We start from the raw sequence: 56184 nt of genomic DNA, 5'->3' as shown, positions 1-56184 counted from the left end.
GTGAAGACCACCAGACGTGGGCGCCCGTCATCCGGCACGCAGCACCTCCGGCCGGGCCCGCAGCCCGTCGTAGACCGACTGGTAGCGTGCGACACTCGCCGCCCAGGTGCGCTCCTGTTCCACGAAACGCCGTCCGTTCTCCCTCACCCGTGGCCAGTGTTCGGGGTGCTCGAGCGTCTCCAGCACCCGGGTGGCCAGGGCCTCGGGGTTGTCGGCCGGGAACAGCCAGCCGGTCTCGCCATCCCGGATCAGCTCCCGGTGCCCGCCCACGTCCGATGCCACCAGCAGGCGCCCCTGGGCCATTGCCTCCAGTGGTTTCAGCGGCGTGACCAGGTCGGTCAGGCGCATCGAATGGCGTGGATACACGAGCAGGTCGACCAGGTCGTAGTAGCGCTGCACCTGGTGATGCGGGACGCGCCCGGTGAAGATGACGCGGTCCTGGATGCCGAGGCGTTCGGCCTGGGCCTTCAGGCGCTCGGCTTGCGGGCCGCCCCCGACCAGCAGGATGCGCACGTCGGGCGCCCGGGCCTGGATAAGCGGAAAGGCCTCGAGCAGGGTATCCAGTCCCTCGTAGGCATAAAAAGACCCGAGAAAGCCGAGCACACGGGCGTCACCCAGACCCAGTTCGGCCTTCAGGGCGGGATCGGGCTGGCCGCCCAGGTGGAAGTCATCCGCGTCCACCGCATTGGGGATCACGGTGACCCGCTCGGCCGGGATGCCGCGCGCGATGATGTCGCGGCGCAGTCCCTCGCAGATGGTGGTGACATGTCCCACGCGCTTAAGGGCATAGGTCTCCAGCTCTCGCGTCAGGCGGTAGCGCAGGCCATATTCGCGGGCGGTGCCATGGTCGACCGCGGCGTCCTCCCAGAATGCCCGCACCTCGTAGACCACCGGGATGCCCAGCCGGCGACCGGCACGCAGGGCCGGCAGGGCATTCAGCGCGGGCGAGTGCGCATGGATGATGTCGGGCGCGACCTGGCAGGCGACGCGGGTCAGCCGCTGGGTCAGTGCCTGCATCAACCCCCATTGCTCGATCCCCGGGATCGCGCTCGGGTTGTAGGCCGTGCGGTAGAAATGCAGGCCGTCGATCGTCTCCTCGTCCGCGTTCGCGCCGGTATGCTTGGGGCTGGTCAGGTGGCAGGTCTGCCAGCCCCTGCGGCGCTGCTCGCGCAGGATGGCCGCAGTGCGGAAGGTGTACCCGCTGTGCAGCGGGATGGAATGGTCGAGGACGTGGAGGATCTTCATGCCGCAGCCCTCGCTTCGTCGTCGGGCGCCGGGCGGGTCACCACGAGCCAGAATCCCAGGCAGCGCAGCGTGGCCTTGTCGAGCCCGCGAAATGGTTCGGCCAGATAAGGGGCCACTGCAGCCACATCCTCGTCCAGTGCCTCGGCCGTGGACTCGAGATGCCGAACCACGAGTCCTGCACGCTTGATTGCCTGCCGGTAGCGGTCCAGACGCCAGCGGTTCGGGACACCCTTGCCGGCATACATCCAGTGCCACAGGCCCACCGGCCAGGTGAGAAAGTCGAGCGGGTTTTCGCGGTGCAGGCCATGGCTCTTGAGGTCCACCTGATGGACCGCCAGCGCCCCTGGTTTCAGGGCGGTCGCCATGTCGCGAAAGGTCGCTTCCAGGTCATTGACGTGTTCCAGCACCGCGCGCGAATAGATCAGGTCGACCTCGGCGTTCAGGCCCGACAGCCCATCCCGGGTCACGCGGTATTCCAGCCGCTCGCTGCGAAACCCCGAGGCCGGATCGCCGGGGCGCTCGAAGCACGCGGCCGCCCGTTCGTGGGCCTCGGGGCCCAGGCCGTCCAGCAGGCACTGCAGGACCTCCAGCTGAAAGGGGCTGCGCTGCGACAGCGCAAAGCGGTCAACGCAGGTCACCCGGGCCGCGCCATGGGCCAGCATTAGCAGCGCCACGCCGGGCACGTCGCCGGGCCCGTACTCCAGCAGGTGCTTGTCGCGAAGGGCGTCCTCGATCGCCTCGGGCGGGACCCCCAGCTGATCGAAGTAGTCGAAGAAACAGGTGGTGAAGTACTGCGCCACGGATTCCGCCGTCTCCGCGCCACGGCCACGGCCGGTCTCGTGGGTCAGGCGTACGTAGAGCCTCGGAGCTCCCTGGGCCAGTAGGTTGCTGAGGATGGCACGAGTGGCACGCGAGGCATCGGCAACCGGGTGGCGTCCATACATGGCTAGGCTCCAGGCAGGACGCAGCCGCTGCGCGGGCTGGTCGGTTGCACCTTGTCCAGAAAGGTCTGGAACATCATCAGCGACCACAATGCCGCGCTGTGATCGCGCGCGCCCCGGCCGTGCTCGTCGACCAGACGCCTGAGGGTGTGCTCGTCGAACAGCCCGGAATCACGCATCTGCTCGCCCAGCACCCGCTCGTGCATCGCCTCGCGCAGTGGCCCCCGGAACCAGTTGGCCAGGGGTACGGCGAAGCCCCGCTTGCGCCGATAGAGAATCGAGTGGGGCAGGTAGGGTTCCATCGCCTTTTTCAGGACCGCCTTGCCTTCGCCGTCGCGCAGCTTCAGTTCCGGTGCGAGCGTGGAGGCCCACTCCACCAGCGGGTGATCCAGCAGCGGCACGCGGACCTCCAGCGAGTGCGCCATGCTGGCGCGGTCGACCTTGGTCAGGATGTCGCCCGGGAGGTAGGTCTTGAGGTCCAGGTACTGCACCAGCGAGAGCGGGTCATCGGTCGGGGCCTGCCCGGCATGGGCGCGCAGCACCTCGACCGCCCCGTAGCCCTGCAGCTCGCGGCGGAATGCGCGCGAGAACAGAGAGTTGCGCTGCTCGTCGCGCAGCACCGACACGCCCTGGAAGTATCCCTCGACCGCATCCCGCGCCAGCGCCTGGAAGGTCGCCCGGGCGCGCAGCGGGCGCGGCGCCCAGTCCGCCTTGGGATAGACCTGGGCCAGGCTGCCGAACAGGACCCGCCGCAGGCCCAGGGGCAGCGGGTTGCGCAGGCGTTCCTCGGCGAGGTGGTGCCGATACCGGCGATAGCCCGCCAGGTTTTCGTCGCCCCCGTCACCGGACAGCGCGACCACGACCTGTCGGCGGGCCTGCTCACAGACGCGATAGGTCGGCAGGGCCGAGCTGTCGGCAAAGGGTTCATCGTAGAGATCGCCCAGGCGTTCCAGCAGGGCGAAGTCATCGGGGTCGACCTCGCGGTTGTGATGCTCTGTCGCGTAACGCTCGGCGACCTCCCGGGCATAGCGCGACTCGTCATAGGCGGGGTCGGCAAAGCCGATGGAACAGGTGCGCACGGGCTCGGTGGAGAGCCCGGCCATCATTGCCACCACGGCGCTGGAATCTACGCCCCCCGACAGGAAGGCGCCCAGCGGCACCTCGGCCACCATGCGGATGCGCACGGCCTCGCGCAGGCGTTCGGTCAACTCCTCCGCCGCCTCCGACATGCCGATGGGGGCGGTTGTCGCAAAGGGGACATCCCAGTACGCACGCGGGCTGGCGGCGGAGCGCTGGTTGCGCCGTACGGTCAGCGTATGCCCCGGTGGAAGCTTGTGGACGCCGCCCAGAATGCTGCGCGGCTCGGGCACATAGCCATACGCGAAGTATTCCTCTACCGCGCAGGGGTCGAGCTCGCGTGTCTGCCCGGGATGGGCCAGCAGGACCTTGAGTTCGGAGCCAAAGATCAGCTGGCCATCCGTCAGCGTGCTGTAGTAAAGCGGCTTGATGCCCAGGCGATCGCGGGCCAGAAACAGGGTCTGGGTGTGGCGGTCCCAGAGGGCGAAAGCGAACATCCCGCGAAAGCGCTGGACGCAGTCCTCGCCCCATTCCTCCCAGGCGTGCACGATGACTTCCGTATCGCAGTGGGTACGAAAGCGATGGCCCGCCCGCTGGAGTTCATGGGTCAACTCCGGGAAGTTGTAGATCTCGCCGTTGTAGGTGACGACGACGCTTCCATCCTCGTTGAACAGTGGCTGCTGGCCACCGGCAAGGTCGATGATCGACAGGCGGCGATGCGCCAGCCCGACCCCGGGCTCCAGGTGGATACCGCCTTCGTCCGGGCCCCGGTGGAACTGGGTGGCATTCATGCCCTCCAGACAGGCGCGGTCAATCGGGCGCCGCCCGTGCAGATCGAAAATACCGGCGATACCGCACATGTCAGCGCCCCATCGTTTCGTGTTGTCGCCGGCGGCCCCTTGCCCGAACCGAGGGGGTTCGGGCGTTGGCCCTGTCCAGCAGGCTGTCGTAGACCCCGAGGTAGCCGGCCACCATGGCGTCCATGCTGAATTCGGCCTCGGCGCGAATGCGGGCCGCCTGTCCCATGCGCTTGCGGGTATCCGGACTGGCGAGTGCATTGCGGATGGCCTCGGCGAGGGCAGCGGGCGCCCCTGCGGGGACCAGGGCCCCCGTGTTTCCGGGGGTCACCAGGTCAGGATTGCCGCCAACGTCGGTCGCGATCACCGGAAGCCCGGAGGCCATGGCCTCGAGGATTGTGTTGCAGATCCCCTCGGCCAGAGAGGGGAGGACAAAGAGGTCCATCGCCCGCAGGCACTGCGGGATGTCCTCGCGGGCCCCCGGCAGCCATGCCTGTTGCGCGACTCCGGCGGCCTCCATACGCAGGCGGGCCTGTTCCCTCAGCGGGCCGTCACCCACGATCACCAGGCGCAGACGGTCGAAGGGCACCGGGGCGTGTTCGCGCAAGGCAATGAACGCCTCCACCAGGTCCAGCGGGGCCTTCACCGCCTGCATCCGCATCACGCTCCCGATCACGATGTCCTCCGGGCCGGCAAAGCACGGGGGCCAGGGGCCTGTGCGGGTGCCCTCGCAGGGGTGGAAGCGCCCGGTATCCACCCCGTTACAGATGTGCGTCAGCCGCTCGGTTCCGACACCAACCCGTTGCTGCAGGTAGTCCATCTGATGGCGCGACAGGGCGATGTACCGGCCGACCAGGGGGCGCACCAACCGTCGCATGTATCGATGCTTGTCGCGGGAGCCATCGAGGTCGGCGATATCCCAGCCGTGCTCGCCATGTACCCGGGCGCGCACGCCGGCCAGGGCGGCGGTGACCTGCCCCTCCAGTGTTGCCAGATTGCGGGTGTGGACGATCGCGGGGCGCAGTTCGCGCAGCAGCCGCCACAGGCGCCGGTGTACGCCCAGGTCCTTGCCCTCGCGCTTGTGCAGGGCATGCAGGCTGATGTCCTCCCGCTGCAGGCGCTCGCTGAACCGCGTGTAGTCGGTCATGCAGATGATCGCGTGCCGGTAGCGCTCGGCGGGCATGTGGTTGAGCAGGTTGACCAGTCCGTTCTCCATGCCGCCGACATCCAGGCGATGGATGACATGGGCCACGCATGGGCGCGGGTCGGCGGCACTCCCCTTGGATGCCAGGGCGCTCATCGCTGGTTCACGTCCTGCAGCCGTTCCAGCACCTGCGGCATCGCGGCCTCCACATAGGCGCGTATCGCATCCTCGGCCTGCTGCGGTTCGTCGTGGTATTCGGCGTAGATTACGATCAGCGCGGCGTCGTCGCGCCCGCCCAGCAGTCGGCTAATGGCCTCGCGGGCCTTGACCTCGAAGGGCCGGGTGGTGAGATGCCCGTTCGCCCAGTACCACTGCCAGGCCACCATCTGCTGCTGGCGCCCGCGCAGCAGGACCCGCTGCGGATCGGGATAGCCCGCGACCTCCGCCTGGCCGCGCCGGGCCTGGCTCCACTCGGCCCGCTCCCGGCCCGCCAGCGTGTTGTGCCAGCCGAGCATGTTTCCGTGGCGCGCCTGTTCGCGGTAGAAGCCTACGTGCATGCCGACCTCCACCTGTGAATCGTTTACGACCCAGCCCCCGCGCTCCGCACGCATGAACTGGTAGCCGGGCTGCCAGCCGGGCCGCTCCTGAGCGGGCACGGCGGTCCAGCCGGAAGGAACGATCGGTCCGGTGCCCAGGCCCTGTATCGGGCCGAGATCCCGGGTGTCCATCCAGTGGGCATAGACGGGACCCAGTGTGACCACCAGCGCGGCGATCACGGCCATATGAGCAAAGCCCATGGCCCCGGTTTGCTGGGCTCGTGCCGGGACTCGGCGGGCGGGCTCCCCGGCTGCCCCATCCTCGCGCCAGAAGGCGCCGATCCAGAACATCAGAAAGATCACGACACCGAAGAAGACCCACCCGTAGATCAGGTGGTCGACGCCCGCGGCATACTCCATGTCGCTCAGGTGTCCGATCATCACGATCATGTAGGCGCGCAGGCCATTGGCGATGATCGGCACGATGATCGCGACACCGACAAAGGCCAGCCGCCGCCAGAGGCTGCGGTACATCAGATAGGCGTACAGCGTCCCCAGCGCGACCGACGCAATCAGATAGCGCACACCGCTGCAGGCCTCGATCACCGACCAGCGTCCGGTCGGCAGTTCGAAGTGCAGGCCGTCGCGGTAGATCGGTATCCCGGACAGTTGAACCGCCGCGACGGTGAACTCCGCGGTGAAGTCCATCAGCGGAGGCACCAGGAATTCGCCCAGCGGGACGGCGAACAGCAGGTAGGCCAGCGGGAACTGCAGGACGCGCACGACTGTGGTGCCCATGACCAGCCACACCAGGAAGGGGATCATCAGGGTTGCGGCGAACTGGCGCACCGAGATGACATCCACCAGCTCGCCCATGACCCAGGCGAGCCCCAGCAGCACGATCGGGACCAGCGCCAGGGGATAGGGGCGCGGCGATACAGCCGCCAGCTCGTCACGCTTGAGATAGACCAGAAACAGGACGATCGGTACGACCAGGAATCCATGCGCGAAGGTATCCGAACGCGCCCAGGTATCCACCATCGAGACGAATGTGGGCGCGAACACAACCAGCGTGGTCGCAATCAGGGCGGCCAGTGCCAGCACGGGCGCCCACCACCGTTGCACCAGCGGCTGGGACATCACAGTGGCCGGCGTGCTCATGCATCCCCCCGGGAGACGATCGCCTCGCCCTCGTGCGCCAGCCCGCTCTCGAGATAGTCGTGCAGGCACGCGAGGTTGTGGCCCCAGTCGTAGTCCGTGGTGATGCGTCGGCGGGCGCGGGCGGCCATCTCGGGATCGGGCTGTTCCAGGCACTGCAGGACCGCGCGGGCGAACACCTCGGGGTCGGTCTCGGCCTCGATCACCTCGTCATCGCGTACGGCGGTGATCCCCTCGAGCGCCTGCGGGGAAGCCACGACCGGCCGCGCCAGAGCCATGGCCTCGAGCACCTTGTTCTGGACTCCGCGCGCGATCCGCAGGGGCGCCACCGAAACCGCGGCACCGCCGACCCAGGGGCGCATGTCTTCCACTGGTCCCACGACCTCGACGCCCGGCTGGCGCTCCAGTTCGCGGACCTCCGGCGCGGGCCGGCTGCCGACAATATAGAAGCGCACATCCGGGTGAACCTGGCGAATGCGTGGCAGGACGGATTCCGCGAACCAGACCACCGCCTCCACGTTCGGCCAGTAGTCCATGGCCCCGCTGAACACGATCGGCTGGACCCGGTCCGGATAGGGGCCTTTCTTCGGGAGGTGCTGCGGGTCGAAGTACGCCGCATCGACGCCGTTGTTCAGTGCATGCACCCGCTCGGCACTCTCCGGCGCCAGGGCCCGAAATGCCGCGGCCTCGTCCGGTGATACGAACAGGCTGGCCTCGCTGCGCGCCGCGACCTGTCGTTCATAGCGCAACAGCTGGCGTCCTTCGCGGCGGTAGATCGCGCTCATCGGCCAGGGCTTGCTGGCGGCGTACTGGGTCCACTTGTCGGAGTCGACATCGACGAAGTCCACCACCCGCATCAGGCGGGCCCGGGGCGGGAGGTATTGCGCCATGGCCGAGGAGAACACCAGCGCGCGCGAGATCTCCTGCTGCTCCAGTACCCGGTCGACCCAGCGCTGCAGCGCCGCATCGCGATACCAGGGGAGGGTCAGCGGCTCCTGTGTCAGCAGTCCGCGCAGGGCGCGCCATTTTGCGCGTCCCGGCGAGAGCGGGCGCACGCAGACGCCCGCGCAGCAGCGCTCCAGCTCTTTGACGTAGGCCGCGTCGGCCGGGTCGTCGATAAAGGTGCCCAGGTAGACCCGGTAGCGCCGCGTCAGATCGCGCAGGATATGGTACGAGCGAATCTTGTCGCCCTTGTTGGGCGGCCACGGGATTCGATGGGTCAGATAAAGTACGGCATCCATTGCAAGCTCACCCGCTGCTGCGGTCGAAACGGAAGCCCCAGTGCGACCCGTCCCCGGGTGTGCTGGGGTGTTGAATAACGGTCACGAGCACTACCCGAGATTGCGGGACAGCCAGGGCCCCACCCGGTTGGCCACCGCCAGCGGCAGTCGCTGCCACGCCTGGATGAAGTAGCGGTACTTCGGGTTGAGCGGGTTCACGTCGGGCATGGCCCGGGCACGCACCAGGTCGTACTCGTAGTACAGGGGCTGGGGCTCGAAGCCCCAGTTCTTCTTGAAGCTGAATGACCCGGTATCGCGCTTGCTGCGGCCAAAATCGAAGAGGCGCAGACCCGACTCGCAGGCCCGGCGCATCACCTCCCAGTACATGAAGTCATACCCGGCCACCTCGCGGGCGCGCGGCGTGCCGCCGCCGTAGTAGGGCAGGACCTGGTCGCGGAAGTAGAAGTTGAGCACGCTGGCCACAGGGGTCCCCGCGTCGGTGACGGTCAGGATCCGGCAGTCGTCGCCGAACACGGTGCGCAGGATGCGGAAGTAGCGCCGGCTGAACACGGGCGTCCCCATGCGATGCACGTTGGCCGCATAGATCGGGAAGAATCGCTCGATGTCCCGGTCGATCTCGCTGACCAGGCGGGCCTTGATGCCCTTGCGCACCATGCGCCGCTGTTTGCGCGGGATCGCCTCCAGGTTCTCTTCGACCTCTTTCGCCATCTCCTTGCGAAAGGTCACATACAGGTGCTTGGTCGGTCGGTCCGGGTGGTAGGGCGCCATATGGCGGTACTCGAGATAATCCACCTTGTATTGCTGCGCGAGCTCCCGGGCCCGGTTGTCCAGGGCCACGAAGGCCTCTTCGGTGCGCGCGGCGATGCCGCCGTACACACAGAACGGCAGCGAAACCAGGGAATGGCCGAACAGAAAGCTGCGCACGCGCGCCAGGGGCAGGACACCCTCGATCCCGTTCGGGCCTTCGGCAAACAGGAAATGGGTCGAGTGCCCGAAGGCCTGTTCGATGACCGTCTGCCAGCCCGCGCGATGGAAGAACGTCGCCACCGGGCAGGTCTCGACAAAGGCATCCCACCGGGCAACATCGGCAGGCGTGAGGTCCTGGACCCGCAACGCGGTCGCGCGCGTGGTCGTGGGTCGCTGGTCAGTGGACTTGAGCATGGCTGTTCGCTGTCGTCGGGGTTGGCGGCGCCGGGCTGGCGAGGAGGTGGGCAAAGACCTGGTCCATGCGGCCCCAGCGGAAGTCCTGCAGCAGCCGCTGCAGTCGACGTTCCGTACGCCCGAGGTTGAGGTAGTGACGAAAACGCGTCCTGGCGCTCACGCCGGGGACACGCGGTTGTCCGGGATCGATCTCCCAGGGGTGGAAATAGAACACCCCGGACAAACCGTCTTTGTTATTGATCCTCCGTAACGCCTGGCGGGAGACCGCATAGGGCAGCAGCCGAAAGTAGCCGCCACCGGCCGCCGGCAGATTGCGGCCAGCAACGCGCAGGGTGGCCGGGGGCAGTTCCAGCACGCCCTGGGGGCCCCGCGGGCGATAGGGGTGACGCGGCGCGCTCGGCGTGCCGTAGTGATCGTGCTGGACCGGATAGATGCTCGAGCTGTAGGTGTGGCCCGTTTCGGCCAGCAGGTCGAGCGCCCACAGGTTGCCCTCGCCGATCGAGAAGCTGGGGGCGCGATAGCCGCGCACCTCGACACCGGCGATGTCTTCCAGGATGGCCTTGGCGCGGACGATGTCCGCGCGAAATGCCTGAGGCTCCAGTTCGGTCACCCGCTGGTGCCCGTAACCGTGGCTGGCCAGCTCGTGCCCGGCGTCGACGATTCGGCGCACCGCCTGGGGATAGCGCTCGGCGATCCAGCCAAGGGTAAAGAAGGTCGCGCGCACGCGGTGATGATCGAACAGCGCCAGGATCCGCTCGAGGTTGTACTCCACGCGGCACTCCTGGCTCTCCCAGCAATGGCTCGGGAAATGCGGCGCCAGGGCCGAGACCTGAAAATAGTCTTCGACATCGACGGTCAGGGCATTGGCTACGGTGGGCGGTGCGGACGGCATGGCGGTTTCCCCGGCACTAGTGCCGGGCGAGCTCCTTGTGGTCGAAGCCCGAAAACTTGTCCAGCGAGTCCAGGGCGTCGAGGATGCGCTGCGACTGTCGGTAGTTGATCGCCAGGGCGTGCTCGATCCGGTCCAGGCGTTTTTCCATCGCCTCGTAGCTGTCTTCCAGACGGATCAGGGTCAGCTCGTTGGCAACGGCGCGTTCGGTATCGATCACGCCATTCACGGCGTTCCCGGGTTTCGGCTCGGCCGTCTCCTGCTGCGCGCCAAAGTCCTCCTCGATCTCGTCGATCACCCGGCGGGCCTCGTCGGCGTCGAGGTCGTAGCGCTCCTCGAGATAGCCCATCAGCAGCAGGCGGTCGCACAGGGTGTTCACCTTGCGCGGGATGCCGCCGGTGAACTCATGGATCACGGGCCAGATATCGGTGGCGAAGTGAGGCGTTCCCTCCCAGCCCACGCGCGACAGGCGGTGCTCGACGTAGGCCCGGGTGTCGTCCTCGTCCATCGGGCCCAGGTGATAGGTGGCGATCACCCGCTGGCGCAGCTGCTGCATGTTTTCGCTGCGCAGGATGTCGCGAAATTCGGGCTGGCCCAGCAGGAAGCTCTGCAACAGCGGCCCGTCAACGCCCTGAAAATTGGACAGCATGCGCAGCTCTTCCACCGCATCCATGCTCAGGTTCTGCGCCTCGTCCACGACCAGCAGCGCGCGCTGCCCGCGTGAACGCGTGTTCAGCAGGAAGCGCTCCATGTGGCGCAGCTGGCTGGCCTTGTCGTCGCCGGTTCCTTCCAGGCCGAAGGCCAGGCACACCGAGCGCAGCAGGTTCTCGGCATCCAGCTGAGTGCTGACCAGTTGTGCCGCGAGTACCCGCTTGGTGCCGAGTGTCTCGAACAGGCTGCGCACCAGGGTCGTCTTGCCGGCCCCGACCTCGCCGGTGATGACGATGAAACCCTCCTGCTGCTGCACGCCGTATTCGAGGTAGGCCATGGCCCGCCGATGGCCCTTGCTGGCGTAGAAGAATTTCGGGTCCGGGCTGAGGGCGAAGGGCTTGCCCTGCAGCCCATAGAAGTTCTCGTACATGCTCAGAACTCCTTGGTGATCAGCGCGATGATCGAGTTTTCCCGGTATTCGTTGACCCGGCTGTTCGAATCCCGCTGCTGATAGCGATAGGCCAGGCTGCCCCGCAGGTCCGGGGCGAACTGGCGGTTCAGGCTGGCGCGGAAGTAGAAGAAGTCGTCTTCGCGGTCGCTGCCCAGAAACTCCGTGCGCGAGACCCCGGAGCTCAGCTCCGTGGTGGTGCGCGGCCCCAGTGTCAGCTCCCAGAAGGCGATCACGCCGGTGCGGCGATTGTCGTCCTCGAAAATGCCGGCACCGGTGTCGAACTCGGCCTCGCGTCGGGTCTGGTAGCCGGTAACCCCGAACACGCTGCGCCCGGTATCGTAGCGCCAGTTCGCACGGGCACTGCGTGTCAGATAGAACCCCTCGATCAGCGCTTCTTGCGTAACCAGCGCGCTCGTGAACAGTAACTGGAGCTCTTCGAAGGTGTACTGGTCGAAGATCTCCTCGAACGTCATGCCCTCCAGTTCGGCCAGTTGGGACACGTCAAGGAACATGAATTCGCGCCGATCGCGGGTCGAGCTGATGCCCTCGGAATAGCTGACGCCGTAGCTGGCGCGGCGGCTGCGGTGTGTCGCGCTGAGGGCTCGTGTTGTGCCGAAGAAGCGTTCGCCATAACGTGCCTCGACGGAGGTCACCGGTGTCGGGGTCCAGCCGACACCGACCTCCCAGAAGCTGCCATCGTCGTCGTCGCGCAGGGTTTCGTAGTCGTTGAACTCCTCGCCCACGACGCCAAATACGCGCAGGGTGCGGCCAATGTTGTACCCGAGGGTTGCGCTGATCTCGCTGAACTCGCCCTCCAGCCCGTCTTCGTACTTCAGCCGGTCGTAGAAGCCCGCCAGCTGCCAGAACACGCGATCAAAGGTCGGGCCGCTGTCCAGGGTGTATTCCGCGCGGTTGCCGGTGCTGCTGGCCCGGTTGCTGCGGTGGTAGTGCCGCTCGTCGTAGGTGTAGCGAATGTCCTGGCGGGCAAAGGTGCCGAACTCGTTCTGCAGGTTGGGCGACACGCTGTAATACGAGGTCTCCTCGATGTTGCTGCGTGGCGTGCTGCCGCCGATGCCGACCGGGTCCAGCAGCGAGGTGGCCTGTTCCCGGCGCGAGGCGGTCACGTCGACAAAGAACGTGTCCTCGATGACCTCGGTCTGGTTGCGGGCGCGCAGCATGTGGGTCGTGCGGTCTTCGCTCGACTCGGACAGGTGGGTGCGATGGTTGAGCTGGTAGTCCACGCGGGTGTCATTGCGCACGCCGTCCCGGCGCAGGGTGAAGCCGGGGCGCGCATGCCCGATCAGGTCCGCATCCTCCTGCCCGCGGGGGGCCAGGCGGACGTTGTCGGTCGCCTCCACCCCCACCGTGACGCGCGGGGTGAAGTCCCACTCGGTGGCCAGGCCCGAGGCGGGCAGCGCCAGCGTGCCGCCGCCCAGCACGGCGATCAGACAGATCGCCCGGCCGTTCCGTACCGGGGCCTCCCTGCGGTGTGTGACCCGCACCCGTCCCTGGTTAGTGCTCATGGCTCACCTCCCCGTACGGGCGCTCGTGATAGTAGCCCGTGCCATAGCCAAGCCCCGGGGTGGAGGGCGCTCGGTTGAGTGCAGTCAGGACCACATCGCAGCCGGCGAGCTGCTGCATCGCGTTCTCCACGGAGGCGGCCGGGGTGCGCTCGGCGTCGACCACCATCACGACCTGTCCCATCCCGGCGGCCAGCACGCCCGGCTCGCTGGTGGCCAGTAGCGGGGGGGAATCGAACAGGATGATGCGGTCCTGATAGCGATCGTGAAGTTCGTCCAGCAAGGCCCGCATCCCGTCACTGGCCAGGATCTCGGTGGATCGCCCGTGCGGGCGCCCGGCGGGCAGCACCGAGAGGTTCTCGATGTTGGTCCGCATCAGGACATCGGGGATGCCAAGGTCCGGCTCCGTGAGGACATCCATCAGCCCGCGCTCGGCCTCGAACCCGAGGACCCTCGGAACGGTCGGCTGGGCCACATCGGCGTCGACCAGCAATACCGTGCGGTCGACCTCCATCGCCATGCTGATCGCCAGGTTGGTGGTCAGAAAGGTCTTGCCCTCGCGTGGCAGCGAGCTGGTCACCATGATCAGCCGTCCGCGGGGTATCCGCATTGCGGAGTGGCGCCCGAACGCGTTGTTCAAGAGCGGCCGCTTCATCATGCGGATCTCTTCGGCCAGGGTGGAGCGCTGGTCGCCGGGCACGATCAGCCCCTGCCGCCGCAGGTGCCCGAAGTCGATGCGAGCTGCCGCCGAGTGCTCGCCGTGCCCGGATGCCGGGGCCTCCGTGCCCCCCGCTTCCCGGTCCGTGTGTCCGGATGCTGCGTCGGCGGGCAGGGGCTGTATGGGAGCCGACCGGCTCTTGTCGAGGGCTTTTTCAATGATGCTCATGAGCGTCTGGCTCCCCTTGCCGTGCGCCGGCCCGCAGGGCCCGCGCCTCCATGGAACAAATGCATCCCGGTCCCTGATGCGTTGCGTGCGATACACCGGGCCGATGGCCGCGGCCGTTCATCGCAACAGGCTCAGCAGTTCGTCGAGAACACCGGCCGATCCGGTGAGGTAAAGACCCATGACCACGGCATACACCAGAAGGAGGGTGGCCAGGGCGATTGAAAAGGCCGACAGCTCCAGCCTGCGGCGGCGCCGTATCTGGGGTGTGCGTACGGCCGAGATGGTGCCCAGAACCGGGCGACCGGCGATCTCCGCGAGCTGCCGCCGATTGCTGACCGTCCGCCGCAGCTGTGAAAGCAGGAAGGCGAAGCCCGTGCCCGCGCCCAGACCGACCAGCAAGATGCCGGTGGCCATCAGTGGGCGGTCGGGTGCCGAGGGGGCTGTCGGTCGGCGCGGCGGCTCGAGGACGCGGAAATCGACCGAGTCGGTTTCCGACTCCACCGCGCCCGACATGATCGCCTGTTCGCGGCGGCTCTGGAGCTGGCGGTAGGAGTCGCGCAGTACGTCGTAGTTGCGGGTCAGCGCGGTCAGCTCCGACTCCACGGCCGGAGCGCGGTCGACGTCCTGTTCCAGCCGCGCGACCCGCGCCTGGAACTCTTCGATCCGGGTCTCCAGCATCGCGATCTCGCTCTCGGCGTCGGTGATCGCGGCCTGCAGCGCGTCGCCACCCCCGGTAGCCCCAATGGGTACGACCGCCGGGTTGCGCGCGTAGTCGGCGGCTTCGCGCGAGCGGCGCTCTTCCAGCTCCGAGAGGATGCGCCTTGCGGCGACGATGTCGGGGTGGTCGTCGGTGTAGCGATGCCGCATGGCATCGATGTTTTCCTGCAGGTCGTTGATCCGGCGGTCCAGCTCCGGGTTGCGGTACTGCGCCCTCACCGTGCCGCCACCCGACCGGCTCTCCTCGGCACGGCGCTGCAATGCGGCCAGGCGGCTGTGGGCCTCGCGCAGTTGCAGCTCTGCCTGGGCCACCTGTTCGCGGCCGCGTTCCAGGCGCGAATAGAAGTTGCCGTCGCCGCTGATAAAGCGCGCATTCTGCCGCTTGAAGTCTTCGATCTCGGCTTCCCTGGCCTGCAGCTGGCGCTCGTAGATCTCGATCTGGCGCTCGATGAATCGCTGCGAGGTGCTCAGATCCAGGCGCGAGTCGCCCAGGCCGCGCTCCATGAACAGATTCACCGTCTCGCGGACCACGCGCTCGGCCACATCAGGATTGCTGTGGCGAAAACGCACCGTGAAGATGTTTTCGCGCCGTTCGCCGTCCAGGGTCAGCCTGCTGCGCAGCAGGCTGACCTGCGCGTCGAGGTCGGCACTACCCATGTAGACGTCCAGGTCGCTTTGCCGGGCGATGGTCTCCAGGTTGTCGCGGCTGAGCAGGGTGCGCGTCACCATCCGCAGCCGCTCTTCTGTATCCGGGCGCACCGTCATCCCGCGCAGCAGCGGGTTCAGGACGGACTGAGTGTTGACGAATACCTGCGCATTAGCCTGATAGGTATCCGGGAGGCTCTGGATGTAAGCCCATCCGCCCAGACACACAATCCAGGCAATCGGCAGAATCCACCAGCGGCGGCGCCAGGTGGCGCGCGCCCGCTGAACAAAATCCTGAACAATCTTTTCCATTTCTTGTTGCCCCCTGTTAAACCCTTTGACGTTCAATGACGCCTTGTGGGTCTTCGAACGGAGTAACATTTCTCCGGTAAAAGGGTTCCCAGCAAGGTCGATTGGCACCTTGCTTGAGCCCCACCTCGGGAGACGTCTAGGGCTATTGAAGATCGTTTGTTTTCCCTTGTCTACACGTGTCGAGAATGTTTACACCTGAAAAAATTTTGAAGCTGAGTTTTCTAATAAATTTTCGCGGTTTTATAACGGATCAGGGATTTACGTTAACTGGTACGCAGTTTGCTGGGCTTTGTTCGATTAGGCTCGAAACGGCTGCGGCAGGGGGGTGGCCTGGCGGTTGGGAGGGATTCTCAAATGCACGACGATCTGGGCCAGAGAAGTCTCGCGCAGAATCTGGCGGAGTTCTGGCATCCCGCCATGCTCAAGCGGAACTGGAGCGAGCGCCTCGCGCTGATGAACGACATCTACCGACAGCTCCATCGGTTCAGTGCCAGTGACGAAGAGTACGAGTCCTGGGCCGGACAGCTGGTGGAGGCCGTAATCGACCGGCTCGGGGAACCCCCGATTACGGATCCGGCTCAGGCCGATCTCTACGCCTGTTCGCCGAACCCGAGGCACTGGTCGGCCGCATTCGCCTGGCGCTACGGCCGCAAGACACCCGGCCGGCCCGAGCAGCGCTGCTGGCCTCGGTATGCGGTCAACCTGCTGACCGAGATCGGCATCCGAAAGGAGTGGCGCAAGTGCCGCCTGATGGATCTTTCGCGTGGTGGCGCGCGGATTGCGCTGGTCGGGCAGTACCCGTATTTGCCGCCGGATACCGCCTTGCAGCTAATGCTCCCGACCGCCGGGACCTTCGATGCCGTCGTGGTATCCGATCGCCGAGTGGGTCTGGGCCTGCGTTTTCTCAGGCGCAATGGTCCGGGTCAACGCATCGACACGACGGCTTGAAGGCATGCGCCTCTGGCCGGGGAAATCCGTATTGAATTACGCAATGGAGGACGAACGTTTGTATACCCATGCTGGCGTCGAACCGGGACGCCCCACCTCAGATCGTTGCCTGCCGGATGGGCACTCCCCGTCCTATCAGGTGTATCTCGCCACGGGCGCCCGGGCGCGTCGCATCCACTATCGGATGCGCTACGCGGTGTACTGTCTGGAGACTGGTTTCGAAGCGGCCGAGCGTTACCCGGAAGGTTTCGAGCGCGACATCCACGACGAGCACGCCGCTCATTTTCTGGTGCGGATGGGCGGGCTGTACGACGGCGGGCACTGGGTTGGCGCCATGCGTCTGATCCGGCCGGAGGCGGGTCTCCTCCCGACCATGGCCGCCGGGCATCTGTTTGAGGATGCCTTCGCGACGCCCAGGGTCGAGTCCCCGCGGGTGCTCGAGGTTTCCCGTCTGATTGCTCGTGGTTCACCGGAACGCGGATCGCCGCGTTTGCTGTATCACCTTTGCCAGGCCGCCCAGGCCTATGCCGAAGACCACGGGTATGACTTTCTGCTGTTCATGATTCGACCAGCCCTCGCGCGTCTGCTCCAGCGCCACCATATCCCCATCGAGCTGTGTGGCGAGGCCTGTGATCACCGGGGGCTGCGGCTGCCGTTTCGTGCATTGACTGCCGAGTCCGGCCTGGCGCTGTCCGCCTGGCGCCGCCGGCTGGGGCTGGGCGACGCACCGGCGCGTCCCCACTATGCGCAGCTGGCCGGGCACCCACCGTTCCCGTACCGCGCGGCGCCGGGGTACAAGCGTTGCTGGCGCCCGCGTGTGTATCACGCCCCAAGGGCTATGGAAGTGCCCTGTGCAGGATGACCCGCTCATCACGGCATTCTGCCGCTATTTTTCTCTGGTGAAGCCGGACAAGGAGCAGCTGGAGGCGGTGTACCGACTGCGCTACGAGGTCTACTGCCGAGAGTTTCGTTACGAGTCTCCGGAGAACTGCCCGGGCGAGCGCGAGATCGACGAATATGACGCCCAGTCCACGCATTGCCTGCTGGAGCATGTGGTGAGCGGTACCCACGCGGGCTGCGTCCGGGTCGTGCATGTCGACGCGCGTCAGAAGATCCACGAACTCCCGATGGAGCGCCACTGCGATAACTGCTTTTACGAGACCGAATTTCGCCCGGACCGGCTGGAGCGGGACGCGATCTGCGAGGTCTCCCGACTGGCCGTCAATGGCCTGTTCCGGCGACGTCTGGGGGAGTCGGTCACTCCTGTCGGGGACCTTCATCTGCTGAATGTGCCTCTGGAACAGGCGCGTACCTTCCCGCTGCTGGCGTTGAGTCTGTTCATGAGTGCGGTCGCCATGATGGAGATCGAGGGCCGCTCGCATGCCTTCGCCATGATGGAGCCGTCGCTGGCGCGCATCCTGCGTCGCCACGGCCTGAAGGTGAAGCAGATCGGCACGCTTCAGAACTACCATGGTCGCCGCGCGCCGTTTCATATTAGTCTGCTTACAGCCCTGGCCGGGATTCACCGTTCACCGTCGCTGAGCCAGCTGTATGCACACTCCTATGCCAATCTCTCCGACCCCCATCCCTCCGACTCTCTCTGGGACGCGATTGCCAGCGCGGCCTGATGCCTGAATTCGACTATCACGCGGCGTTCCGGCGCACCCATGGCTGGGTGACCTGGCCGGAGATGGAACGCCTGCGCGGTGCGCGGGTGGCGATCGCCGGGCTTGGGGGTGTCGGCGGGAGCCATCTGCTGACGCTCGCCCGCCTGGGGGTGGGGCGCTTTCATATCGCGGATTTCGACTGCTTCGAGCTGCACAACATGAACCGCCAGGCGGGGGCCGGCATGTCCCGTTTGGGCCGACCCAAGGTCGAGGTCCTGCGCGAGATGGCGCTGGACATCAATCCGGAGCTCGAGATCACCACATTCCCGGAGGGGGTGTACCAGCACAATCTGGAGGCCTTCCTGCAGGGTGTGGACCTCTACGTCGACGGGCTCGACTTTTTCGTGTTTCAGGTCCGCCGCGAGGTCTTCGCCGCTTGCGCGGAGCGGGGGATCCCGGCGATCACCGTGGCCCCGCTCGGCATGGGGGCCGCATTGCTCAATTTCCGCCCGGGTGGTCTGTCGTTCGATGACTACTTCGACCTGCGCGATGGATTGCCCGACGAGGAGCTGGCGCTGCGTTTCATGATGGGCCTGGCCCCGTCGATGATGCAGATGGGCTATCTGGCCGATCCTGCCGCCGTCGACCTGAGGGCGCAGCATGGCCCGTCCACCGTGATGGCCTGCGAGCTGTGCGCCGGGGTCATGGGTACCGAGGCCCTGAAGATCCTGCTGGGACGTGGCCGTGTCGTCTGGGCCCCGCGCGGCGTTCACTTCGATGCCTATCGCCAGCGCCTCGCCCGCACCTGGCGCCCCGGTGGCAACCGCAATCCCCTGCAGCGCCTGCTGCTGGCGATCGGACGACGTCGACTCGCACGTCTCCGGGCCCAGGTCTGAACAGCAGCCATCCAGCCTCGCGTTTCGTATGTTCGGACATAAAAAAACCCCTCGTCCGAAGACGAGGGGCCGGGAGAGGCTTTCCACCCAGGGGGGAGCAGAAGGCCCAACCACAAGGGCTGCTAGGCAGCCAGGCCAGTCTCGCGGCGGCGGCGTCGCGTGGCGACGAAGCCGAGCATTACCAGCCCGGTTCCCAGCAGAAGCAGCATGCCCGGCTCGGGTACCCCGAACCACCGGGCGTCGGCCGAGCCGACCACATCAAAGGTAGTGCGCTGATCGACTTCCTCGAAACCCTCGATAAAGTCGAACTGACCCGATACTCGGACATTCATGTAGAACGGGTCCGGACTGGTGAAGAATTGCTTGCCTTCATCCGTCAGCATCCACTCGTTGAAGATGAGCGCGAAGCTGCCGATATCGTCCGAGCCGGGTTCAAAGCGACCCGCGCCCCGCTCGAAGATGTCGGACCAGCCTACGAGGATGTCATCACCCGTGCCGCCAAGGGCCACACCGTCGGCCGCATCGCCCGAGTTAAACCCGAAGGTGGTATCCAGATTCGGATCCAGGTAGAGCGCGATCGAGCCGGTGGTGCCGGTGAACTCGCCCGAACCCGCGTCGAAAGTCCCGGAGGACTCGAACACGGCATACAGGCCATAGAACAGATCACCGTCGTCCCCGCCGGCGCCCAGACGATTGCTGACGCCTGTACCCCCAAGGAAGTACTGACCTACGTTCCAGTAGGCCGCCGCGTCGAAGGAACCGTCGGTATCGAGGGTCAGCAGCTCCTCATACCCGCCGGTAATACGGTCAACCTGACGTTCGCCGACCGCGATCGTCGAGAGATCGAGCTGCGAATCATCAATCGTGAAGACGCCGGCATGTGCGGTGCTCGCAAGCCCCAGACTGGCCACTGCCAGTACCGCCCCCAGCGCTGTTTGCTTGAACCTTTCCATGTTGTAATCCTCCACCAGTTAGCATCAATTTGTTTGGGTTAACGCTTACTTCCACTTCAATTTGCTAGTCGTCCTGTCTTGCGAGTGAAGTAAAGCAGGCTGCGTGCCAAAAGTGTTAACTATCGGATTTTCAAGGCGTTTGTTTTGTTTTTCCTTGGTCCTGGAAAAGGCCTTTGTAAAAAAAACGGACGGCGGAGTTGGGGGCTCGGCCGTTCTTTCCGTGAAGGAGATGTCACATGTCCAAGCGTGCCAAGACCCGCGACGAGATTGCCGAGGCCTACAAGTCGCCACCCTGGTGGTACGACGCGCGGGGGTTTTTCATCCTGACCTTTGCCTACAACAGCACCCTGGGCGCCCAGATCCGTTTTTTTGGCCGCAACATGGGGGCCCGGCATCTGGAGATCGGCTGCGGTACGGGGACGTTGCTGGAGATGGCGATCAAGTGGCGGCGCCGGCGCAAACTGCCGGAGAGCGAAATCGTTGGCGTGGATTACGCCGAATCCATGCTGGCGGGCGCGCGCCACCGCTTCGCAAAGGACGAGCACGTGACTGTCAAACACGCCGACGCCGCGGAGCTGCCGTTCGCCGACGGCGAGTTCGATACGGCCAACATCGCCAACTCGGTACACTGCTTTCCGGATGTGGACGGCGCCATCCACGAGGCCTTTCGGGTGCTCAAGCCGGGGGGCACCCTGGCCGCGAACGTCCTGCTGTATCCGCGCACGCCGCAGCCACTCAAATTGATTGCCGAACGCATCAACCGCTGGGGCATGCGCAAAGGCATCCTGCATACCCCGTACGAGGCCCGCGATATCCTGAGTCGCTTCACCAGCGCCGGGTTCCAGGTGGTCGACTCCTCGATCTCGGGCAATTGCTACAACCTGCTGTTGAAGAAATCGCAGTAGTCCTGGCGCCAGTTTCGACGCTGGCCGGAAAAGCTGAAGCCCACGCGGACGTGGGCTTCAGCTCGGCGCGTCTTTCTCGCTTTTCCGGGTTTACAGCGACTCGTGCAGCGACTGCGCCCGTTCGCGTTCCGGGAAGTCTTCGTGGGCCTCCAGTAGCTCCGTCAGCAGGTCGCGCGCCTGTTCGGTTTCGCCGCTGGCCTGGTAGGCCTGCGCCAGATGGAACCCGATATCCGGTGCCTGCGGGCTCATCCGGTAGGCCCGCTGCAGGGTCTCCAGCGCGTTCTCGGTGTCGCCGCCCTCCAGCAAGACCACGCCCAGGGTGTCGAGAATCGCGGGCTGATCCGGGGCCAGTTCGACAGCCCGCTGGGCATACTCGCGGGCGCGGGGGTTGTCGGTCTCGCGGGCCAGCCATGCCGCATTGTTCAGCGCGATGACATCGTTGGGCCGCTGTTCCAGCACGGTTTCGTAGGTTTCCAGGGCTTCGGCCTCGTGGCCGGCGTTGATCTGCGCCGAGCCGAGCAGGTGGCGCGAGGCGAGATCATCGGGGTGGTCCTGCAGCCAGCCCTGCAGCGTCTCCAGGGCCGCGTCGGAATGGCCGGCCCGCTGCTGAACCTGGTATTTCTCCACCAGCCAGTCGCGTCGGGACTCACGCTCAAGGGCGCGTTCGTAGCCCTCGATTGCCTTGTCGAGCTCGCCGGCTTGTGCGTCGAACCAGGCCTGTTGCGCGATCACCTGCGCCGCCTCCGGGGCCCGCTCCGCAACGGGCTCGAAGACCTGACGCGCCTCGTCGACCTCGCCGGCCAGACTCAGGTGGCGGGTCAGCACCATGCGCGCGCTCATGTGGCTGGAGTCGATCGACAGCGTCTCGCGCAGGGCCGTGACGGCCTGCTCGGTCTCGCCCAGCGCGGCGAGATTGCGCGCCTGCCGGAAGCGCAGCTCCGCGGCATCCGGCCGCAGTACGGCCAGGTGCCCAAGCGTCTGTGCCGCGCCCGCGAAGTCCCCCTCGCGCTCCTGCAGATCGACCAGCAGGCCCAGCACTCGGGTGTCGTTGGGGTGATGTTCGCGGGCTTTTTCCAGGGTCGATCGGGCGGCGGCGTGATCCTCCTGCTGGTTCTGGGCGCGTGCCAGCATCAGGTAGGGCTCGATCCGATCTCGGTGCGCCTCGATTGCGTCCTGCAGCCAGCGCTTGCCGGCCTCCATCTCGCCCTGCTGGAAATGCAGTGTCGCCAGCCGAATCGCCGAGGTGGGATGCCCGGGGTCGCGTTCCTGCAGGTCCTCGAGGATCTCGCGGGCCGTCTCCAGGTTGCCCTGGCGGACCTCGAGCGAGCTCAGGTTCAGGGCCAGGGTGCTGTTGTCCGGATGGAGCGACAGTCCTTCCTGATAGATCAGGCGGGCCTCGTGGGTTTCGCCCATCCCCAGCAGGGCGGCGCCCATCAGGTTGAAGCCCTGCGGGTTTTCCGGGTCCTTGTCGCGCAGACGCTGGGTGGCTTCCAGGGCCTGCTCGTACTGCCCATCCCGGATATGCGCCAGGGCCACCGAGTAGTCGGCCAGGCGTACATCCGCGCTTTCGCTGGCGACTCGGTGCAGCAGCGCCATGCCTTGCTCGTGGTCGCCGTGCCGCACCAGGGCAATCCCCAGCATCTCCTGCAGTTCCGGGCGGTCCGCGCGGTTGGCCAGGGCCTCGCGCAGGACCTCGATCCCGCTTTCAGTGTCGCCCTCGCCGATATAGAGCGCGGCCAGCTGATCGCCCAGGGCTTCGATCAGGTCGGGCCGCTCGCTCAGTGCCTCGGCCAGGATCCGTCGCGCATCCTGGGTGCGGCCCTGTTCAATGCGCAGCTGGGCCAGCAGCCGATAGCTCATCGCGTTGGCCGGGCCCAGCGCATGGTGGCGCTCCAGCAGGCGTTCCGCCTGGGACCAGTTGCCTTCTTCCAGCTGGATGGCCGCCAGATAGGGCATCGCGAGGCGGTAGTTGGCCGAGGCCGCCAGCGCCTCTTCCAGGTGGGGGCGAGCCTGCAGGGGTTCGCCCGTCTCGAACTCGATCAGCCCCATCAGGAAGTGGCCGCCGGCGTGGTTGGGTGCGCCATCCTTGAGGAATTTGCCATCGGCCCGGGCCTCGTCGAACTGCCCCAGTTCGACGTGCATCAGCCCGCGCTTCAGGCGTTCGGCGATCGCATCCGGGCGCAACTCGACGGCGCGGCTAAAGGCCTTGAGTGCAGCCTCGGGGTCGCCCTGCACCCGTTCCAGGTCTCCCTTGAGGGACCAGGCAGGCGAAAATTCGGCGTCCGTTTCCAGGGCCGCATCGGTCATCTTCATGGCCTGCTCGGCGTCGCCATCGGACATCGCCTTGTAGGCGCGCGCCAGATGAATCTCGACCAGATCGTCATGCGCCTCGCGGGCGGCCTCAAGATAATCCGATCCGGCAGTGGCGTCTCCCGCCTGATAGGCCGCCAGCGACCGATAGGCCAGCAGGCGCGCGGCATCCTCGCCTTCCAGGCCATCGGCCTCGGGGATCTCGGTGATTGCCCCACTGCCACCCAGCATGAACAGCAGCCGCGCCAGGGGCAGGGCGTACTCGTTGGGGTCCGCGCCCGTCTCCAGGGCTCGTTGCAGGTGGCGCACGGCCGGTTCCGGCTGCTGGTCGCGCAGATAGGCGAGGCCCAGGCGGCCGCGCACCTCGGGGTCCGGATTGCGCTGCAGCACGTTGCGATACTCGATGGTGGCCGCGGCATATTCGCCTGCCTCCATGTGGCGCTCGGCGCGTTCGCGGTGCTCGGCCTCGGTCGGGGTGCCCAGCGCGTCGCAACCGACCAGGGTCAGCGCCATCAGCAACGGGGCCAGGCGCGGGAGGGTGCGGCGGGGCGCGCCCACCACACGGGATACAGAACGGGGAGTCTTCATGGCGGGTTTACCTCAGGCCAAATTTGTCGAGCAGGCTGTAGAGCGTCGGCCGTGTGATTCCGAGCTGGTCGGCGGCCTGGGCAATGTTGTTCTTGCTGCGGGCCATCGCCTTCAGGATGGCCTCGTGTTCTGCGCTGTCGCGGATATCGCGTAGTCGTACCGCCGGGGCCTCGCCCTCGGGCGGCTCCAGGCCCAGGTCCTTTGCGGTAATCAACTGGCTGTCGGCCATGATCACGGCGCGGCGGATCAGGTTTTCCATCTCGCGCACGTTGCCCGGCCAGTCGTAGGACTCGATCGCGTGGGTGGCGTCCTGGGTAAAGCCGCGGCGCGGCCGCCGCTGATCCTGGGTGAAGCGGTCGAGCAGGTAGTGCGCGATCAGCGTTGCATCCCCCTTGCGCTCGCGCAGGGGAGGAATCGAGACCGAGATCTCGCTGATGCGGTAATACAGGTCTTCGCGGAACTCGCCCTGCTGGATCAGCGCCTTCAGGTCCTGGTTCGTGGCGCCGATGATGCGCACGTTGACCGGGATCTCGCTGCGACCGCCGAGGCGTTCGATCTTGCGCTCCTGCAAAAAGCGCAGCAGCTTGGCCTGCAGGCTGTGCGGCAGGTCACCAATCTCGTCCAGGAACAGGGTCCCGTTGTTGGCGTGTTCGATGCGCCCGATGGTCTGCCGTGTGGCCCCGGTAAAGGCGCCTTTCTCGTACCCGAACAGTTCGCTTTCCAGCAGGTTCTCCGGGATCGCCGCGCAGTTGATCGCCACGAAGCGTTCATCCGCGCGCCCGCTCAGGTCGTGCAGCGCGCGTGCCAGCACCTCCTTCCCGGTGCCACTCTCGCCCAGCAGCAGCACGGTGGCGTCCGAAGGTGCGACACGCTCGACTACCCGGCAGACATCCAGCATTCCCGGGTCGGCGGTGATGACCCCGCTCAGGGACGCCCCGGGCTTGCGCGCCAGCTTGCGGTTCTCCGCCTCGAGGCCGTACAGGTGGGCAGCGCGATCGACGATCATCCGCAGCAGGTCGGATTCGACCGGCTTGATGTAGTAGTCGTAGGCGCCCAGGGCCACGGCCTTGAGCGCGTTCTCGCGATCGTCATTCCCGGTGACAACGATGACCTTGGTCTCCGGGTCCATCGCCAGGATGTCCTGCAGCAGGGCCAGGCCCTCGGAAGCATTGGCCGGGTCTGGCGGAAGGCCCAGGTCCAGTGTCACCAGCTCCGGCTGATGGCGCCGCATCCTGGACATGGCGCTTTCGCGGTCCTCGGCCTCCAGGATCTCGTATCCCTCAAAACACCAGCTCAGCTGGTTGCGCAGACCCTGATCGTCTTCGACGATGAGAAGCTTCAGCATGGAACCCTCGCAATCACCTGCGGCCTTCATGACGGTTCAGCCATGGCCGGTGCCATCTGCAAGGGGAGCTTCAGGGTAAAGATCGTTCCGACGCCGGCCTCGCTGTCGACGGTGATGCGTCCTCCCATGCGCAAAACTCGATCCCGCGCCTCATATAAACCAATCCCCATCCCTGCATTTCCCTTGGTGGTTTGAAAGGGCTTGAAGAGCCGATTTTTTAGAAAAGCCGGCTCCATACCGCTCCCCGTGTCTTCAATTTGAACAATAGCCCAACCCCCTTCGGTGTAAAGATTGAGATTGATTGAGCCGTCATCCGGCGTAGCTTCTTGAGCATTTCTTACAAGATTGAGTAGTACATTTTTAAGTCCCTCCTGGTCCCCGATGACGGCCGCGGGTTCGCGCAGGTCGAGCCGCGGCAGGGGCGAGCGGTGGCTGCTGGCCTCGGAGACCTCGGCGAGAAGCCGATCCAGCGGGATGATGCGGCTCGGTGTGTCGGGCGTGGCCTGGGCGTGGCGCAACTGGGCCAGGGTCCGCTCCAGCCGGTCGCGGGCATTGCTCACCGTGTTCAGGGCGTCGCGGACAAAGTCCGGGTTGGACAGGTGACGCTCCGCGTTGGAGCACACCAGGGACAGCTGGGCCGAGACGTTCTTGAGGTCGTGCACCAGAAACGCCGCCAGTCGGTGAAAGGCCTCGAACTGGCGGGCCTCCAGCAGGGCCTCGTCGGTCTGCACCAGCGCGACATACACCGCGAGCTGGCGCCCGGCGGTCTTCAGGAGGTCGCGTTCCTCCCAGTCGATCTTGCGCGGCGCGCGGGGCTGGGCGAGCACGACGAACCCCTGCAGACGCTCGCCCTTGAGCAGCGGCACCACCACCCACAGGCGCGTGTTCTGCGCCAGCCATTCGGGCAGTTGCAGGCCCTGATACAGCTCGGGGTCTCGGCGGTATTCGTTGAGGTCGATCACCCAGCCGGTGCGCGCGACGAACTCCACCAGTGCCCCGTCGGGCTCCTCCGGGGGATAACTCGGATCGCCCAGGTTCAGTACCCCCTCCAGGGCGTAGGGGCCGTTGCGGTCGCGCACCCACAGCAGCCCCCCAGGGCTGTCCACCAGTTCGCCGATCGCCTGGATGGCGCGTTGGCGGAACGGGATCTCGTCATCCTCGGCCGAGAGCGTTCCGGTAAACCGCAGCCACTCCTGGCGGTAATCGAACGAGTAGCGAAAGAAGTGCTTGGCCAGGAAGACGCGCAGACGCGACCGCAGACTGCCCGAGGCGACGATGACGGCCAGCAGCAACGCCGCGCCGAACAGAAACACTACCTGCAGGAAGGCACCCAGATCGCCCCCGACATGCCGCAGGTAGTACCCGGCGGCCCCGATGGCGAACAGATAAAGCCCGGCGCCGATCAGCGCCGCGGTGTGAAACAGCAGGTGGCGCGAGACCACCGGGGCCTCGCGGGCCTGCAGCGGCCGGCGCGCCAGCGAGATCGCGAGCAATGGCACGATGAGCGCATTGACCAGGCCGCGGGCCTGCCAGGCCGGGCTGTTGATCGCCCCGAACAGTACGAGATCGGCAAACAGGAAGAGATCGAAGGCGAACATCGCCCCGAGGCCCAGGCTCAGGAACTTGATCTCCCAGCGCCGCTGCAGGGGCGTATTGCGAAAGACCTGCTCGACCAGCACCAGGCCCAGCACCGCCATGCCCAGCATCGCAGTGCCCACCCAGGCGCCATAGGTTATCGGGAGCGGCAGTGCCAGGGCAGCGAACACGCCGAACATCAGCGCGGCGGTGACGATCATCGCCGTGCGCAAGGGTGCGGGTGGGCGCGTGCTCGGCTCGCCGCGGCGCGCGAGCAGGGCGAACAGGACCGCGAACCACCCGGCGTTGCGCAGCACCTCGAAGGCCCCGCCGGAGACCGGTGCCTCGCCGATCTCGTGCGCCACGAGCGCCATGTGCAGCGCCCAGATCACCGACAGCAGCGCCGCGCCCGCGACCCACAGGCTCCCCGGGCGCTGCCGCCAGGTCCACAGGGCCAGCACCACCAGGACGAGAAAGGCGAGGGCGGCCAGGAGATAGCTGGGCGCGGCGAGATTCATGGCTCAGCGGGCCCCGCGGCCAAACAGGACGACGCGGACCGTCTCGAACAGGATCATCAGATCCATGAACAGGCTGTGGTTCTTGACGTAGTACAGGTCGTACTGGAGCTTCTGCCGGGCATCCTCGACCGATGCGCCGTAGGCGTAGCGCACCTGCGCCCACCCGGTGATACCGGGGCGGATGCTGTGGCGCGCGAGGAAATACGGGATCTGCTCGCTGAGCTGCTCCACAAACACCGGGCGCTCCGGGCGCGGCCCCACGAACGACATGCGCCCCTGAAACACGTTGATGATCTGCGGCAGTTCGTCGATGCGCAGCTTGCGGATTACCCGGCCCACACGCGTGATGCGGTCGTCGTCGCCGCTGGCCCAGCGGGCCACGCCGTCCCCCTCGGCATCCATGCGCATGCTGCGGAACTTGCAGATCTCGAACGGCGTGTTGCCCTGGCCGACCCGGGTCTGCCAGTAGAGGACCGGCCCCGGGCTGTCGAGCTTGATGGCGATCGCGGTCAGCAGCATCACCGGCAGGGTTGCCACCAGCAGGGCCGTGCTCGCCAGTAGATCGAAGCTGCGCTTGACCACGGCGCGTGCGCGGTGCTGGCGGAAGCCCCCGCCAAACACCAGCCAGCTGGTGTTGATCCCGTCCAGCTGGAGCTGGCGGTCCTCGCGCTCGAAGAAAGTCGACAGGTCCGTGATGCGAATGCCGTTGAGCTTGCATTCCAGCAGCTGGTTGATCGGCAGGTTCTCGCGGCGCTCGCGCATGCCCACCACGATCTCCTCCACCCGCAGCGAGCGCGCCACATCCAGCAGGCTGGTCTTGTCGTCCAGCACCCGGAGTCGTTGCTGGTCCACCAGCCGATCGGTCTCGCGCTCGGTCGCCACATAGCCGACGACCTGATAGGTGGCATCGCCCCCGTCGGGTCCGGCATGGCGTACCTCCAGTGAGCGCGCACGGCTGCCCGTGCCCAGGACCAGGATGCGCCGCTTGAAGGCATCGGTCTCCGACAGCCCGCGAAAGAGGCTGCGCTCGGCCGTCAGGCTTGCCAGCAGGATCACCGCGCCACTGCCCACGATCGTCGGTGTCAGTACGCTGCTGGCCGTGAGCAACCCGTAGATCGCCAGCGCGCCACCCGCCAGGACCAGAGCCCCGCCCAGGCGCACCACAGCGGATCGCAGGCTGAACCTTGCCAGGCACTCCTGCTCGTAAAGCCCCACCAGCATCACCGCGAACAGCACCACCGCCACGGCGATCAGGAGTTCCGGCATCCAGGGGTCGACCGGGCCCAGCGACAGGGCGAACAGGGCGAGCGTCAGGTAGAGCGCGATGTAGATCGCAACCAGCTCCAGCCCCACCAGCGCCAGGATCCGTCGCGATACGTAATGTCCAAGTATGCGCATGCTCAAGATGCCCCCCGGTCACCTCCCCCAGAGCCGGGGAGGCGATCGATGCCTGTTTCTTTCCCGAAACCGGGTTGTCCGCTCGGCTTGTAACCTGCGGGCGCGGCAAGAGGCCTTGCCGTGCCCGCACCGGTCAGAAGCGGCGTTCCGGGATGATCAGGATGTCGCCCGGCAACATGTCCACGTTGGCCGAGATGTCGCCCCCGTAGATCAGGTCGTTCAGGCGGACGCGGTACTGCTGGCGTTCGCCGTTTTCGTTGCGCACCAGCACGGCGCGATTGCCGGCCGCGAAATCAGTAATCCCGCCGACCGCGATCATCACATCCATCACGGTCATCTCTTCGCGGTACTGCAGCGCCTGAGGCTCGGCCGCCTGGCCGATCACGCGCACCTGGCGGGCATAGGGGCCAGCAAAACTGGTCACCATCACCGTCACGATCGGGTCGCGGAGGAAGTCGGAGAGCTTGTCTTCCATGTCCCGCGCCAGCTCACTGGGGGTTCTGCCGCTGGCCTGCACGTCTTCCACCAGCGGCGTGGTGATCTGGCCATCCGGCCGCACCGCCACTGCGGTGGACAGATCCGGGTTGTTGCGGACCGCGATATTCAGCGTGTCTCCGGGACCGATGATGTACTGGTCCACCACCGTTTTTTCCACGGTCGAGGGGGCATCCGGATAGGGCGTGGTGGTGCAGGCGCTGGTCGTCACCAGGACGAATGCCAGGGACAAAATGAGAACAATAAAAGCACTTTGTGGGCTGGTCTTGACGGTCATCGCTTGTCTCCCCTTTGGGCGTGTAAGGAAACGCTTCCGCTTCCTTGAGTCAGTCCAATTTGACACCGCCGACTTCATTGTCCGGCGAAACCCGGACCCGGCCCTGATCGTGCCCGGACCCGTCTCCGTTTAGCCTCGAAACGGTGCGGGCAATAGCAAGCACTTAGTTAGTATTGGCTATTCCCCTGGATAATCGATGTTAGACGTGGCACCCGGCCCAGACCATCAGTCTTTAGACTGACGATGGGGTGTTTTCCGTTCGGTTTATTTGGTCCTTTCAAATCCCGTTGGTGGGCCCAAAATAGGGTCCTTGATTTTGCGTCTACTACCGGGGAAAAACGTTGGACCCCATCCCTCTGCGTCTGCTAGCCAATTGGCTTCTTCTGCCTCCTTCCGGTCCTCTCATACTTGCCATTGTCGGGTGGATTATTTACCGCACAAATGTTGGAAAAGTGCTGTTGGTAATCGGCCTTCTATTGAGCTATTCCTTGTCTACTCCTGTATTTAGTTACGCACTCATGAAGCCCTTACAGGAGGGTTTTGCGCCGCCGGACGACAACCAGCTGGCGGACGCACAAGCGATTGTGGTGCTGGGGGCCGGGTATCGCAGTGGAGCCGAGGAGTTCTCGGGCGAGACCGTCCACGACCTGGCACTGGTGCGCCTGCGTTACGCGGCGTACCTGCACCACCGCACCGGGCTGCCCGTGATGGTTTCGGGCGGGGGCCCCGAGGAGCGAGTTCCAGAAGCCGACTACATGGCAGAGGTACTGAAGGAATATGGCGTCCACCCGATCCTGCGGGAACCCAATGCGCGCGACACCTGGACCAATGCCCGGCACTCCGCCGAGCAGCTGCATGCAGAGGGGATCGAGCGCGTGGCACTCGTGAGCCATGCCCATCACATGCCGCGCGCCACTTGGTCATTCGAGCGCGCGGGCCTGGAGATTATCCCGGCCCCGACCGGTGCCTTTGTGCCGCGTGATAGCGGCTGGTCCCTGGAGGCCTTCCGCCCACAGGCCAGTGCGCTCTGGGCCAGCTGGCTCGCGCTGCACGAGTACTGGGGCATGGCCTGGTATCGCTGGCAGTACGGGCCCGAATAGCCCGGCACGCCACTCATTTATGTACAGCCGTTCGATCAACGACGAAGCGAAGGTTTGACGATGAAAATCCTGGTAACCGGTGGAGCGGGCTATATTGGTTCACATGTCGTGCGCCAGTTGCTGGCCGATGGTCACGATGTCGTCGTCTACGACAATCTCAGCACGGGGCACCGCTGGGCCATTGGGCATGCCGCGCTGATCGTTGGCGACATGGCCGACCGCCAGCGCCTGCACAGTGTCCTCGGGGAATATGCGTTCGACGGCGTCCTGCACTTCGCCGCCAGGATCGTCGTCCCGGAGTCGCTGGCCGATCCGCTCGGATACTACGGCAGCAACACCCGTAACACCCTGAACCTCCTGGAGGGGTGTCAGGCGACAGGCGTGCGTTTCCTGGTCTTTTCGTCGACCGCCGCGGTATACGGCATCCCGGCACAAAACCCCGTCGACGAAACCAGCCCGCTGCTGCCCATCAACCCCTACGGCGCCTCCAAGGTCATGTCCGAGCGGATGATCGCCGACTTCGGCCAGGCGAGTGATCTGCGTTACGTCTGCCTGCGCTACTTCAACGTGGCCGGCGCGGCCCCTGACGGGACGCTGGGCCAGGCCACTCCCAACGCGACCCACCTGATCAAGGTCGCCTGCCAGGCCGCCCTGGGCGAGCGAGATAACATCACCGTCTTCGGGACCGATTACCCGACCGCTGATGGCACCTGCGTAAGGGACTACATCCACGTCGAGGATCTTGCCGCGGCCCACCTGCGCGCGATGGACTACCTGGTGGCGGGCGGCTCCTCGCAGGCCCTCAACTGCGGCTATGGCCACGGCTACAGCGTGTTGCAGGTCCTCGAGTCCGTGCAGCGCATCAGCGGTTACCGATTCCCCGTCATCCATGGCCCCCGCCGCGCCGGAGACCCGCCAGCCCTGACCGCAGACGCGTCCCGCATCCGCGACCTGCTGGCCTGGTCCCCCGAATACGACGACCTGGACCTCATCGTCCGCCACGCCCTCACCTGGGAACGCCGCATGACCACCGCAGCGGCGCCCCCGATGGCCGTCCGACTCCACCCCCTGGCCATATCGGAAACCACCGCCCACGCCTACAGCGCCCCCTGATCCTCCGTCGAGGCGGCCGTCCTCAAGCGGGCAGCCTCTCCCGTTACAGGACCGTACGGCGGGCGAGGTGCAGGAGCCGGGCGGGCAGCTCGTACTCCAGCTCCCAGATGATGCTCATCGGCTTGCTGCCCTCGTGGTGCTGGTAACGTACCGGGCCGCAGAAGGTGAATGGCTCACTGAGGCCCGTCGCATCACGCTTGGCCCGCCGAATGAACAGCATGGGGGTGTAGCCGAGCTGTTCGTGGTGGATGTAGCGCTGCCCGGTCTCCGAGGTGGGGGAGGTGCCGGACTGCGACTGCCAGTGGAAACGCCGCTCGTTGAGGGCGTAGTCCTCGTACATGGTGGTGGGTGAGAACTCCTGCTCGGATTTTTCCAGGGTGACGAACAGCGCATCCACGCGTCGATCGGGTACGTGCCGGACACCCTCCTGCTGGGTGATCGGCTTCTCCAGGCTGCCAAGTCCCAGCGCCAGCAGGATCTGCTCGCGGGTGTAGGACGCGTGCAGTTCCAGCGGCCCCGTCTGCTCCGGGAAGCTGATGCCGCTGGCGGGGACGATACGCTCGTGTCGCCAGGCGGCGACTTCCTGGAGATCCCGGTACAGGGGGCGCTGTTCGCGGACGAAGGCGTCGACGGCGGTTAGGTCCCCGTCCCCCGGCCGCGTCTTGCCCCATAGCGTGCTGTGGACGAGGGCCAGCCGGAGCCGATCTTCTTCGGCAAGCTGCTCCACGTTCGCGGCCGGCTGCGCCAGATGGGTCTGCAGGGTTTCCAGCAACTGGTGATCGTCACACCGCGCCAAGCGCTGCAGCCCGCGTTTGAGGCCGCTGGCATAGGGTCCCAGCGCTTCGGTCGACTCGCCTCCGCAGTCCGCGCGCAGCCGGGAGGGCAGGTCCTTGCGCAGCAGGTCTTCCGCTTTATCCATATGCAGGCAGTCCAGCATCTTGGGCAGGCTGGCGGAGTCGATGTCCTCCCGGAAACAGTCCTTCAGCTCGCGGACGAGCTGCGGTCGCTGGCGGTTGATCTGCGCACGGATGTTGTCGAGCACGTGCTGGGTGGCCAGGCGGTCGAGGTGGATCAGGCAGCCGCTGGGCAACCAAGGGAAGCCTTCCTGAATCTGGTGATCCACCCGCTTCTCCGGCCGCGCGCTCAGGGCCCGGAACCGAGCGGCATAACGAAAACGCCGATTCTGCGGTGCGACGAAATCCAGCACGGTCAGGTGCGGCTTGCCCTCGTGCAAGCGCAGGCCGCGGCCCATCTGCTGTAGGTAGACCGTCAGGCTCTCGGTCGGGCGCAGCAGCAAAACGGTATCCACCTCCGGCAGGTCTACGCCTTCGTTGTAGAGGTCCACCGTAAAGATGAAGCGGATGCGCCCCGCGCGCAGATCGCGCTGTACCGAAAGCCGCTCGTGATCCGGGCTTTCGCCAGTCAGCACCGCGCTGGGCACCTGCTTGGCCGAGAAATGCTCGGCCATGAATCGGGCATGGTCGCAGCTGATGCAGAAACCCAAGCCCCTAACCGAGCCGAGATCCGTCGCGTGTTCTTGCGCCTGCCGCAGCACCCAATCGGCGCGCGCCCGATTGCCGGTGAACACCCCTTCCAGTTCTTCGGCGTCATAGCCCCCGCGCCGCCAGCTCACCCGGCTCAGATCCACGGACTCATGGTCGGCCACGCCAAAGTAATGGAACGGCACCAGCAACCGACGCTCGATCGCATCCGGCAGGCGGATCTCATGGGTATAGCGCTGCCCGAAGTGCTTGCGGATATCGTCGGCATCCGTGCGCTCCGGCGTCGCCGTCAGGCCCAGCAGGCACTTAGGCCGCACATGCTCGAGGATGCGCTGGTAGCTGCCGGCAGTACTGTGGTGCGCCTCATCCAGCACCACGTAATCGAAATGCGCCGGGTCGAGGCGATCGAGGTCCCGTGCATTCCAGCTCTGCACCGTGCAGAACAGGTGGCGGTCCTGACTCGGACGCGCCCCGCCCACCAGCACGTCGCCAAACTCGTGGTCCTGCAACACTTGCCGAAAGCTGGCCATCGCCTGACGCAGGATCTCCTCGCGGTGGGCGATGAACAGCAGCGACGGGCGCCCCTTATCCGCCTGCTCGTGCGCAAACCGGCGATAGTCGAACGCGGCGATCATGGTCTTGCCGGTCCCGGTGGCGGCGATCACCAGATGGCGGTCGATCCCCGAACAGCGCTCGCGCTGGATGTCCTCCAGGATCTCCTGCTGAAAGGCATACGGCCGCAGGTCGAAGAACGCGGTGGCGTCTTTCTGCGCCCCGTGCCCCGAGCTGGATTCCGACTCCAGTGCCCGTTGCAGGCGGGGGAGGTCATCCTTGGTGAGCGGTTCGAACTCCGCCGGGTCTGCCCAATGCGCCTCGAACGAGGTCTGGATCTGTCGCCACATATGCGGCAGCTCGTATTCGCTGACCTTGGCCGTCCACTCCAGCCCCTCATCCATCGCCACCCGCGAGACATTCGCCGAGCCGATGTAGGCACTGCCAAACCCCGTGCTCCGATGGAACAGGTAAGCCTTGGCATGCAGTCGCGTGCGGTGGGTGTCGTACGAGACCCGAATCTCGGTGTTCGGCAGGCTCAGCAGAAAGTCGATCGCCTTCAGATCCGTGGCGCCGAGGTACGAGGTCGTCGCGATCCGCAGCCTGGGAGAACCATCGGCGGTCGGGGTTTCGGTAAAGCGCTTCAGCGTCTCGCGCAGGGCGCGAATGCCACTCCACTTGATGAAGGACACCAACCAATCGGCACGCACCGCACTGGCCAGCTCCTTCTCGATCTGCGTGACCAGACTCGGTGTGCGATCTGAACCGGTGAGCAGGCTGGACAGAGCCAGCGGAACATCCGGCCGTGGCGTCTCCTGCTGCCCAACCTGATCAGCCGACGGGGAACGCACCTCCAGCAACTGCCGAAACGGCGGCTGCGGCAGGTCCTCCTCAATCCCGGACAGCGGATGCCCCGCCGCCGCCAGTGCATCCGCCAGCCCTTGCACGGCCCGCACCCAGTCCTCATGCCCCTTTTCCCGCAGCTCTCCGGCTCGCTCCGCCAGCCGTTGGGCCAGTTCGGCCGCAAGGGCCATCCCAAGGTCGTCGCCCTCCAGGCCCTGGCTCCAGCGCGCGCGGTCCTCCAGACCCAGGGCCTCGAGCGCTTGCCGCACCCGCGGCGTATCCAGCCGTTCATGCAAACCGACCCATTGGGCGCCGGACAGGGGTTTGGCGGCACTATCTCGGCTCATTCGGAACGTGCAGCAATAAAGGCTTCGAGCAACGGGATGTCCGCAGGCGCGAGCTCCAGCCCGCGAGCCTCCATAGGCGACACCCAGCACCACCGATCGTGCACTGTCAGCACCGGACTCTCGTCCTCCGTCCACGCCCGCAGCGCCACCAACTCCATGCCTTCTTTATTCGGAATCGGCGTGCGCCCGATCTTTTCGCCCACTCGGAGCTCCATCGACAGCTCTTCACGAAATTCGCGGCACAACGCGGCCTCCAGGCTCTCACCCGGCTCCGCCTTGCCGCCGGGGAATTCCCAATACCCCGCCAGCGCTTGATCGCCACCGCGACGCGCCAGAAAGATCCGTCCTTGCGCATCCTCCAGAATGCCGCAGACCACCACACCCTGATTCGCTTCTATGAGCGTTGCCAACACTGACTCTCCATTTCCCCTGGTCGGATCCTAGCAGGCAACGGCGCCACGACTCCTCCCGTCACGCCAATTCCGCGATAACGGTGATATACCGATTCTGTATAGCACCAAGCTCTGTCACGCCCGAGCCTCCGTTTTCCACGTCTCGCTCCGAATCAGTCCACCCGCAAGCCTTTAACGTCGGCCCCTGCGTCTCAACTGCGATGGACGCGAGGGCAGATATAAGCCATTGACAACGAGCGGAATATTGTTCATCCAAGCGGGTGGGAACCCTGCCACTCGACGCGACGTCTATTACCATGATACAACCATGGTTAAGCAGTAACCGTGTATCAGCGCCAGGAGAACGCTAGGACAGTATGCAGAATCCACATATCACGAATATCACAGCTTCAGTCTGACTTACTCTTATATTCCATGAATACTCTCTCACCGCCTGAGATTCACGGCCTCTTTTGGCTGCCCGGCAATGAGGAAACCAAGGTTTCCGGAAAATGCCTCTGCACCGAAGATGGATCTATTGAGCTCGAAATACTTGGAACGCTTTCTGGCAAACCCATTGAACAAGATGACGGGACCGTTCCCCGAATCTTGGGCGTCAGCTCAAATGGAAAATTTGTCACTCTAGACGATTGCTTCTACCGAAAGAGAAACTTCAGCTTTCCTGGCATTGCTGTCGCACAGATACACGTCCATCGGATGTATATCGGAGCTCACTTCTCCGCCGCCGAGCAAGTTGCGTTTGATGCCATTTCTTTTCATTCCACCGCCTTAGACGAATGGATTCGTTACAGCCCTATTAATGTCGAACTGCGTGTCGGCAAAAATCCCGGCGTGTCAATCGACTACCAGCCCCCGCCATCACCCAAGTGGCCGCTCAAAGATGGCACCATAGAATTCAAGTTTGCTTGGACCGCACCGTCGCCGGGCCAATTTCGTGAAGCCAAAGTCACTCAAAGAACGCTCATTGAGTGGAATTTCCCTGAGCCTAAATTAGTGAGCCAAGCGACCTCATACATATTCAAGCTCGCGGATTTGGCCTCGCTCGCCTGTGATCGAACCCTCCCCATTCATTCAATTACGGGTTACCGGAAAGATCTCACCGAAGAGCAGGGAGAAAAAACGAAGAGGACGCCTATCGAAATCTATATGAACCTGGAGCGGAGCCAAGAAGTAGATCATGCCCGCCTATCTCGTCCTTTTGTTCTTTTTGATTTCAAAGCAATATCGGAAACGTTTTCGAACGCGGTACAAACTTGGTTTGATAGCTATGAAAAGTTCGATTCGGCTTTCAATCTGTACTTCGCGACTAGAGCGCCGAGGCAGTTGTATCTTGAAAACCGATACTTAATGCTCGCCCAGGCTGTTGAGACGCTCCACCGGAAGATGTTTACGGACGTGTTTTATGAAAAAGACGAGTACGCCGAGCTTTCTGCTGCTGTCATGGAAGGTGTTCCCCAAAAATTTCAGTGGTGGGTACAAGCCAGGCTCCAATACGGTAACGAACTTTCATTGAGGCAGCGTCTCAAGAGACTATTTTCTGGACACGAAGAAATTTTCGGCGGAAAGTCGAAGGTCAAATATTTAATCTCTAAGATTGTAACCACTCGAAACTACCTGACGCATTATGATGAAAGCCTTAAAGATTTAGCTGCATCTGGCTCCGAAATGCATAATCTCTGCTTGGCCCTGGAGCTACTGCTGCAAATCCACTTTTGTCGGATGGTGGGATTCTCCCAAGATGACGTACATCAGATTTGCAGCACTTCGGAAGCTATTGCGGGGAAGAAACGTGAAATCGAAAAAAACGTTGCAGGTGACGTTTGACCCGCTGCGACCTTCGGCGACGGGGTCGAGCCACGGTAAGCATCGGACCTAAAAGCGCTTTTCTAGGGGGAGGGGCCGGTGCGGGCCTTTGGACGCGGCATTTGAGGCCACGAGATTATGAGTATCTTCGGGGGCAAACCCTCCCGTTTACGCTGCGGCGCCCCTCGTGCTGAAGCATTCCACTATTCGCTTGATGAGCGATCGGATTGACCAGTTCCCCAACGCCTCCAGGGTAACCTTTGACGGCTGCAATGGAGGGGGTCTAGCGTCAGAGGAAAGGGCAGGGAACGGCCCGGCGAAATCCGTTGCAACCTCGCGGAATCGCGAAGGAGGCTCACCATGCGCAGCGTAGACAACATGCCGGTCCTCGACTGGCAGGACGGCAAGAACGCCATGCGGGCGAAGTTCCAGGTGATGCACGAGGAGCCGGTGGTGCTGAAGATGCCGGCCGACATGGACTGGTCGGTGAACGAGGGCGAATTCGGCTGCACGCTGGACGACAACGGCATGCCGCGTGACTGCGAAGGCAGCAGCCTGCTGCATCGTCTGGCGGAGATCAATGACATGCCCGCGCTGGAAGATGTCGCGAAGGCCTGTGCCTACTCCAGCTCGCGCGTGGATATCGACGCCGCGGGTTCCCGCATCATCGTGCACGACTGAGCGGGCCTGGGCCGCTGGTCCTGCCGGCGGCGACCCTGCAATGTGGAGCGGTGGGCGATGTCGGTGATCCACCACGAGATGGAGATCGACGCTGCTCCGGAGGCGGTGTTCGAGTTGATGGCCCGGGTGGAGGCGTTCGCCGCCTACAGCGAGGCCATCGAGTCCATCACGTGTGTCGGGCCCGAGCGCTACCGGTGGCGTGTGCGGGTGGCCGGGGTGCCGCTGACGTTCGAAGTGGAGGTGCTGGTCGCGGTCCCGCCGCGCCTGCTCGGCTGGCGCGCGCTGGCCGGGTTGTCCTGCGAGGGCTGTTATCGGCTGACACCGAGTACGCGCGGTACGCATCTGGATCTGGCCGTGCGCTGCGGCGACGAGAACCCCCTGACCGATGGCCTGCTCGGCCTGGCTGCCCACCCGCTGCTGGATGCGCTGGGGGCGGAGGTGGTGCGCAACGCCTGGCCGCGCCTACACGGTGCGTGATGCCTACGCCTGCGCGTGGAACTCGCGGTATTCGTCGAGGAAGGCGAGGCGGGTGGTGTCGGTGACGCGGTCGATGAACAGGGTGCCATCGAGGTGGTCGATCTCGTGCTGGAAGACGGTGGCGAGGAACCCTTCGGGTTCCAGGTGGCGGGTCGTGCCGTCGGGCTCGTAGTAGTCCACGGCGATGTGGCGCGGCCGGGCGACTTCGCCGCGCAGGCCCGGTACCGAGAGGCAGCCTTCCCAGTAGCACTGAGGGGTTGCGTCCAGCACGGTGACCACCGGATTCACGAGGACCAGGCGGCCGGTCGGCACGGCGCCGGGGTAGCGCGTATTGCCCGGCTGGATCTCGATCACGGCGACGCGTTGCGGGACGCCAATCTGGGCAGCAGCCAGGCCGAGGCCTTCGCTGGCGTGCATGGTGTCGACGAGGTCGTCCACCAGGGCGTAGAGCCCGGGGCTGTCAAAATCGGATTCGGGTACCGGGTCGCAGACGCGACGCAGGTCGGGGTGCCCCATGCGCAGAATACGGCGAACGCTCATGGGAAGGATGGTGCCACAGGAGAGATAATGGTGGCCGGGGACGGAATCGAACCGCCGACACGGGGATTTTCAATCCCCTGCTCTACCGACTGAGCTACCCGGCCATTTCTCGGAGGGATTCGCCCTTCGGGCGAAGGGCGGTATTAAAGCGGTCCGTGGCGGCTACGTCAAGCAATCGCCGCCGAACCGCCGTGAATCAGGACTGGTTCGGGTCGACGAAGCCTTCCGGCTTTTCCGAGCCATCGCCGAACAGGAACTTTTCCATTTCCTCTTCCAGGAACTTGCGCGCCTTTGGGTCGACCGGGGTCAGGCGGTATTCGTTGATCAGCATGGTCTGGTGGCCGAGCCAGGCCTGCCAGGCCTCCTTGGACACGTTCAGGTAGATCTTCTTGCCCATCTCGCCGGGGTAGGGCGGAAAATCGAGCCCATCGGCCTCTTTACCGAGTTTCACGCAGTTAACGGTTCGTGCCATTGCCGGAATCCTTGTGTTCGTGCAGATAACGCTGGATGGGAGCCGGGATGCCGACCGCCCGTGATGTGCCGGGTTTATACCAAATCGCCCTGTCGCCTTCCATGATCCCACACGCGTTCGGCGGGAGCCGGTAGCAGTGGATGCGCAGATCGAGGTGGTAGTGACTGAAGGTGTGGCGCAACCCGTTGGTGTCTTGTGCCTCGGCCTGCGGCCACTGGCTGCGCACCCACTCGTCGAGTTCGGGCGCCGCGGCGGCCTCGGGGAGGCTGTACAGCCCGCCCCAGATGCCCTGTGCCGCGCGTTGTACCAGCAGGCTGCCCTGGACGGTTTGCAGGTGGGCGGCGTGGCGGATGCGCGTGGGCAGGTCCTTGCGTGGGCGCGGCGCGGGCAGGTCTCCGGTCCGGTCTTGCGCCAGGGCCTGGCAGTCGCCGGCTACGGGGCACTGGGGGCAGTCCGGGCGCGTGCGCGTACACAGGAGGGCGCCCAGGTCCATGATGGCCTGGGTGTAGTCGGCGCAGCGGGTGGTCGGGGTGCGTGCCTCCGCCTCGGCCCACAGTTCGCGCTGGACGCTCGGGCTGCCGGGCCAGCCTTCGACGGCCGCGTGGCGGGCGAGGACGCGCTTGGCGTTGCCGTCCAGGATGGGCTCCGGCCGGTCGTGGGCCTGGGCGATGATCGCGGCCGCCGTGGAGCGGCCGATGCCGGGGAGCTGTTCCAGGGCCTCGCGCGTATCCGGAAAGTCTCCGCCATGCTCGCTCACGATGTGCTGTGCGGCGCGATGCAGGTTGCGGGCGCGGGCGTAGTAGCCGAGGCCGGACCACAGATGCAGGACCGTGTCCTGGTCGGCGGCCGCGAGGGATTCGACGTTGGGGAAGTGTTCCATGAAGCGCAGGAAGTACGGGATCACCGTCTCCACGCGCGTCTGTTGCAGCATGATCTCGGAGACCCAGACGCGATAGGGCGTGCGAGGGTGCTGCCAGGGGAGGTCGCTGCGGCCGTGCCGGGCGAACCAGGCAAGCAGCCGTTCGGCAAAGGGTGTCATTGCGGGGGTGTCGAAATGAAGCGGCCGGCCTCGAAGGCCGGCCGCTTGAATGCCGAGTTCGCCGGCACGATTACCGCAGGCGCTCGCGCAGGCCGCGTTCCAGCTCGCGTCGAAGATCGCGTTCGCCGGACTCTTCCGTCTCGCCTTCGGCGTCGTCACTGCGATCGCCGTCGAGGCGCTGCATCAGGCGATCGCGCAGGCGCTCTTCTTCTTCGCCCAGGCGGTCGCGGACATCGTCCTCGAAGCGCTCGCGCAGGATGTCTTCCAGGTCGAGGCGAAAGCTGGGGTCGCCAAAGGTGCCCGAGATGCGGATCGGCAGGCGGATGCCGCTCAGGTCTTCCAGGGAGCGTCCGCCCTGGCCCTCGAGAGTGCCCACGATGGTGGTGTTCACGAGGTAGTCGAGGGTGTCGTCGGTGAGATCGGCGCTGCCCTCGCCGCGCACGCGCAGGAGCGGGGAGTTGGCCACCAGGTCGTCGTTGTGCACGACGCCATCGCGAATGTCGAAGGTGCCGGTCAGGTCGCTGAAGTCGGTCTGGTTGGGTTCGTCTTCTTCCAGCCGTTCACCGCGCAGGCGCGCCTCCGCTCGGCGGATCACCTGGGCGACGTTGATGCCACGAATGGCACCGTCGGAGAACTGCATGGAGCCGGAGCCGTTCAGCGCGCTGCGCAGCGCGTTGACGGTGTTTCCGCGAGTGGCGATATCGAGTTCCAGATCGCCGATGCCCATGAGCCGCGCGTCATCGCCCTGCATGTCTTCCAGCAGGGCGCCGATGTCCAGGTCGGCCAGGTCGGCCGCGAGTTCGTAGCGCGGGGTGTCTTCGCGTACGTCGACGCGCACGCGGCTGGTCAGCTGGCCTTCGTAGGCTTGCGCTTCCAGCGGGTCGATGCGCCAGTCGCCTTCGTTGGCGCGGATCTCCAGCTGGATGTTGCGCATCACCATACCCAGAGCGTCCAGGCGCTCCAGCGCCATCTCGCCGCGTACGTCGATCCCGCGCAGCAGCTCCACCGGAAGCTCGATGGCGATGTCGTCATCGTCGTCGCGTTCGCCATTGGAGGGGCCACCCTCGGTGCGGGCCTGTTCCACTTCGGGTGGCAGGTAGCGATCGAGGTTCAGCTCGTTGCCGCTCAGGTCGAAGTCGAACAGCGGACGCTCGCCACTGGTGTCCCACCGGGCGTTGCCGGTCAGCCGCGTATCGTCGATGGTCACCAGGAACGGGCTCAGCTCCAGTGACGTCAGGCTGCCGCGGGCCGAGAGGTCCAGCGCCACACGCTTGAGGGCGTCCGGGTCATTGGTTTTGGGCGGTTCGAGACCGATATCTTCCATCAGGTCCGGGACCGAGAAGGTGTTGCTGCGCAGTTCGCTGCGCACGGCCAGCTCTTCGCCGGCGCCCAGCCCGGTCAGCTCGGTGAAGCCCGTCAGGCGCACATCACCCACGCCAACGGTTACGCGCTCAAAGCGCATCTTGGTCTCGTCAGCGATTTCCAGCGCGACGTCGGTTTCCAGCGAGACGCCGATCGGGCGCGGCAGTCCGGCGCCTTCTACGCCAAAGTTCGCGTTCAGGCGGCGGATGGAATAGCGATTGCTCAAGAGGTCCAGATTCATCAGGCCCTCCAGGTTCATCGCGAATTCGACCGGCTCGTCCAGGTCACCACCCTCGGCGTTGACCACGGCCTCCATCTCCAGTGGTGTTTCCACCCCGGGGCGGAAGCGACCGACCTCGAGGCGGAAGGGATCCAGCGTGGCCTGCAGTCCAGTCATGCGGTCGTCCCAGTGCACCCGGGTGTTGGTCAGGGTTACACCGGCGATGCCGATGCGCTCCATGGCCAGACGCGATTCGGTGGCGGTGCGTTCCTCGCCGTTGTCGCCGGTGACGGCCTCGTCGCGGGCATCCTCGGCACGTTCGGTCAGGTCGTCCCAGTTGGTGCGCCCGTCTTCGTCGCGCGCCAGGTTCAGGCGCACGCCATCCCCCTCGATGTGCCGCACGTCCAGCTCGCGCCGAAGCAGCGGCATCACCGCCACGGAGACATCGACGACATCCAGCTCGGCGAACGGGTCGTCGCCAAAGCCCTCGGCATTGCCGAAGCGAACCTCTTCCAGGCGCAGGCCGAGGTTGGGGAAGAAGGTCAGGCCGATCGGGCCTTCCAGGGTCAGTTCGCGACCGGTGGCATCGCGGACTTCAGCCTCGATGCGCTCCTTGTAGTCGTTGGCGTCGAAGGTCGCGACCAGGTACACGGCGACAATCACGGCCAGCAGCAACAGGATCGCGATCAGGGCCAGCAGGCGCTTGATCCATTTCATCGGGGTTCTCCTTGCGTCGTGTCCGCACGCCAGGTGCCGCTGCGGCCGCCACGCTTCTCCAGCAGGCGCACGCCATCGATCACCATGCCGCGGTCCACGGCCTTGCACATGTCATACACCGTCAGCAGCGCGGTGGAGACCGCGGTCAGGGCCTCCATCTCCACGCCCGTCCTGGCGTGGACCTCGCAGGTCGCCTGCACACGGACGGCGGTACTCTCGATATCCAGTTCCAGGGCCACCCGCGTCAGACCGATTGGGTGGCACAGCGGGATCAGGTCACCGGTACGCTTGGCTCCCATGATACCCGCGACACGAGCGATCCCCAGAACGTCCCCCTTGGCATGGCGGCCTTCGCGGATACGCTGCAGGGTCTCCGGCTGCATGTGGATGCGGCCTTCGGCAATCGCCACCCGGTGGGTGATCGACTTGTCGCCGACATCGACCATGTGCGCATGGCCTTCGGCATCGAAGTGAGTGAAATCGTTCATCGTCGCTATAATGCTTGACTTGAACCCGTGATGACAGGGGCCCGCATGACCGTAACTGTTCACTACTTTGCACGCCTGCGCGAGGAAATGGGGCGCGCCGACGAGCAGGCCGAGCTGCCCACCGAATCGATCTCGGTGGGGGATCTCTGGCGGCACCTGCATGGCGATGCCCCGCCGGAACGCCTGATGGTGGCGGTCAACCAGGAACAGGCTGCACTGGATACGGTTGTGCGCGATGGTGACGAGGTCGCCTATTTCCCGCCGGTGACCGGGGGCTGAGGTGGCCGTCGAGCTCTACAGCGAAGACTTCGACCCCTGGGCGCTGGTGGCCCGTGCCGAGCGGGATATCCCGGCCGAGGCGCGCGGGGCGGCCAGCGTGTTTGTCGGGCGCATGCGTGACTTCAACGAAGACGACACTGTGACCGGGCTGTTCCTGGAGCACTATCCCGGCATGACCGAGCGCGAACTGGAGCGCATCGTCGCCGAGGCCGAGTCGCGCTGGCCGCTGCTGGGCTGTCTGGTCGCGCATCGCGTAGGGGACGTGCGGCCGGGCGATGCCCTGGTGCTCGTGGCCACCTGGTCCGCGCACCGGATCGCCGCGCGCGATGCCTGCTCCGACATCCTGGAGCGTCTCAAGCACGAGGCCCCGTTCTGGAAGCGCGAACGCCTCGCCGACGGCAGCGACCGCTGGGTCGAGAAAAACACCCCCGGCTTCTGATCCTTCCACCCCCGGAGGCTGTCTGAAAGCCCCGGTCATCCCGGCCGCAGCGAAGCGGAGAGCCGCGATCTCCTGCACAAGGCTGACATCAGGCCCCGAGATCCCGGATAACCGCTGCGCGGTTTCCGGGATGACGACATGGGGGGGCGGCGAGGTGGACGAAGCTCTGTGGGAGCCTGCTTGCAGGCGAAGCCCCTGCCAAAGCCGGAAGGGCAGCTCTAGCGCAGCGTCAGATAGAGCGTCTGATTGCCGCGGCGAAGCTGCAGCTCCAGTGCCTGGTGCGGCGATAGCTGGCGCGGCAGATCGGACAGGTGCTCGACGCGCTGGCGGTTGACCGCCAGCAGCACGTCGCCGGGGCGAATCCCCGCTCGGGCGCCCGGGGTGCCCGCCTCCACGTCGATGATGACGACACGGCTGCGACTGGCACCGGGCGGTGTGTGTTCCGCCAGGCGCACGCCCTCCAGCCGTGGATGGATCGCAGCGCCCTCGGCCTGGCGGATCTCGGGGCGTTCCAGGCGCGTGGTCAGGGTGCGCTCGCGCCCGTCGCGCAGGACCAGCATCTCCACCTCGCTCCCCACCCGCAGCAGACCCAGGCGGTTGCGCAGGTCCGCGGCATTGCGCACGGCTTTTCCGTCGATGGTCAGCACCACGTCGCCGGCCTCGATCCCGGCACGGCTCGCGGCGGAGTCCGGTTGTACGTCGGTAATGACCGCGCCCTGGGTAACGTCGAGATCGAAGGCCTGCGCCAGCGCCGGCGTCAGGTCCTGGATGCCGACGCCCAGTGCGCCGCGCTCGACGCGGCCCTCGGCGACCAGCAGATCCTGGATCTGGCGCGCCATGTTGGTCGGGATCGCGAACCCGATGCCGATGTTGCCGCCGCCGCGCGCCAGAATGGCGGTGTTGATGCCGACCAGTTCCCCGCGCAGGTTCACCAGCGCCCCGCCCGAGTTGCCCGGGTTGATGGAGGCATCGGTCTGGATGAAGTCCTCGAACCCGGAGCCGCCGAGTCCGCTGCGCCCCAGCGCGGAGACGATGCCGCTGGTCACCGTCTGGCCGAGGCCGAACGGGTTGCCGATCGCGACGACAAAGTCGCCGACGCGCAGGGCATCGGAATCCGCCAGTGGGATCGCGCGCAGGTTTTCCGCGTCGATGCGGATCACGGCGACGTCGGTTGCCGGGTCGGTACCAACCACCTCCGCCTCGTACTGGCGCCCGTCGTACAGGGTCACCAGGATCTCGTCCGCGCGCGCGATCACATGGCTGTTGGTCAGGATGGTGCCTTCGGTCGCATCCACAATCACGCCAGACCCGAGCCCCTGACGCTCGCGTTCGCGCTGGCGCTCGGGCAGGTCGAAGAAACGGCGGAAGAACGGGTCGTCGAACAGCGGATTGACGGATTCCACCACGCGGGCGCGGGTGGCGATATTGACGACCCCGGGGATGGTGCGCTCCAGCATCGGGGCCAGAGAGGGCAGGGGCTGGCCGTCGACCTCGGCGGGGAGTTGTGCCAGCGCCGGGCCGGCCCAGGCGAGGGTCGACAGCAGAATCAGGAAAGAGACCAGCCGACGCATGCGCGCTCCTTGTGTCCGTGCACTACGTGTCCGTGAACTACGGTGTCAGCCCTGCGCGCGGGGCAAACGAGGACTGTTCCGCCATCTTGCGGTACCAGTCGCCGGCCTCGTCCTCGGGTGGGGCCTGGATCATCAGCTTCAGGTACAGGTCGCCGGGCGGTTTGCCCGGCAGGCCCTTGCCCTTCAGACGCATCTGCTTGCCGGACTGCGAACCCGCCGGGATCTTCAGGTTGACCCAGCCGTGCGGTGTGGGGACCTCGATGGTGGCGCCCAGTGCGGCCTCCCAGGGGGTGATCGGGATGTCGCGGGAGAGGTTGCGGCCCTCGACGCGGTAGCGGCTGTCGGGCTTGATGCGAATCTCCAGCAGCAGATCGCCAGAGCCGCCGGTGCCCACGCCCGGGTCGCCCTGGCCGCGCACGCGCAGGCGCGAGCCGTCCTTGGCACCGGCCGGGATACGCACGCGCTGCACGCGCCCGTCGGCATCGTTGACGGAGATCTCCGTGCCCTTAAGGGCCTGATCGAGCGTGATCTCGACCTTACCCTCGCGGTCGGCACCACGCATGTTGAAGCCGCCCGCACCGCGGCGACGGCCCGCGCCACCCATCCCGGCGCCGCCGAAGATGGACTCGAAGAAGTCGGAAAAGCCGCCGAAATCGGCTCCGCCTCCGGCGCCACGGTGCTGGGCCCAGCCGTCCCATCCAGGCGGCGGACGAAAATCCTGCCCCTGGCGCCAGTTGGAGCCGAGCTGGTCGTAGGCCTTGCGCTTTTCCGGGTCGCCCAGGGCCTCGTAGGCCTCGTTGACCTCCTTGATTCGGGTCTCGGCATCCGGGGCCTTGCTGACGTCCGGGTGATACTTGCGCGCCAGCTTGCGGTACGCCTTCTTGATGGCGTCCTGGCTGGCGTCGCGGCTGACGCCGAGGATCTTGTAGTAGTCCTTGTATTCCATTGCACTCCCAGAGTTGCCTCTGTCCGATCCCCGGGGGACACCCGGATCCCTTGGTGGTTGTCGGCCCGTATCCGATCTTTCCCATGATAGCCGGGATTCGGCTGTCACCCGTGCATCGGCTTCATGAAACGGGTGGCGATGATCCTGTTGCCGCCATCAAAAAACGAGGCGCCGCCCGCTTGCGCCGGCAGCGCCCGAATTCCGGCAGCCGTGACGGCTGCCGGCAGGGTTGGTGCCGGATCAGCCCGTGATCTCGATCCGGCGTGGCTGTACGCGTGCCTGTTTCGGAATACGAACCTCCAGCACCCCGTTTTCGGAGCGCGCGGAGATGTTTTCGGCATCCGCGGTGTCCGGCAGCGAGAAGCGGCGGAAGAAGGTGCCGCGCACCCGCTCGATCCGCTTGTAGCCGTTCTTTTCCTCTTCGCTTTCGTGCTTGCGCTCGCCGCGCAGGGTCAGCACGCCGTTCTCCATGTGGAGTTCAATGTCCTTCGGGTCGACGCCGGGGATGTCGGCGTGCAGCACGTAGGCATCGGTCTCTTCGCGGATATCCACGGCAGGCGCCCAGTCGGACGTCGCGGCGGAGTCGTCCGTGCCGGGCATATCCGGCATGCGGCCGAGTTCGCGCGACAGCTGACCCAGCAGGCTCCACGGTTCGTAACGCATCATTGTCATGGCTTTACCCTCCTCTTCCGGGTGTCAACTCTGACTCACCCATGGAGATAGGGGCCGCTGGGGAAATTTCAAGGGGTGGGAAAGGGGGCTGCGGCGCGCTGTCAGGGCCGTGTGAGGCGGCGGAAATCCAGCAGGCGATGCTGGTCGTCGGTGACCAACTCGAACACGCCATAGACGCCGCGCTGGTCGAGGTGCTGACGCAGCAGCCGGGCGGGAAACTGCACGCTGATGCCGCCTTCCGACTCGGCGTAGACGACCGCCGCGCGCCCGGTGTAGTAGTCCTCCATCTCGTGGCGCGAGATGGACAGGTGCACGCGGTAGCGATGCATTAAGGAAACACCGATTATTCGAGGTTCTGTACCTGCTCGCGCATCTGCTCGATCAGGACCTTCATCTCGACGGTTGCGCGGGTGATCTCCAGGTCATGCGACTTGGAGGCGAGGGTATTCGTCTCGCGGTTGAACTCCTGCATCAGGAAATCCAGGCGCCGCCCGCTGGGGCCGTCCTTGTCCAGGATCTCGCGCACCGCCTTCACGTGGCCGTCGATGCGATCCAGCTCCTCGGCGATATCCAGGCGTTGTGCCAGTAGCGCCACCTCCTGCTCCAGCCGCTTCGGGTCCAGGCTCAGGTCTAGCTCGTTGATGCGGCTCAGGGTGCGTTCGCGCTGTTCGACCAGCATCGGCTCGCGCCGCTCGCGGATGAGCACGACATGCTCGGCCAGGGCCTCCAGGCGATCGCGCAGGCCGTTGACCAGTTCCTGGCCCTCGGCCTCGCGCATCGCCACCAGGGCGTCGATCGCGCTGTCGAGCTCGGCAAGAATGGGGCCGGCGAGGCGGTCGGTGTCGATTTTCGCCCCCTCCAGCACCCCGGGCCAGGCGAGGATATCCAGCGGCGACACGCTGGCATCGTGTTTCATCATGTCGGCGACGGATTCGGTCGCCTCGATCAGCGACTGCACACGGTCCACGTCGAATGCGGTGGGCGAGCCGCCCGACTGGCCGCGATCGCGCAGCACCACATCGACCTTGCCCCGACTCAGCCGTTTCTTGAGGCGATTGCGCACCTCGGGCTCCAGCGCCCGCAGGGCCTCCGGCAGGTGGATGCGCAACTCGAGATAGCGATGGTTGACGCTCTTCAGTTCCCAGTCGTAAACGCCCTGGTCCAGCGTCATCGGCTGCCGGGCGAAGCCGGTCATGCTCGCGATCATAAGGTCCCCTGTTGATAGCCCTGCGCGTGGTAACAGCCCGGTGCGCGTGTGATTTGCTGGCGTCTTCGGCCGCCTTTGCCCCAGATCCGCCGCGGGCGCGCTCATGTGAGAGCCTCTCCCGTCTCCCGTATACTGCGCGCCACTCCAATCTAGCAAGGATCAAGCATGCGACCCAGTGGCCGACAAGCCGACGAGATGCGCCCGGTGCGTTTTACCCGCCATTTCACCCGGCACGCGGAGGGTTCCGTGCTGGTGGAGTTCGGCGACACCCGGGTGCTGTGCAACGCGACCATCGAGTCGCGCGTGCCGCCGTGGCTGAAGAACAAGGGTCGCGGCTGGGTGACGGCGGAGTACAGCATGCTGCCACGCTCGACGCACGACCGCATGGCGCGCGAGGCCGCGCGCGGCAAGCTGGGCGGACGCACCATGGAGATCCAGCGTCTGATCGGCCGCTCCCTGCGCGCCGTGGTTGACCTGGAGGCCCTGGGCGAGCGCCAGATCATCGTCGACTGCGATGTCATCCAGGCTGACGGCGGGACCCGTACCGCCTCGATCAGCGGTGCCTATGTCGCCCTGCGCGACGCGATCCGCAAGGCGCGCGAGCAGGGCATGATCCGCAAGGACCCGCTGCACGGGCACCTGGCGGCGATCTCGGTGGGCATCTTCAACGGTGCGCCGGTCCTCGACCTGGATTACGACGAGGACTCCCAGGCCGAGACCGACCTGAACCTGGTGATGAACGAGGCCGGCGGCGTGATCGAGATCCAGGGGACGGCCGAGGGCCATGCCTTCCGCCGCGACGAGCTGAACCAGATGCTGGATCTGGGCGAGAAGGGCATCCAGCAGATCGTCGAGGCCCAGCGGGCGGCGCTGGCCAAGGGAGACACTGATTGATGGACACGTTCGCGTTGGCGCCCCATGTTTCCCGAGACCAGGCGCGGCGCGCAGTCGGTAGTGGTGCTACCGGCAAGCGGCGCAACGCAGGATCGGGGAACATGGGGTGCCAACCCCACAAATTCTTGACGGACGGGGCTCGGCCGATTTTGCCCGCTGACTGCGTTGCGGCTCGCTTATGTAGCTCGGCTACACGTCGCTCACCACGCCTTGTCAGCACGCAAAATCGACTCGAGCGCGAACGTGTCCATCAGTCAGTGTCTCCCTGGGGCTGAGTCATGGACCCGTCCCGTCGCGTCGTCCTCGCCACCGGCAACCCCGGCAAGCTGCGCGAGATCCGGGCCCTGCTGGAGCCGCTGGGGCTGGCGATCGAGCCGCAGTCGGAGCACGCGGTGCCCGAGGCCGACGAGACCGGGCTGACCTTTGTCGAGAACGCGATCCTCAAGGCGCGCAACGCCGCGCAGCATACCGGCCTGCCCGCGATCGCCGATGACTCGGGCCTGGAGGTCGACGCCCTGCGCGGCCAGCCGGGCATCTACTCCGCGCGTTATGCGGGGCCGGAGGCGGACGATGCCGCGAACAACGCCAAGCTGCTGGAGGCGCTGGCGGGTGTCCCCGAGGCCCAGCGAGCCGCGCGGTTTCGCGCAGTCGTCGTGTTTCTGGAACATGCCGAGGACCCTTCGCCGCTGATCGCCGAAGGGGTCTGGCCGGGCCGCATCGTCGAGCAGCCCAGCGGTGCCAACGGCTTCGGCTACGACCCGCTGTTCTTTGTGCCCGAGGAGGGCTGCACCTCGGCCGAGCTGCCCCCGGAGGCCAAGAATCGCCTGAGCCATCGCGGCCAGGCCCTGGCCAAACTGGTGGCACAACTGCGGGAACGTGCCGATCACTGAGCCGGCGCCTATGCTCGCGGGATGAGCGTATTCGCCACCCCGTTGCCCCTGGCTTTGTATGTGCACCTGCCCTGGTGCGTGCGCAAGTGCCCGTACTGCGACTTCAACTCCCATGAGCCGCGGGGCGAGGCCCCGTTCGACGCGTATGTCGAGGCGCTGATGCGCGACCTCGAGTCGCAGCTCCCGGATGTCTGGGGGCGGCGCGTGGACAGCGTGTTCATCGGCGGCGGGACCCCCAGTCTGTTCCCGCCCGAGGCAATGGCGGACCTGCTCTCCGGTCTGCGTGCGCGGCTGCCCCTGCGCCCGGATGCCGAGATCACGCTGGAGGCCAACCCCGGAACCGCAGATCGCGCATACTTCCATGGCTACCGCGAGGCCGGGGTCAACCGGCTGTCGCTGGGTATCCAGAGCTTCGACGACGCCATGCTCGAGCGACTGGGGCGCATCCACGGCGGGGCCGAGGCCCATGCCGCGGTCGAGCATGCCCGCGGCGCCGGGTTCGACAACATCAACCTGGATCTGATGTTCGGCCTGCCGCAGCAGTCTGTCGAGGCTGGGCTGTCGGACCTCCAGGCCGCGGTCGATCAGGGACCCGAGCACATCTCCTGGTATCAGCTGACCCTGGAGCCCAACACCTATTTCGCAGCCCGGCCCCCGGTATTGCCACCGGATTCCACGATCGAGGAATTGTTCACACAAGGACAATGTGTGCTGGCTGCGGCTGGCTATACTCGATACGAGGTTTCCGCGTACGCCACGAGGGGGCGGGAATGCCGGCACAACCGCAACTACTGGACGTTCGGCGACTACCTCGGCATCGGGGCCGGGGCCCATGGCAAGCTGACACTGCCGTCCCAGGGGCGGGTGTTGCGGCGGACCAAGCCGCGCCAGCCCGCGGCCTACCTGGAGACGCCCGACCTGCACCGCGACCAGGCGGTCCCCGAGGCCGAGCTGCCGTTCGAGTTCATGCTCAACGCGTTGCGTCTGGTGGAGGGAGTGCCCGCGCATTGCTTCGAGGAGCGCTGCGGCCTGGACCTGACTACGCTGGAACCGGCGCTGGGCACGCTACGGGCAGAGGGTCTGCTGGTGTCCGATCCGCAGCGCCTGCAGCCGACCGAACGTGGCCTGGCCTTTCTCAATGACATTCTGGAGCGGTTTTTGCCGGAAGACATGGCGGGTGTGACAGCCGGGGCCCGGGTCATAGCGGGCCCGGAGGAGGTGCGGTGATGCGACCGGTGGAGTTTGTCGGCTTTACCTGCCCCTGGTGTGGCGAACCGGGCGAGACGACGGTGGACATGGTCAGTGCGGACCAGGAATGGATCGAGGACTGCGCCGTGTGCTGCGCCCCCATCGTGTTTCGGCGCGTCGAGTCCCCGGACGCCGAGATCCCGCAGGTGGAGGCCATTCGGGAGGGGGGATGAGTGTGACCCCGCCGTACACGCCGATTGCCTGCGAGCGCTACTCCGAACTGGAACTGGCGATCCTGCGCGGGCAACACCTGCGCACCCACTGGCGCCGGGGCGAAATGGATCGGATTGCGGTGGTGCGGCCGCTGGATCTGCGCACGCGGCGCGGGGCCGAGTATCTGATCCTGCGTGACGCCGAGGGTCGGCGCCAGTGGTGGCGGCTGGACCGTCTGGTCAGCTTCGAGCCGGTGCCCGGCTGATACGCCGTCCTTGCACGGCGAGCGCCTGGCCCGCCCCTGGAGATCGCTGCGCTGGCGCTCGCGATGACGGGAGGCGGGCGCGGGGCCCGCTTCGCGTCAGCTGCGCTTCATCTGGTCGAAGAACTCGGAGTTGGTCTTCGAGGACTGCATGCGACCGAGCAGGAATTCCATCGCCTCGATATCGTCCATCCCGTGCAGGAACTTGCGCAGGATCCAGAGCTTTTGCAGCTCGTCCGGCGCGGTCAGCAGTTCTTCGCGGCGGGTGCCGGAGCGGTTCACGTTGATCGCCGGGTAGATGCGCTTCTCGGCGATGCGGCGCTCCAGGTGCACTTCCATGTTGCCGGTGCCCTTGAACTCCTCGTAGATCACCTCGTCCATCTTCGAGCCGGTCTCGACCAGCGCGGTGGCGAGGATGGTCAGGCTGCCGCCTTCCTCCACGTTGCGCGCGGCACCGAAGAAGCGCTTCGGACGGTGCAGGGCGTTGGCGTCCACGCCACCGGTCAGCACCTTGCCGGAGCTGGGGGCGACGGTGTTGTAGGCGCGCGCCAGGCGGGTAATGGAGTCCAGCAGGATCACCACGTCGCGCTTGTGCTCGACCAGGCGCTTGGCCTTCTCGATCACCATCTCGGCGACCTGCACATGGCGCTGGGCCGGTTCGTCGAAGGTCGACGAGACCACTTCGCCCTGGACCATGCGGTCCATCTCGGTGACTTCCTCCGGGCGCTCGTCGATCAGCAGCACGATCAGGTAGCACTCGGGGTAGTTGGTCGCGATGCTCTGGGCGATGTTCTGCAGCATCAGCGTCTTGCCCGCCTTGGGCGGGGAGACGATCAGGCCACGCTGGCCCTTGCCGAACGGCGCCACGATGTCGATGACGCGGGCGGTGATGTCCTCGGTGGAGCCGTTGCCGCGCTCCATGCGCATGCGCTTGGAGGGGTGCAGCGGCGTGAGGTTCTCGAACAGCACCTTGTGCCGGGCATTCTCCGGTGGTTCGAAGTTGATCTCCGAGACCTTCAGCAGCGCGAAGTAGCGCTCGTTGTCCTTGGGCGGGCGGATCTTGCCGGCGATGGTGTCGCCGGTACGCAGCCCGAAGCGTCGAATCTGGCTGGGGGAGACGTACACGTCGTCCGGCCCGGCCTGATAGGAGCTGTCGGCGCTGCGCAGGAATCCGAAGCCGTCGGAGAGGATCTCCAGGACTCCGTCACCGTAGATGGCTTCACCGCTTTTGGCATGGGCCTTCAGCAGGGCAAAGATGATCTCCTGCTTGCGGGCGCGGGACATGTTGTCGATGCCTTTTTCTTCTGCAAAGGCGACGAGATCGGCAGCGGACATCCGCTTCAGTTCGGTCAGGTTCATTCGTGGGGTGCTGTGTTCAACGTGGATGATCGGCGACCGGGGATGGCCGCTCGGCTTGCCTTGGATTGAGTATCGGGGGCAGGTTGCGGTCTGGCGACCGCCTGAACTGAACCGATGGTAAGCGACGCGCCCGCTTGGGGCAAGGCCTGGTGGCGTCGTTTTTTTGGTACTGCAACCCCGGGGCCGCATGCGACCCCGGGGTATGCCGGATCAGAGGTGCTGGTCCAGGAAAGCGGTCAGCTGCGACTTGGACAATGCGCCGACCTTGGTGGCTTCGACATCGCCATTCTTGAATAGCATCAGCGTCGGGATCCCGCGAATGCCGTACTTCGGCGGCGTGGACGGGTTCTCGTCGATGTTCAGCTTGGCGACTTTGACCTTGCCGGCGTATTCTTCGGCGATTTCATCCAGAATGGGGGCGATCATCTTGCAGGGCCCGCACCACTCGGCCCAGTAGTCCACCAGGACTGGCTGATCCGCCTTCAGGACGTCTTCGTCGAAACCGGCGTCTGACGTGTACACAATTTTGTCGCTCACTCCGAGCCCTCATCACTTGGGTTGGGGGAACAGCCCGCAACGCCGGCTGCACGGCTCTTACTATCGACGATGATCGCCAGACAGTTCAAGTAATAGAGGATTCACATGACCGATCCCGCGCAGGAAACGCCCCGCTTCGACCAGCTCGATCTGCCCGAGGCCGTACAGGCGGGCATCCGCGCCACCGGTTTCGAGACCTGCACGCCGATCCAGGCGCTGACCCTGCCCATTGCGCTGGCCGGGCGGGATGTCGCCGGGCAGGCGCAGACCGGTACGGGCAAGACCGCGGCCTTTCTGATCGCCACCTTCAACCGTCTGCTGCGCCAGGCGCCCGCGCCGGATCGCCGGGCGACCGATGTGCGCGCCCTGATCGTCGCCCCGACGCGTGAACTCGCCATCCAGATCCACAAGGATGCCGAGATGCTGGGGCGCGAAACCGGGCTCAAGCTGGCGCTGGCCTATGGTGGTACCGGTTACGACAGCCAGCGCGAGCAGCTGGAGGCCGGGGCCGACATCCTGATTGGTACGCCGGGCCGGATCATCGACTACTTCAAGCAGAAGGTGTTCGGGCTCGGGCACACCGAGGTGGTGGTGCTGGACGAGGCCGATCGCATGTTCGATCTCGGTTTCATCAAGGACGTGCGTTTCCTGATGCGTCGCTGCGCGCCGGCCAGCGAGCGGCTGTCCATGCTGTTCTCGGCCACGCTGTCGCTGCGTGTGATGGAGCTGGCCTACGAGCACATGAGCAACCCGGAAAAGGTCCAGGTCGAGGCCGAGACCCTGACCGCGGATCGCGTGCGCCAGGTGATCTACTACCCGGCGAACGAGGAAAAAATCCCGCTGCTGCTGGGGCTGGCGCGCGATCTCAAGCCGGAGCGGGCCATTGTGTTCGTGAACACCAAGCACGGGGCCGAGAAGGTCTGCGACTGGCTGAACGTGAACGGGCAGAAGGCCGCGCTGCTCTCGGGTGATGTGCCGCAGAACAAGCGCTCGAGCCTGCTGGAGCGCTTCACCGCAGGCGAGTACGCCTTTCTGGTGGCGACCGATGTCGCGGCGCGCGGACTGCACATCCCGGCCGTGACCCACGTGTTCAACTTCGATCTGCCGCAGTCGGGCGAGGACTACGTGCACCGCATCGGGCGCACGGCACGTGCCGGGGCCGAGGGCGACGCCATCAGCTTCGGTTGCGAGGACTCCGCGTTCTACCTGCCGGACATCGAGTCCTATCTCGGCGAACGGATCCCCACGGAGACCGTGGACCCCGCAGCCCTGTTCAGCGACCCGGTGCGCCCCAAGCCGCGCCCGCGCAAGCCGCGCGACGACCGGCGCGGCGGTGGTGGACGTGGCGGTGCGCGCGGATCGGGTAAACCGTCGGGCGGCGGCGGGCACCGCCATCGCAGCGGGGGCGGCAAGCCAAAAGGCTCCTGAGCCGTTCTGCGAACAGGCGCAAGAGGGAGCAGGGAGGGGGAAATGGTGCCGACGGCAGGAGTCGAACCTGCGACCTATCGATTACGAATCGATTGCTCTACCAACTGAGCTACGTCGGCGAAGCGCGCCATAATAGCGGGGGTGGGGCTCGACAACAATCCCGCGCGACCGGCGGCGCGGGTTCCGGATCAGGCCGTGCGCTCGCTGACCCGAATAATCACGTCCACACCCAGCAGCTCTTTGCCTTCCGGCAGCGGGGGCAGGTGCGAGATATCGACCCGTGCGGGATCGACGTCTTCCAGCTCGCCGGTGTCGGTGTGGAACAGGTGGTGGTGCGGATTCAGGTTGGAGTCGTAGAAAAGCTTGGTCGGGTCGATCACGACCTCGCGCACCAAGCCCTTCTCTGCGAACAGCTTGAGCGTGTTGTAGACCGTGGCCTTGGAGACGCGCGACGAATGCTGCACCAGGCGGCCGAGGATTTGTTCGGCGCTCAGGTGCTGATGACGCGCGAACATTACGCGTGCAATCTCCACGCGCTGCTCCGTCGGAGAGATCGTGTGTTCGCGCAGCAACGCGCGGGCGTCGTCGACGTCCAGCAGATTCGGATTGTCAGATGTAGCAGACATATTCCGGACAATATAACAGCTGCTGGATCGCGTCCAGATCACGTCAGTCCGATGGGGGTCCGGAGGCGCAAGCCTCTGATAGAATGGAGCGGGTGATGGGAATCGAACCCACATTAAGAGCTTGGGAAGCTCCCGTTCTACCATTGAACTACACCCGCTTGAGTCGGCGATTGTAGGTCTTGTTGGCCTCCGGCTCAACGGCAAATTGACCAGTCGAAGAACTATGCAGATTCAGCTGAACGGCGAACCCTTCGAACTCCCCGAAGATGGCGAGGCCACCCTGGCTGCGCTGATCGAGGCGCGTGGCCTGGGCGGTCGCCGCCTGGCAGTGGAGGTCAACGAGGAGCTGGTACCGCGCAGCGAGCACGCCGCGCACCCGTTGCATCCCGGCGATCGCGTGGAGATCGTGCAGGCGATTGGGGGCGGTTGAGTCCGAGTCGCCGTCCGTAACTACTTTCAACGAAGGAATCACCATGACCGAATCGGCCGCCGCGTCTGCCGACGACCTCTTCCGCGTGGGTTCACGCGAGTTCACCTCCCGTCTGCTGGTGGGCACAGGCAAGTACCGCGATCTCGATCAGACCCGTGATGCCATTGAGGCCAGCGGGGCGGAGATCGTCACGGTCGCGATCCGCCGCACCAACATCGGCCAGAACCCGGACGAGCCCAACCTGCTGGACGTGATCTCGCCGGAGCGCTACACGCTGCTGCCGAACACGGCCGGCTGCTTTACCGCCGATGACGCGATCCGTACCTGCCGCCTGGCGCGCGAGCTGCTGGACGGGCACAACCTGGTGAAGCTGGAGGTCCTGGGCGAC

Annotated in this window: 54 protein-coding genes and 3 tRNA genes (2 of these 57 running past the window's edge); 20 read left to right on the top strand and 37 right to left on the bottom strand. The window is 65.6% G+C overall.

Annotated elements, in window-relative coordinates:
• From C936_RS0101650 to C936_RS0101590, 13 genes are all read right to left on the bottom strand, one after another.
• Positions 1-38: the 5' portion of a glycosyltransferase gene (locus C936_RS0101650; RefSeq protein ID WP_018175011.1), read on the bottom strand. The gene continues 1198 nt to the left of window position 1, outside the view; only the first 38 of its 1236 coding nucleotides appear in the window; it begins with the start codon at positions 36-38; the stop codon falls past the left edge of the window.
• Positions 28-1245: a TIGR04063 family PEP-CTERM/XrtA system glycosyltransferase gene (locus C936_RS0101645; RefSeq protein ID WP_018175010.1), complete on the bottom strand. Its 1218-nt coding sequence runs from the start codon at positions 1243-1245 to the stop codon at positions 28-30. Before C936_RS0101645 ends, C936_RS0101650 begins: the two co-directional genes overlap by 11 nt.
• On the bottom strand, positions 1242-2189 hold the full coding sequence (locus C936_RS0101640; protein WP_018175009.1) for a methyltransferase domain-containing protein: 948 nt from the start codon (positions 2187-2189) through the stop codon (positions 1242-1244). The genes C936_RS0101645 and C936_RS0101640 overlap by 4 nt, the downstream gene beginning before the upstream one ends.
• Before the next feature lie 2 nt (positions 2190-2191).
• On the bottom strand, positions 2192-4123 hold the full coding sequence (locus tag C936_RS0101635; protein WP_018175008.1) for an XrtA/PEP-CTERM system amidotransferase: 1932 nt from the start codon (positions 4121-4123) through the stop codon (positions 2192-2194).
• 1 nt (position 4124) lies between these two features.
• The gene (locus C936_RS0101630; RefSeq protein ID WP_018175007.1) at positions 4125-5360 is read right to left on the bottom strand and encodes a TIGR03088 family PEP-CTERM/XrtA system glycosyltransferase; all 1236 of its coding nucleotides are present in this window, start codon (positions 5358-5360) and stop codon (positions 4125-4127) included.
• A complete protein-coding gene (gene xrtA / locus C936_RS0101625; protein WP_018175006.1) occupies positions 5357-6901 on the bottom strand; it encodes an exosortase A in 1545 nt (514 codons plus the stop codon). Before xrtA ends, C936_RS0101630 begins: the two co-directional genes overlap by 4 nt.
• The gene (locus C936_RS0101620) at positions 6898-8139 is read right to left on the bottom strand and encodes a TIGR03087 family PEP-CTERM/XrtA system glycosyltransferase (protein ID WP_018175005.1); all 1242 of its coding nucleotides are present in this window, start codon (positions 8137-8139) and stop codon (positions 6898-6900) included. Before C936_RS0101620 ends, xrtA begins: the two co-directional genes overlap by 4 nt.
• A gap of 90 nt (positions 8140-8229) precedes the next feature.
• The gene (locus C936_RS0101615) at positions 8230-9300 is read right to left on the bottom strand and encodes a FemAB family XrtA/PEP-CTERM system-associated protein (RefSeq protein ID WP_018175004.1); all 1071 of its coding nucleotides are present in this window, start codon (positions 9298-9300) and stop codon (positions 8230-8232) included.
• Entirely contained in the window at positions 9284-10192 is a 909-nt protein-coding gene (locus C936_RS0101610) for an XrtA system polysaccharide deacetylase (protein ID WP_018175003.1), read from the bottom strand. Before C936_RS0101610 ends, C936_RS0101615 begins: the two co-directional genes overlap by 17 nt.
• A gap of 16 nt (positions 10193-10208) precedes the next feature.
• Entirely contained in the window at positions 10209-11270 is a 1062-nt protein-coding gene (locus C936_RS0101605; RefSeq protein WP_018175002.1) for an XrtA/PEP-CTERM system-associated ATPase, read from the bottom strand.
• A 2-nt stretch (positions 11271-11272) separates the two neighbouring features.
• A complete protein-coding gene (locus tag C936_RS0101600; RefSeq protein ID WP_018175001.1) occupies positions 11273-12730 on the bottom strand; it encodes a TIGR03016 family PEP-CTERM system-associated outer membrane protein in 1458 nt (485 codons plus the stop codon).
• Positions 12731-12803: 73 nt separating this feature from the next.
• Complete coding sequence (locus tag C936_RS0101595; RefSeq protein WP_018139499.1) at positions 12804-13697, bottom strand: XrtA-associated tyrosine autokinase; 894 nt, start codon at positions 13695-13697, stop codon at positions 12804-12806.
• A gap of 117 nt (positions 13698-13814) precedes the next feature.
• Positions 13815-15371: an XrtA system polysaccharide chain length determinant gene (locus C936_RS0101590; protein WP_018139498.1), complete on the bottom strand. Its 1557-nt coding sequence runs from the start codon at positions 15369-15371 to the stop codon at positions 13815-13817.
• A gap of 354 nt (positions 15372-15725) precedes the next feature.
• Between C936_RS0101590 and C936_RS0101585 the strand changes: the two genes are divergently transcribed.
• Genes C936_RS0101585 through C936_RS0101570 form a run of 4 tightly spaced genes read left to right on the top strand, consistent with a single transcriptional unit; the run spans position 15726 to position 18822 of the window.
• Entirely contained in the window at positions 15726-16319 is a 594-nt protein-coding gene (locus tag C936_RS0101585) for a PilZ domain-containing protein (protein WP_018139497.1), read from the top strand.
• 43 nt (positions 16320-16362) lie between these two features.
• Positions 16363-17181 carry an acyl-homoserine-lactone synthase gene (locus C936_RS0101580; protein WP_018175000.1) on the top strand — a complete coding sequence of 273 codons (819 nt, stop codon included), beginning with the start codon at positions 16363-16365 and terminating at the stop codon, positions 17179-17181.
• Positions 17171-17947: a PEP-CTERM/exosortase system-associated acyltransferase gene (locus C936_RS0101575; protein ID WP_018174999.1), complete on the top strand. Its 777-nt coding sequence runs from the start codon at positions 17171-17173 to the stop codon at positions 17945-17947. Before C936_RS0101580 ends, C936_RS0101575 begins: the two co-directional genes overlap by 11 nt.
• Positions 17947-18822 (top strand): ThiF family adenylyltransferase, encoded by an 876-nt coding sequence (locus C936_RS0101570; RefSeq protein WP_018174998.1) that lies wholly within the window; start codon positions 17947-17949, stop codon positions 18820-18822. Before C936_RS0101575 ends, C936_RS0101570 begins: the two co-directional genes overlap by 1 nt.
• A gap of 122 nt (positions 18823-18944) precedes the next feature.
• Here C936_RS0101570 and pepA read toward each other — a convergent pair whose 3' ends face one another.
• A complete protein-coding gene (gene pepA / locus C936_RS0101565) occupies positions 18945-19775 on the bottom strand; it encodes a flocculation-associated PEP-CTERM protein PepA (protein ID WP_019023129.1) in 831 nt (276 codons plus the stop codon).
• Between the two features lie 236 nt (positions 19776-20011).
• On the opposite strand from pepA, the gene C936_RS0101560 reads away from it, so the two are divergent.
• On the top strand, positions 20012-20680 hold the full coding sequence (locus tag C936_RS0101560; protein ID WP_018174996.1) for a class I SAM-dependent methyltransferase: 669 nt from the start codon (positions 20012-20014) through the stop codon (positions 20678-20680).
• Positions 20681-20770: 90 nt separating this feature from the next.
• Here the strand turns inward: C936_RS0101560 and prsT are convergent, their stop codons facing one another.
• From prsT to C936_RS0101535, 5 genes are all read right to left on the bottom strand, one after another.
• Complete coding sequence (prsT, locus tag C936_RS0101555) at positions 20771-23551, bottom strand: XrtA/PEP-CTERM system TPR-repeat protein PrsT (protein ID WP_018174995.1); 2781 nt, start codon at positions 23549-23551, stop codon at positions 20771-20773.
• Between the two features lie 34 nt (positions 23552-23585).
• Complete coding sequence (gene prsR / locus C936_RS0101550) at positions 23586-24923, bottom strand: PEP-CTERM-box response regulator transcription factor (RefSeq protein WP_018174994.1); 1338 nt, start codon at positions 24921-24923, stop codon at positions 23586-23588.
• A 26-nt stretch (positions 24924-24949) separates the two neighbouring features.
• Positions 24950-27016: an XrtA/PEP-CTERM system histidine kinase PrsK gene (gene prsK / locus C936_RS0101545; protein ID WP_018174993.1), complete on the bottom strand. Its 2067-nt coding sequence runs from the start codon at positions 27014-27016 to the stop codon at positions 24950-24952.
• A 3-nt stretch (positions 27017-27019) separates the two neighbouring features.
• Positions 27020-28414, bottom strand: coding sequence for a TIGR03013 family XrtA/PEP-CTERM system glycosyltransferase (locus C936_RS0101540; protein WP_018174992.1), 1395 nt, complete (start codon positions 28412-28414; stop codon positions 27020-27022).
• A gap of 133 nt (positions 28415-28547) precedes the next feature.
• Positions 28548-29186, bottom strand: a complete 639-nt coding sequence (locus C936_RS0101535) for an XrtA/PEP-CTERM system exopolysaccharide export protein (RefSeq protein WP_012983857.1) — start codon at positions 29184-29186, stop codon at positions 28548-28550.
• A gap of 518 nt (positions 29187-29704) precedes the next feature.
• Between C936_RS0101535 and C936_RS0101530 the strand changes: the two genes are divergently transcribed.
• Together C936_RS0101530 and galE are read left to right on the top strand one after the other, a co-directional pair.
• On the top strand, positions 29705-30286 hold the full coding sequence (locus C936_RS0101530) for an ElyC/SanA/YdcF family protein (protein ID WP_018174991.1): 582 nt from the start codon (positions 29705-29707) through the stop codon (positions 30284-30286).
• Positions 30287-30346: 60 nt separating this feature from the next.
• Positions 30347-31399, top strand: coding sequence for a UDP-glucose 4-epimerase GalE (gene galE / locus C936_RS0101525; RefSeq protein ID WP_018649126.1), 1053 nt, complete (start codon positions 30347-30349; stop codon positions 31397-31399).
• 43 nt (positions 31400-31442) lie between these two features.
• Here galE and C936_RS0101520 read toward each other — a convergent pair whose 3' ends face one another.
• Entirely contained in the window at positions 31443-34643 is a 3201-nt protein-coding gene (locus C936_RS0101520; RefSeq protein ID WP_018649125.1) for a DUF3427 domain-containing protein, read from the bottom strand.
• On the bottom strand, positions 34640-35053 hold the full coding sequence (locus C936_RS0101515; protein ID WP_038038568.1) for a (deoxy)nucleoside triphosphate pyrophosphohydrolase: 414 nt from the start codon (positions 35051-35053) through the stop codon (positions 34640-34642). The genes C936_RS0101520 and C936_RS0101515 overlap by 4 nt, the downstream gene beginning before the upstream one ends.
• A 417-nt stretch (positions 35054-35470) precedes the next feature.
• Here C936_RS0101515 and C936_RS14985 point away from each other — a divergent pair, with 417 nt between their 5' ends.
• The 3 genes from C936_RS14985 (at position 35471) to C936_RS0101500 (ending at position 38017) form a co-directional block, all read left to right on the top strand.
• Positions 35471-36880: a HEPN domain-containing protein gene (locus C936_RS14985; protein WP_196800027.1), complete on the top strand. Its 1410-nt coding sequence runs from the start codon at positions 35471-35473 to the stop codon at positions 36878-36880.
• Positions 36881-37219: 339 nt separating this feature from the next.
• Positions 37220-37540, top strand: a complete 321-nt coding sequence (locus C936_RS0101505) for a hypothetical protein (RefSeq protein WP_018649122.1) — start codon at positions 37220-37222, stop codon at positions 37538-37540.
• A 57-nt stretch (positions 37541-37597) separates the two neighbouring features.
• Positions 37598-38017, top strand: coding sequence for an SRPBCC family protein (locus C936_RS0101500; RefSeq protein ID WP_018649121.1), 420 nt, complete (start codon positions 37598-37600; stop codon positions 38015-38017).
• Positions 38018-38020: 3 nt separating this feature from the next.
• Here the strand turns inward: C936_RS0101500 and def are convergent, their stop codons facing one another.
• The 6 genes from def to moaC form a co-directional block, all read right to left on the bottom strand.
• A complete protein-coding gene (gene def, locus C936_RS0101495; protein WP_018649120.1) occupies positions 38021-38557 on the bottom strand; it encodes a peptide deformylase in 537 nt (178 codons plus the stop codon).
• 28 nt (positions 38558-38585) lie between these two features.
• Positions 38586-38661 (bottom strand) — tRNA-Phe (locus C936_RS0101490).
• Between the two features lie 92 nt (positions 38662-38753).
• On the bottom strand, positions 38754-39029 hold the full coding sequence (locus tag C936_RS0101485) for an oxidative damage protection protein (RefSeq protein WP_012983847.1): 276 nt from the start codon (positions 39027-39029) through the stop codon (positions 38754-38756).
• Positions 39013-40068, bottom strand: a complete 1056-nt coding sequence (gene mutY, locus C936_RS0101480) for an A/G-specific adenine glycosylase (RefSeq protein WP_018649119.1) — start codon at positions 40066-40068, stop codon at positions 39013-39015. Before mutY ends, C936_RS0101485 begins: the two co-directional genes overlap by 17 nt.
• Positions 40069-40138: 70 nt before the next feature.
• The gene (locus C936_RS0101475; RefSeq protein WP_018649118.1) at positions 40139-42367 is read right to left on the bottom strand and encodes an AsmA family protein; all 2229 of its coding nucleotides are present in this window, start codon (positions 42365-42367) and stop codon (positions 40139-40141) included.
• Entirely contained in the window at positions 42364-42855 is a 492-nt protein-coding gene (gene moaC / locus C936_RS0101470) for a cyclic pyranopterin monophosphate synthase MoaC (RefSeq protein ID WP_018139471.1), read from the bottom strand. Before moaC ends, C936_RS0101475 begins: the two co-directional genes overlap by 4 nt.
• Positions 42856-42900: 45 nt before the next feature.
• Here moaC and moaD point away from each other — a divergent pair, with 45 nt between their 5' ends.
• Together moaD and C936_RS0101460 are read left to right on the top strand one after the other, a co-directional pair.
• Positions 42901-43134, top strand: coding sequence for a molybdopterin converting factor subunit 1 (gene moaD / locus C936_RS0101465; RefSeq protein ID WP_018139470.1), 234 nt, complete (start codon positions 42901-42903; stop codon positions 43132-43134).
• A gap of 1 nt (position 43135) precedes the next feature.
• Positions 43136-43573 carry a molybdenum cofactor biosynthesis protein MoaE gene (locus C936_RS0101460; protein WP_012983842.1) on the top strand — a complete coding sequence of 146 codons (438 nt, stop codon included), beginning with the start codon at positions 43136-43138 and terminating at the stop codon, positions 43571-43573.
• A gap of 218 nt (positions 43574-43791) precedes the next feature.
• On the opposite strand, the gene C936_RS0101455 is transcribed toward C936_RS0101460, so the two are convergent.
• The 5 genes from C936_RS0101455 to C936_RS0101435 form a co-directional block, all read right to left on the bottom strand.
• The gene (locus C936_RS0101455; protein WP_018649117.1) at positions 43792-45144 is read right to left on the bottom strand and encodes a DegQ family serine endoprotease; all 1353 of its coding nucleotides are present in this window, start codon (positions 45142-45144) and stop codon (positions 43792-43794) included.
• 37 nt (positions 45145-45181) lie between these two features.
• Positions 45182-46090: a DnaJ C-terminal domain-containing protein gene (locus C936_RS0101450; protein ID WP_018649116.1), complete on the bottom strand. Its 909-nt coding sequence runs from the start codon at positions 46088-46090 to the stop codon at positions 45182-45184.
• Between the two features lie 240 nt (positions 46091-46330).
• The gene (locus tag C936_RS0101445; protein WP_012983839.1) at positions 46331-46762 is read right to left on the bottom strand and encodes an Hsp20/alpha crystallin family protein; all 432 of its coding nucleotides are present in this window, start codon (positions 46760-46762) and stop codon (positions 46331-46333) included.
• A 101-nt stretch (positions 46763-46863) separates the two neighbouring features.
• Positions 46864-47091, bottom strand: coding sequence for a DUF2835 family protein (locus tag C936_RS0101440; protein WP_012983838.1), 228 nt, complete (start codon positions 47089-47091; stop codon positions 46864-46866).
• A gap of 14 nt (positions 47092-47105) precedes the next feature.
• Positions 47106-47969 (bottom strand): YicC/YloC family endoribonuclease, encoded by an 864-nt coding sequence (locus tag C936_RS0101435; RefSeq protein WP_018649115.1) that lies wholly within the window; start codon positions 47967-47969, stop codon positions 47106-47108.
• Between the two features lie 165 nt (positions 47970-48134).
• On the opposite strand from C936_RS0101435, the gene rph reads away from it, so the two are divergent.
• The 5 genes from rph (at position 48135) to C936_RS0101410 (ending at position 51419) form a co-directional block, all read left to right on the top strand.
• On the top strand, positions 48135-48863 hold the full coding sequence (rph, locus tag C936_RS0101430) for a ribonuclease PH (RefSeq protein WP_012983836.1): 729 nt from the start codon (positions 48135-48137) through the stop codon (positions 48861-48863).
• Positions 48864-49141: 278 nt separating this feature from the next.
• Positions 49142-49753 (top strand): RdgB/HAM1 family non-canonical purine NTP pyrophosphatase, encoded by a 612-nt coding sequence (gene rdgB, locus C936_RS0101425; RefSeq protein WP_018649114.1) that lies wholly within the window; start codon positions 49142-49144, stop codon positions 49751-49753.
• Positions 49754-49774: 21 nt separating this feature from the next.
• The gene (hemW, locus tag C936_RS0101420; RefSeq protein WP_018174974.1) at positions 49775-50980 is read left to right on the top strand and encodes a radical SAM family heme chaperone HemW; all 1206 of its coding nucleotides are present in this window, start codon (positions 49775-49777) and stop codon (positions 50978-50980) included.
• The gene (locus C936_RS0101415; protein ID WP_018174973.1) at positions 50980-51174 is read left to right on the top strand and encodes a CPXCG motif-containing cysteine-rich protein; all 195 of its coding nucleotides are present in this window, start codon (positions 50980-50982) and stop codon (positions 51172-51174) included. The genes hemW and C936_RS0101415 overlap by 1 nt, the downstream gene beginning before the upstream one ends.
• Positions 51171-51419 carry a transcriptional antiterminator, Rof gene (locus tag C936_RS0101410; protein ID WP_018174972.1) on the top strand — a complete coding sequence of 83 codons (249 nt, stop codon included), beginning with the start codon at positions 51171-51173 and terminating at the stop codon, positions 51417-51419. Before C936_RS0101415 ends, C936_RS0101410 begins: the two co-directional genes overlap by 4 nt.
• A 96-nt stretch (positions 51420-51515) precedes the next feature.
• On the opposite strand, the gene rho is transcribed toward C936_RS0101410, so the two are convergent.
• Positions 51516-52775 carry a transcription termination factor Rho gene (rho, locus tag C936_RS0101405; RefSeq protein WP_012983831.1) on the bottom strand — a complete coding sequence of 420 codons (1260 nt, stop codon included), beginning with the start codon at positions 52773-52775 and terminating at the stop codon, positions 51516-51518.
• Between the two features lie 210 nt (positions 52776-52985).
• Positions 52986-53312 (bottom strand): thioredoxin TrxA, encoded by a 327-nt coding sequence (gene trxA / locus C936_RS0101400; protein ID WP_012983830.1) that lies wholly within the window; start codon positions 53310-53312, stop codon positions 52986-52988.
• A 105-nt stretch (positions 53313-53417) separates the two neighbouring features.
• Here trxA and C936_RS0101395 point away from each other — a divergent pair, with 105 nt between their 5' ends.
• A complete protein-coding gene (locus tag C936_RS0101395; protein ID WP_012983829.1) occupies positions 53418-54740 on the top strand; it encodes a DEAD/DEAH box helicase in 1323 nt (440 codons plus the stop codon).
• A 43-nt stretch (positions 54741-54783) separates the two neighbouring features.
• Here the strand turns inward: C936_RS0101395 and C936_RS0101390 are convergent.
• The 3 genes from C936_RS0101390 to C936_RS0101380 form a co-directional block, all read right to left on the bottom strand.
• Positions 54784-54859: transfer RNA gene (locus C936_RS0101390), tRNA-Thr, on the bottom strand.
• A gap of 69 nt (positions 54860-54928) precedes the next feature.
• On the bottom strand, positions 54929-55366 hold the full coding sequence (locus C936_RS0101385) for a Fur family transcriptional regulator (protein WP_012983828.1): 438 nt from the start codon (positions 55364-55366) through the stop codon (positions 54929-54931).
• Positions 55367-55450: 84 nt separating this feature from the next.
• Positions 55451-55524 (bottom strand) — tRNA-Gly (locus C936_RS0101380).
• A 65-nt stretch (positions 55525-55589) separates the two neighbouring features.
• Between C936_RS0101380 and thiS the strand changes: the two genes are divergently transcribed.
• Entirely contained in the window at positions 55590-55796 is a 207-nt protein-coding gene (thiS, locus tag C936_RS0101375; protein WP_012983827.1) for a sulfur carrier protein ThiS, read from the top strand.
• A gap of 43 nt (positions 55797-55839) precedes the next feature.
• Positions 55840-56184: the beginning of a thiazole synthase gene (locus C936_RS0101370; RefSeq protein WP_012983826.1), read on the top strand. Its footprint extends 462 nt past the window's final position; only the first 345 of its 807 coding nucleotides appear in the window; its start codon is at positions 55840-55842; its stop codon lies off the right edge, out of view.

The sequence above is a fragment of the Thioalkalivibrio sp. ALJ4 genome (genome assembly GCF_000377225.1).
Taxonomy (GTDB): domain Bacteria; phylum Pseudomonadota; class Gammaproteobacteria; order Ectothiorhodospirales; family Ectothiorhodospiraceae; genus Thioalkalivibrio.
The sequence above is the reverse complement of the archived record's forward strand: the minus strand, read 5'-3'. Positions and strand labels throughout refer to the sequence as shown.

Coding starts and splice junctions, on each gene's coding strand:
- rph (WP_012983836.1), top strand. CDS start 48,135: ATGCGACCCAGTGGCCGACAAGCCGACGAGATGCGCCCGGTGCGTTTT.
- def (WP_018649120.1), bottom strand. CDS start 38,557: ATGAGCGTTCGCCGTATTCTGCGCATGGGGCACCCCGACCTGCGTCGC.
- pepA (WP_019023129.1), bottom strand. CDS start 19,775: ATGGAAAGGTTCAAGCAAACAGCGCTGGGGGCGGTACTGGCAGTGGCC.
- C936_RS0101605 (WP_018175002.1), bottom strand. CDS start 11,270: ATGTACGAGAACTTCTATGGGCTGCAGGGCAAGCCCTTCGCCCTCAGC.
- xrtA (WP_018175006.1), bottom strand. CDS start 6,901: ATGAGCACGCCGGCCACTGTGATGTCCCAGCCGCTGGTGCAACGGTGG.
- C936_RS0101535 (WP_012983857.1), bottom strand. CDS start 29,186: ATGACCGTCAAGACCAGCCCACAAAGTGCTTTTATTGTTCTCATTTTG.
- galE (WP_018649126.1), top strand. CDS start 30,347: ATGAAAATCCTGGTAACCGGTGGAGCGGGCTATATTGGTTCACATGTC.
- prsK (WP_018174993.1), bottom strand. CDS start 27,016: ATGAATCTCGCCGCGCCCAGCTATCTCCTGGCCGCCCTCGCCTTTCTC.
- C936_RS0101530 (WP_018174991.1), top strand. CDS start 29,705: ATGAAGCCCTTACAGGAGGGTTTTGCGCCGCCGGACGACAACCAGCTG.
- mutY (WP_018649119.1), bottom strand. CDS start 40,068: ATGACACCCTTTGCCGAACGGCTGCTTGCCTGGTTCGCCCGGCACGGC.
- C936_RS0101570 (WP_018174998.1), top strand. CDS start 17,947: ATGCCTGAATTCGACTATCACGCGGCGTTCCGGCGCACCCATGGCTGG.
- C936_RS0101475 (WP_018649118.1), bottom strand. CDS start 42,367: ATGAAATGGATCAAGCGCCTGCTGGCCCTGATCGCGATCCTGTTGCTG.
- C936_RS0101450 (WP_018649116.1), bottom strand. CDS start 46,090: ATGGAATACAAGGACTACTACAAGATCCTCGGCGTCAGCCGCGACGCC.
- thiS (WP_012983827.1), top strand. CDS start 55,590: ATGCAGATTCAGCTGAACGGCGAACCCTTCGAACTCCCCGAAGATGGC.
- moaC (WP_018139471.1), bottom strand. CDS start 42,855: ATGAACGATTTCACTCACTTCGATGCCGAAGGCCATGCGCACATGGTC.
- C936_RS0101645 (WP_018175010.1), bottom strand. CDS start 1,245: ATGAAGATCCTCCACGTCCTCGACCATTCCATCCCGCTGCACAGCGGG.
- C936_RS0101615 (WP_018175004.1), bottom strand. CDS start 9,300: ATGCTCAAGTCCACTGACCAGCGACCCACGACCACGCGCGCGACCGCG.
- C936_RS0101385 (WP_012983828.1), bottom strand. CDS start 55,366: ATGTCTGCTACATCTGACAATCCGAATCTGCTGGACGTCGACGACGCC.
- C936_RS0101435 (WP_018649115.1), bottom strand. CDS start 47,969: ATGATCGCGAGCATGACCGGCTTCGCCCGGCAGCCGATGACGCTGGAC.
- C936_RS0101445 (WP_012983839.1), bottom strand. CDS start 46,762: ATGACAATGATGCGTTACGAACCGTGGAGCCTGCTGGGTCAGCTGTCG.
- C936_RS0101500 (WP_018649121.1), top strand. CDS start 37,598: ATGTCGGTGATCCACCACGAGATGGAGATCGACGCTGCTCCGGAGGCG.
- C936_RS0101585 (WP_018139497.1), top strand. CDS start 15,726: ATGCACGACGATCTGGGCCAGAGAAGTCTCGCGCAGAATCTGGCGGAG.
- C936_RS0101455 (WP_018649117.1), bottom strand. CDS start 45,144: ATGCGTCGGCTGGTCTCTTTCCTGATTCTGCTGTCGACCCTCGCCTGG.
- C936_RS0101610 (WP_018175003.1), bottom strand. CDS start 10,192: ATGCCGTCCGCACCGCCCACCGTAGCCAATGCCCTGACCGTCGATGTC.
- C936_RS0101395 (WP_012983829.1), top strand. CDS start 53,418: ATGACCGATCCCGCGCAGGAAACGCCCCGCTTCGACCAGCTCGATCTG.
- prsR (WP_018174994.1), bottom strand. CDS start 24,923: ATGCTGAAGCTTCTCATCGTCGAAGACGATCAGGGTCTGCGCAACCAG.
- C936_RS0101640 (WP_018175009.1), bottom strand. CDS start 2,189: ATGTATGGACGCCACCCGGTTGCCGATGCCTCGCGTGCCACTCGTGCC.
- C936_RS0101590 (WP_018139498.1), bottom strand. CDS start 15,371: ATGGAAAAGATTGTTCAGGATTTTGTTCAGCGGGCGCGCGCCACCTGG.
- C936_RS0101595 (WP_018139499.1), bottom strand. CDS start 13,697: ATGAGCATCATTGAAAAAGCCCTCGACAAGAGCCGGTCGGCTCCCATA.
- C936_RS0101520 (WP_018649125.1), bottom strand. CDS start 34,643: ATGAGCCGAGATAGTGCCGCCAAACCCCTGTCCGGCGCCCAATGGGTC.
- C936_RS0101485 (WP_012983847.1), bottom strand. CDS start 39,029: ATGGCACGAACCGTTAACTGCGTGAAACTCGGTAAAGAGGCCGATGGG.
- rdgB (WP_018649114.1), top strand. CDS start 49,142: ATGGACCCGTCCCGTCGCGTCGTCCTCGCCACCGGCAACCCCGGCAAG.
- C936_RS0101505 (WP_018649122.1), top strand. CDS start 37,220: ATGCGCAGCGTAGACAACATGCCGGTCCTCGACTGGCAGGACGGCAAG.
- C936_RS0101560 (WP_018174996.1), top strand. CDS start 20,012: ATGTCCAAGCGTGCCAAGACCCGCGACGAGATTGCCGAGGCCTACAAG.
- C936_RS0101635 (WP_018175008.1), bottom strand. CDS start 4,123: ATGTGCGGTATCGCCGGTATTTTCGATCTGCACGGGCGGCGCCCGATT.
- C936_RS0101440 (WP_012983838.1), bottom strand. CDS start 47,091: ATGCATCGCTACCGCGTGCACCTGTCCATCTCGCGCCACGAGATGGAG.
- C936_RS0101620 (WP_018175005.1), bottom strand. CDS start 8,139: ATGGATGCCGTACTTTATCTGACCCATCGAATCCCGTGGCCGCCCAAC.
- C936_RS0101630 (WP_018175007.1), bottom strand. CDS start 5,360: ATGAGCGCCCTGGCATCCAAGGGGAGTGCCGCCGACCCGCGCCCATGC.
- C936_RS0101415 (WP_018174973.1), top strand. CDS start 50,980: ATGCGACCGGTGGAGTTTGTCGGCTTTACCTGCCCCTGGTGTGGCGAA.
- C936_RS0101410 (WP_018174972.1), top strand. CDS start 51,171: ATGAGTGTGACCCCGCCGTACACGCCGATTGCCTGCGAGCGCTACTCC.
- C936_RS14985 (WP_196800027.1), top strand. CDS start 35,471: ATGAATACTCTCTCACCGCCTGAGATTCACGGCCTCTTTTGGCTGCCC.
- hemW (WP_018174974.1), top strand. CDS start 49,775: ATGAGCGTATTCGCCACCCCGTTGCCCCTGGCTTTGTATGTGCACCTG.
- C936_RS0101580 (WP_018175000.1), top strand. CDS start 16,363: ATGGAGGACGAACGTTTGTATACCCATGCTGGCGTCGAACCGGGACGC.
- rho (WP_012983831.1), bottom strand. CDS start 52,775: ATGAACCTGACCGAACTGAAGCGGATGTCCGCTGCCGATCTCGTCGCC.
- C936_RS0101540 (WP_018174992.1), bottom strand. CDS start 28,414: ATGCGCATACTTGGACATTACGTATCGCGACGGATCCTGGCGCTGGTG.
- moaD (WP_018139470.1), top strand. CDS start 42,901: ATGACCGTAACTGTTCACTACTTTGCACGCCTGCGCGAGGAAATGGGG.